The 56,020-nt window shown below is 68.7% G+C and carries 51 protein-coding genes (2 of these 51 only partly in view); 28 read left to right on the top strand and 23 right to left on the bottom strand.

What is annotated here, in order from left to right:
* The 5 genes in view from ACPTTF_RS27175 to ACPTTF_RS27155 are tightly spaced (each overlapping or abutting the next) and all read left to right on the top strand, a layout consistent with a single transcriptional unit that may run on beyond the window.
* Nucleotides 1-935, top strand: the 3' portion of a protein-coding gene (locus ACPTTF_RS27175) for a type II secretion system F family protein (RefSeq protein WP_166953515.1). The gene continues 43 nt to the left of window position 1, outside the view; the window shows 935 of its 978 coding nt (coding positions 44-978); the start codon falls outside the window, past its left edge; the stop codon is at nt 933-935.
* Nucleotides 932-1,876 carry a type II secretion system F family protein gene (locus ACPTTF_RS27170; protein ID WP_423368957.1) on the top strand — a complete coding sequence of 315 codons (945 nt, stop codon included), beginning with the start codon at nt 932-934 and terminating at the stop codon, nt 1,874-1,876. The genes ACPTTF_RS27175 and ACPTTF_RS27170 overlap by 4 nt, the downstream gene beginning before the upstream one ends.
* Nucleotides 1,873-2,730 (top strand): tetratricopeptide repeat protein, encoded by an 858-nt coding sequence (locus ACPTTF_RS27165; RefSeq protein ID WP_423368956.1) that lies wholly within the window; start codon nt 1,873-1,875, stop codon nt 2,728-2,730. The genes ACPTTF_RS27170 and ACPTTF_RS27165 overlap by 4 nt, the downstream gene beginning before the upstream one ends.
* On the top strand, nt 2,727-3,155 hold the full coding sequence (locus ACPTTF_RS27160) for a TadE/TadG family type IV pilus assembly protein (RefSeq protein ID WP_423368955.1): 429 nt from the start codon (nt 2,727-2,729) through the stop codon (nt 3,153-3,155). Before ACPTTF_RS27165 ends, ACPTTF_RS27160 begins: the two co-directional genes overlap by 4 nt.
* Complete coding sequence (locus ACPTTF_RS27155; protein ID WP_423368954.1) at nt 3,148-4,188, top strand: TadG family pilus assembly protein; 1,041 nt, start codon at nt 3,148-3,150, stop codon at nt 4,186-4,188. Before ACPTTF_RS27160 ends, ACPTTF_RS27155 begins: the two co-directional genes overlap by 8 nt.
* Here ACPTTF_RS27155 and ACPTTF_RS27150 read toward each other — a convergent pair.
* Both ACPTTF_RS27150 and ACPTTF_RS27145 read right to left on the bottom strand, forming a co-directional pair.
* Nucleotides 4,161-5,414, bottom strand: a complete 1,254-nt coding sequence (locus tag ACPTTF_RS27150) for a glycosyltransferase family 87 protein (RefSeq protein ID WP_423368953.1) — start codon at nt 5,412-5,414, stop codon at nt 4,161-4,163. The genes ACPTTF_RS27155 and ACPTTF_RS27150 overlap by 28 nt on opposite strands.
* A gap of 15 nt (nt 5,415-5,429) precedes the next feature.
* On the bottom strand, nt 5,430-6,509 hold the full coding sequence (locus ACPTTF_RS27145; protein ID WP_423368952.1) for a glycosyltransferase family 2 protein: 1,080 nt from the start codon (nt 6,507-6,509) through the stop codon (nt 5,430-5,432).
* 387 nt (nt 6,510-6,896) lie between these two features.
* Here ACPTTF_RS27145 and ACPTTF_RS27140 point away from each other — a divergent pair, with 387 nt between their 5' ends.
* Nucleotides 6,897-7,271 (top strand): phage protein NinX family protein, encoded by a 375-nt coding sequence (locus ACPTTF_RS27140; RefSeq protein ID WP_423368951.1) that lies wholly within the window; start codon nt 6,897-6,899, stop codon nt 7,269-7,271.
* Nucleotides 7,272-7,293: 22 nt separating this feature from the next.
* On the opposite strand, the gene ACPTTF_RS27135 is transcribed toward ACPTTF_RS27140, so the two are convergent.
* Together ACPTTF_RS27135 and ACPTTF_RS27130 are read right to left on the bottom strand one after the other, a co-directional pair.
* Nucleotides 7,294-8,280 carry an ABC transporter substrate-binding protein gene (locus ACPTTF_RS27135; protein ID WP_423368950.1) on the bottom strand — a complete coding sequence of 329 codons (987 nt, stop codon included), beginning with the start codon at nt 8,278-8,280 and terminating at the stop codon, nt 7,294-7,296.
* A 162-nt stretch (nt 8,281-8,442) separates the two neighbouring features.
* On the bottom strand, nt 8,443-9,333 hold the full coding sequence (locus ACPTTF_RS27130) for a LysR substrate-binding domain-containing protein (RefSeq protein WP_423368949.1): 891 nt from the start codon (nt 9,331-9,333) through the stop codon (nt 8,443-8,445).
* Nucleotides 9,334-9,433: 100 nt separating this feature from the next.
* On the opposite strand from ACPTTF_RS27130, the gene ACPTTF_RS27125 reads away from it, so the two are divergent.
* Nucleotides 9,434-11,005 (top strand): MFS transporter, encoded by a 1,572-nt coding sequence (locus ACPTTF_RS27125; protein ID WP_423368948.1) that lies wholly within the window; start codon nt 9,434-9,436, stop codon nt 11,003-11,005.
* Nucleotides 11,006-11,066: 61 nt separating this feature from the next.
* Here ACPTTF_RS27125 and ACPTTF_RS27120 read toward each other — a convergent pair whose 3' ends face one another.
* The 3 genes from ACPTTF_RS27120 to ACPTTF_RS27110 all read right to left on the bottom strand — a co-directional run bounded on the left by ACPTTF_RS27120 (nt 11,067) and on the right by ACPTTF_RS27110 (nt 14,677).
* Nucleotides 11,067-12,311: a LysR family transcriptional regulator gene (locus ACPTTF_RS27120; RefSeq protein WP_423368947.1), complete on the bottom strand. Its 1,245-nt coding sequence runs from the start codon at nt 12,309-12,311 to the stop codon at nt 11,067-11,069.
* Between the two features lie 64 nt (nt 12,312-12,375).
* On the bottom strand, nt 12,376-13,104 hold the full coding sequence (locus tag ACPTTF_RS27115) for an aspartate/glutamate racemase family protein (protein ID WP_027791222.1): 729 nt from the start codon (nt 13,102-13,104) through the stop codon (nt 12,376-12,378).
* A 22-nt stretch (nt 13,105-13,126) separates the two neighbouring features.
* Nucleotides 13,127-14,677 carry an NCS1 family nucleobase:cation symporter-1 gene (locus ACPTTF_RS27110; RefSeq protein WP_166953491.1) on the bottom strand — a complete coding sequence of 517 codons (1,551 nt, stop codon included), beginning with the start codon at nt 14,675-14,677 and terminating at the stop codon, nt 13,127-13,129.
* 133 nt (nt 14,678-14,810) lie between these two features.
* Between ACPTTF_RS27110 and ACPTTF_RS27105 the strand changes: the two genes are divergently transcribed.
* Entirely contained in the window at nt 14,811-15,242 is a 432-nt protein-coding gene (locus ACPTTF_RS27105) for a hypothetical protein (RefSeq protein ID WP_423391199.1), read from the top strand.
* Nucleotides 15,203-15,535 (top strand): hypothetical protein, encoded by a 333-nt coding sequence (locus ACPTTF_RS27100; protein ID WP_423368946.1) that lies wholly within the window; start codon nt 15,203-15,205, stop codon nt 15,533-15,535. The genes ACPTTF_RS27105 and ACPTTF_RS27100 overlap by 40 nt, the downstream gene beginning before the upstream one ends.
* 121 nt (nt 15,536-15,656) lie before the next feature.
* On the opposite strand, the gene mmsB is transcribed toward ACPTTF_RS27100, so the two are convergent.
* The 3 genes from mmsB to ACPTTF_RS27085 form a co-directional block, all read right to left on the bottom strand.
* Entirely contained in the window at nt 15,657-16,547 is an 891-nt protein-coding gene (gene mmsB, locus ACPTTF_RS27095) for a 3-hydroxyisobutyrate dehydrogenase (protein WP_423368945.1), read from the bottom strand.
* 14 nt (nt 16,548-16,561) lie between these two features.
* Nucleotides 16,562-18,088, bottom strand: coding sequence for a CoA-acylating methylmalonate-semialdehyde dehydrogenase (locus ACPTTF_RS27090; RefSeq protein WP_423368944.1), 1,527 nt, complete (start codon nt 18,086-18,088; stop codon nt 16,562-16,564).
* 115 nt (nt 18,089-18,203) lie between these two features.
* Nucleotides 18,204-19,523 (bottom strand): MFS transporter, encoded by a 1,320-nt coding sequence (locus tag ACPTTF_RS27085; RefSeq protein ID WP_423368943.1) that lies wholly within the window; start codon nt 19,521-19,523, stop codon nt 18,204-18,206.
* A 157-nt stretch (nt 19,524-19,680) separates the two neighbouring features.
* Here ACPTTF_RS27085 and ACPTTF_RS27080 point away from each other — a divergent pair, with 157 nt between their 5' ends.
* From ACPTTF_RS27080 to ACPTTF_RS27070, 3 genes are all read left to right on the top strand, one after another.
* Nucleotides 19,681-20,640, top strand: coding sequence for a LysR family transcriptional regulator (locus ACPTTF_RS27080; RefSeq protein WP_423368942.1), 960 nt, complete (start codon nt 19,681-19,683; stop codon nt 20,638-20,640).
* 105 nt (nt 20,641-20,745) lie between these two features.
* Nucleotides 20,746-21,537 carry a uracil permease gene (locus ACPTTF_RS27075; protein WP_423368941.1) on the top strand — a complete coding sequence of 264 codons (792 nt, stop codon included), beginning with the start codon at nt 20,746-20,748 and terminating at the stop codon, nt 21,535-21,537.
* A gap of 59 nt (nt 21,538-21,596) precedes the next feature.
* Entirely contained in the window at nt 21,597-22,094 is a 498-nt protein-coding gene (locus ACPTTF_RS27070; RefSeq protein WP_423368940.1) for an SRPBCC family protein, read from the top strand.
* A 25-nt stretch (nt 22,095-22,119) separates the two neighbouring features.
* Here the strand turns inward: ACPTTF_RS27070 and ACPTTF_RS27065 are convergent, their stop codons facing one another.
* The 5 genes from ACPTTF_RS27065 to ACPTTF_RS27045 form a co-directional block, all read right to left on the bottom strand.
* Complete coding sequence (locus ACPTTF_RS27065; protein WP_423368939.1) at nt 22,120-23,982, bottom strand: potassium transporter Kup; 1,863 nt, start codon at nt 23,980-23,982, stop codon at nt 22,120-22,122.
* Nucleotides 23,983-24,446: 464 nt separating this feature from the next.
* Nucleotides 24,447-24,827, bottom strand: coding sequence for a TraR/DksA family transcriptional regulator (locus ACPTTF_RS27060; RefSeq protein ID WP_423368938.1), 381 nt, complete (start codon nt 24,825-24,827; stop codon nt 24,447-24,449).
* A gap of 119 nt (nt 24,828-24,946) precedes the next feature.
* On the bottom strand, nt 24,947-25,855 hold the full coding sequence (locus ACPTTF_RS27055) for a hypothetical protein (protein ID WP_423368937.1): 909 nt from the start codon (nt 25,853-25,855) through the stop codon (nt 24,947-24,949).
* Between the two features lie 98 nt (nt 25,856-25,953).
* The gene (locus ACPTTF_RS27050; RefSeq protein ID WP_423368936.1) at nt 25,954-26,676 is read right to left on the bottom strand and encodes a haloacid dehalogenase type II; all 723 of its coding nucleotides are present in this window, start codon (nt 26,674-26,676) and stop codon (nt 25,954-25,956) included.
* 206 nt (nt 26,677-26,882) lie between these two features.
* Nucleotides 26,883-27,521, bottom strand: a complete 639-nt coding sequence (locus tag ACPTTF_RS27045) for a hydrolase (RefSeq protein ID WP_166953467.1) — start codon at nt 27,519-27,521, stop codon at nt 26,883-26,885.
* A 199-nt stretch (nt 27,522-27,720) separates the two neighbouring features.
* On the opposite strand from ACPTTF_RS27045, the gene ACPTTF_RS27040 reads away from it, so the two are divergent.
* Both ACPTTF_RS27040 and ACPTTF_RS27035 read left to right on the top strand, forming a co-directional pair.
* Nucleotides 27,721-28,614, top strand: a complete 894-nt coding sequence (locus tag ACPTTF_RS27040) for a LysR substrate-binding domain-containing protein (protein WP_423368935.1) — start codon at nt 27,721-27,723, stop codon at nt 28,612-28,614.
* Nucleotides 28,615-29,103: 489 nt separating this feature from the next.
* On the top strand, nt 29,104-31,353 hold the full coding sequence (locus tag ACPTTF_RS27035) for a putative bifunctional diguanylate cyclase/phosphodiesterase (RefSeq protein WP_423368933.1): 2,250 nt from the start codon (nt 29,104-29,106) through the stop codon (nt 31,351-31,353).
* 27 nt (nt 31,354-31,380) lie between these two features.
* Here the strand turns inward: ACPTTF_RS27035 and ACPTTF_RS27030 are convergent, their stop codons facing one another.
* Both ACPTTF_RS27030 and ACPTTF_RS27025 read right to left on the bottom strand, forming a co-directional pair.
* On the bottom strand, nt 31,381-32,448 hold the full coding sequence (locus ACPTTF_RS27030; RefSeq protein WP_423368932.1) for a diguanylate cyclase domain-containing protein: 1,068 nt from the start codon (nt 32,446-32,448) through the stop codon (nt 31,381-31,383).
* Between the two features lie 55 nt (nt 32,449-32,503).
* Nucleotides 32,504-33,508, bottom strand: a complete 1,005-nt coding sequence (locus ACPTTF_RS27025; protein ID WP_423368931.1) for a chemotaxis response regulator protein-glutamate methylesterase — start codon at nt 33,506-33,508, stop codon at nt 32,504-32,506.
* 346 nt (nt 33,509-33,854) lie between these two features.
* Between ACPTTF_RS27025 and ACPTTF_RS27020 the strand changes: the two genes are divergently transcribed.
* Nucleotides 33,855-34,283 carry a hypothetical protein gene (locus ACPTTF_RS27020; RefSeq protein WP_423368930.1) on the top strand — a complete coding sequence of 143 codons (429 nt, stop codon included), beginning with the start codon at nt 33,855-33,857 and terminating at the stop codon, nt 34,281-34,283.
* Between the two features lie 76 nt (nt 34,284-34,359).
* Here the strand turns inward: ACPTTF_RS27020 and ACPTTF_RS27015 are convergent, their stop codons facing one another.
* The gene (locus ACPTTF_RS27015; RefSeq protein ID WP_011355611.1) at nt 34,360-34,584 is read right to left on the bottom strand and encodes a hypothetical protein; all 225 of its coding nucleotides are present in this window, start codon (nt 34,582-34,584) and stop codon (nt 34,360-34,362) included.
* Nucleotides 34,585-34,922: 338 nt separating this feature from the next.
* Between ACPTTF_RS27015 and ACPTTF_RS27010 the strand changes: the two genes are divergently transcribed.
* The 4 genes from ACPTTF_RS27010 (at nt 34,923) to ACPTTF_RS26995 (ending at nt 38,112) form a co-directional block, all read left to right on the top strand.
* Entirely contained in the window at nt 34,923-35,612 is a 690-nt protein-coding gene (locus ACPTTF_RS27010; RefSeq protein ID WP_166953454.1) for a DUF969 domain-containing protein, read from the top strand.
* The gene (locus ACPTTF_RS27005) at nt 35,609-36,559 is read left to right on the top strand and encodes a DUF979 domain-containing protein (RefSeq protein WP_166953452.1); all 951 of its coding nucleotides are present in this window, start codon (nt 35,609-35,611) and stop codon (nt 36,557-36,559) included. Before ACPTTF_RS27010 ends, ACPTTF_RS27005 begins: the two co-directional genes overlap by 4 nt.
* A gap of 10 nt (nt 36,560-36,569) precedes the next feature.
* Nucleotides 36,570-37,592 (top strand): DUF2891 domain-containing protein, encoded by a 1,023-nt coding sequence (locus tag ACPTTF_RS27000; protein WP_423368929.1) that lies wholly within the window; start codon nt 36,570-36,572, stop codon nt 37,590-37,592.
* Nucleotides 37,593-37,704: 112 nt separating this feature from the next.
* The gene (locus ACPTTF_RS26995; RefSeq protein WP_243771540.1) at nt 37,705-38,112 is read left to right on the top strand and encodes a hypothetical protein; all 408 of its coding nucleotides are present in this window, start codon (nt 37,705-37,707) and stop codon (nt 38,110-38,112) included.
* A gap of 57 nt (nt 38,113-38,169) precedes the next feature.
* Here the strand turns inward: ACPTTF_RS26995 and ACPTTF_RS26990 are convergent, their stop codons facing one another.
* Entirely contained in the window at nt 38,170-38,991 is an 822-nt protein-coding gene (locus ACPTTF_RS26990) for an IclR family transcriptional regulator (RefSeq protein WP_423368928.1), read from the bottom strand.
* Nucleotides 38,992-39,177: 186 nt separating this feature from the next.
* On the opposite strand from ACPTTF_RS26990, the gene ACPTTF_RS26985 reads away from it, so the two are divergent.
* On the top strand, nt 39,178-40,833 hold the full coding sequence (locus ACPTTF_RS26985) for a GMC family oxidoreductase (RefSeq protein WP_423368927.1): 1,656 nt from the start codon (nt 39,178-39,180) through the stop codon (nt 40,831-40,833).
* A gap of 128 nt (nt 40,834-40,961) precedes the next feature.
* The gene (locus ACPTTF_RS26980; RefSeq protein WP_423368926.1) at nt 40,962-42,266 is read left to right on the top strand and encodes an MFS transporter; all 1,305 of its coding nucleotides are present in this window, start codon (nt 40,962-40,964) and stop codon (nt 42,264-42,266) included.
* 304 nt (nt 42,267-42,570) lie between these two features.
* On the opposite strand, the gene ACPTTF_RS26975 is transcribed toward ACPTTF_RS26980, so the two are convergent.
* Complete coding sequence (locus ACPTTF_RS26975; RefSeq protein ID WP_423368925.1) at nt 42,571-42,774, bottom strand: hypothetical protein; 204 nt, start codon at nt 42,772-42,774, stop codon at nt 42,571-42,573.
* Between the two features lie 381 nt (nt 42,775-43,155).
* On the opposite strand from ACPTTF_RS26975, the gene ACPTTF_RS26970 reads away from it, so the two are divergent.
* The 5 genes from ACPTTF_RS26970 to ACPTTF_RS26950 all read left to right on the top strand — a co-directional run bounded on the left by ACPTTF_RS26970 (nt 43,156) and on the right by ACPTTF_RS26950 (nt 51,085).
* Nucleotides 43,156-44,571: an NAD(P)/FAD-dependent oxidoreductase gene (locus ACPTTF_RS26970; protein WP_423368924.1), complete on the top strand. Its 1,416-nt coding sequence runs from the start codon at nt 43,156-43,158 to the stop codon at nt 44,569-44,571.
* Nucleotides 44,572-44,750: 179 nt separating this feature from the next.
* Entirely contained in the window at nt 44,751-46,175 is a 1,425-nt protein-coding gene (locus ACPTTF_RS26965; RefSeq protein WP_166953440.1) for an amino acid permease, read from the top strand.
* Nucleotides 46,176-46,400: 225 nt separating this feature from the next.
* A complete protein-coding gene (locus ACPTTF_RS26960) occupies nt 46,401-49,337 on the top strand; it encodes a molybdopterin-dependent oxidoreductase (RefSeq protein ID WP_423368923.1) in 2,937 nt (978 codons plus the stop codon).
* 16 nt (nt 49,338-49,353) lie between these two features.
* The gene (locus ACPTTF_RS26955; protein ID WP_166953436.1) at nt 49,354-50,100 is read left to right on the top strand and encodes a 4Fe-4S dicluster domain-containing protein; all 747 of its coding nucleotides are present in this window, start codon (nt 49,354-49,356) and stop codon (nt 50,098-50,100) included.
* 37 nt (nt 50,101-50,137) lie between these two features.
* Complete coding sequence (locus ACPTTF_RS26950) at nt 50,138-51,085, top strand: dimethyl sulfoxide reductase anchor subunit family protein (RefSeq protein WP_423368922.1); 948 nt, start codon at nt 50,138-50,140, stop codon at nt 51,083-51,085.
* A gap of 26 nt (nt 51,086-51,111) precedes the next feature.
* Here ACPTTF_RS26950 and ACPTTF_RS26945 read toward each other — a convergent pair whose 3' ends face one another.
* A complete protein-coding gene (locus ACPTTF_RS26945) occupies nt 51,112-51,864 on the bottom strand; it encodes an IclR family transcriptional regulator (protein WP_423368921.1) in 753 nt (250 codons plus the stop codon).
* A gap of 204 nt (nt 51,865-52,068) precedes the next feature.
* Between ACPTTF_RS26945 and ACPTTF_RS26940 the strand changes: the two genes are divergently transcribed.
* Complete coding sequence (locus ACPTTF_RS26940) at nt 52,069-53,058, top strand: AAA family ATPase (protein ID WP_423368920.1); 990 nt, start codon at nt 52,069-52,071, stop codon at nt 53,056-53,058.
* A complete protein-coding gene (locus ACPTTF_RS26935; protein WP_423368919.1) occupies nt 53,055-54,776 on the top strand; it encodes a cobaltochelatase CobT-related protein in 1,722 nt (573 codons plus the stop codon). Before ACPTTF_RS26940 ends, ACPTTF_RS26935 begins: the two co-directional genes overlap by 4 nt.
* A 73-nt stretch (nt 54,777-54,849) precedes the next feature.
* Here ACPTTF_RS26935 and ACPTTF_RS26930 read toward each other — a convergent pair whose 3' ends face one another.
* Nucleotides 54,850-55,617, bottom strand: a complete 768-nt coding sequence (locus ACPTTF_RS26930) for a sulfite exporter TauE/SafE family protein (RefSeq protein WP_423368918.1) — start codon at nt 55,615-55,617, stop codon at nt 54,850-54,852.
* Nucleotides 55,614-56,020 carry the end of a phosphate acetyltransferase gene (gene pta / locus ACPTTF_RS26925; RefSeq protein WP_423368917.1) on the bottom strand. It continues 628 nt past the right edge of the window, so 407 of the gene's 1,035 nt are visible here — the last part of the coding sequence; its start codon lies off the right edge, out of view; the stop codon is at nt 55,614-55,616. Before pta ends, ACPTTF_RS26930 begins: the two co-directional genes overlap by 4 nt.

Raw genomic sequence — 56,020 nt, 5'->3', positions numbered from 1 at the left:
TCCTCGCGATCGGGCTCGTGCTGTCGTCGCTGTTCGATCGCGCGAGCCAAACCCCGGCCCAGCGCATCCGCGCACGGATGCGCCGGCTGTCGCCGTCGCTCGCCGGGCGCGACGCTCACGCGTCCGCCACGCCCGGCGTCGCGCTGTTCAACCTCGAACGCCGGCAAGGCCGCGTGCGCGCATGGGTGCAGCGCCGCGTGACGCGGGTGCTCGCGGTAGGCGGCAAGGGCGGGGTGAGGATCGTCGTCGCGAGCACGATCGCCGGCGCGATTGCGGCGATCGTCGCGGTGAAGCTGATCGGGCCGCCGGACTTCCTGCGTCCGTTGATTTACGTCGGGTTGCCGCTGGTCGCGATGCGCGCCAGCTACCGTGCGCTGGTCGACCGTTTCCGGATCCGCTTTCTCGAAGCGTTCCCCGACGCGATCGACGTGATCGTGCGGGCCGTGCGCGCGGGCATTCCGGTCACGCAGGCGATCAGCATGGTCGGCGACAGCGCGGCCGAGCCGGTGCGCGCGACGTTCCGCTCGATGGGCGACAGCCTGCGCGTCGGCGCGGATCTCAAGGACGTGCTGACGCAGTCGGCGGACCGGCTGATGATCGCGGACTTCTCGTTCTTCACCGTCTACCTGCTGCTGCAACGCGAGACCGGTGGCAGCCTCGGCGAAACGCTCGACGAGCTGTCGAGCATCATCCGCACGCGCCGCGACATCCGCCTGAAGACCCGCGCGCTGACCGCCGAAGGGCGCATCACGACCAACATCATTTCGGCGGTGCCGTTCGTGATGATCGGCGCGCTGTTCCTCGTGAACCGCGACTACGTGATGCTGCTGTTCACGACGCACCCGGGGCACACGATGCTGACGCTGGCGGCCGGGTTGCTGACGGTCGGCCTGCTGGTGATCCGCAAGATCTCGAAACTGGATACCGCGCGATGACGATGTCGATACTGGCCGCCCGCGGCCTCGAGTTGCTGTTGTTGCTTGCCTGTGTCGCGATGGCGCTCGCCACGCCCGGCGGCGGCACCCGCCAGCGGATCGCCGCGCGCGTGCGGCAGGCGGCCGGGCAGCACCCGCCGGCACCGGTGGCGGGGTGGCTGCAGCCGGGGGGCGTGCGCCTGGGCCTGACGCGCCGGCTCGCGCAGTTGGGCGAACGGCTGCCGGTGCTCGACCCGATGCAGCGCGTGAAGCTCGGCCTGCAACTGACGCGCGCGGGCTTTCGGGAGCGCCGCGCGGTGTCGTCGATGATCGGGATCAAGCTGAGCTGCGGCGTGCTGTTCGCGTGCGGCGCGATCGCGTTCAGCCCGCTGATTCCGCGCTTCGGCGAATACTTCGTGATCCGGGCGCTGGCGATGGTCGCCGCGTTCGTGGTTGGCGTGATCGTGCCGGAATACGTGCTCGGCGCGATGATCCGGCGGAGGCGGCGCGTCATCGCCGCGTGCTTTCCGGACGCGCTCGACCTGCTGGTGATCTGCACGATGGCCGGCAACAGCCTCGCATCGGGCATCCGGCGCGTCGCGCACGAACTGTCGCGCATCTGCCCGCCGCTCGCCGACGAGCTGACGGTGTGCGCGGACGAGCTCACGCTGAGCGGCGACGTGTCCGCAACGCTCGCGCATTTCGCGATGCGCGTCGATTTCACGTCGGCGCGCTCGCTCGCGACGACGCTCACGCAGTCGCAGCGGTTCGGCACGCCGATCACGCAGGCGCTGCGCACCCTGTCGCGTACCGAGCGCACCGAGCAGATCGTCGCGCTCGAGGAACGGGCCGCGAAGCTGGCGCCGAAGATCACGCTGCCGATGATGCTGTTCATCCTGCCGACGGTGTGCCTGATCGCGGCGGGCCCGGCGGCGATTCGCCTGCTCGAGGTATTCAGATGACACGATCCGTCGTACGTGCGCTCGCGCTCGCGGCCGTGCTGCCGGTGCTGGCCGGCGGCTGCGCGCCGGGCATCCAGACGCGGCCGGCGCTGTCGCACAAGAGTGACGACCCGCAGGCCGAGCTGCGCATCGCGGACAGCGCGCTCGCCGGCGGCAACGTCGATCTCGCGTCGACGCTGTACGAGAAGGTGCTCGCGAAGTATCCCGATTCGCTCGCGGCGCGCCTGGGGCTCGGCGACGTCAACTACCGCGCGGGCGACCTGGAGCGCGCGCGGATCCTCTACGACGAAGCGCATCGGCAGGCGCCCGCGGAACTCGGCCCGCAGCTCGGGCTCGCGCGCGTCGCGTTGCGGCAGCGCCGTCTCGACGAAGCCGCGCAGCGCTATCGCGACCTGCTGGCCGCGCAGCCGAACCATCCGCTCGCGGCGGAAGGGCTCGGCACCGTGCTCGACCTGCAGGGGCGTCATGCCGATGCGCAGGTCGTGTATCGCGAGGCGCTGCGCGTGCACCCGGACGCGCAGGGGCTGCGCGTCGACCTCGGGCTGTCGCTCGTGCTGAGCAACCGGCCGCGCGAGGGCGTGAACGTGCTGCTCGACGTCGCCGGGCTGCCGTCCGCGCCGTGGCAGGCGCGCCAGAACCTCGCGTTCGCGTACGGCGTGCTCGGCAACACCGATTCGGCGAAGAAGCTGCTGTCCGCGGATTTGCCGGCGTCGGCGGTGGCCGACAACCTGCGCTTCTACCAGGCGGTGCGCGCGCGGCTTGCGTCGCGCGGGGGGGCCGGCGGCGCGGCGTCGCTGTCCGGTGCGGCGCTGGAGCCGGGCGTCGCCCCGTCGGGTGCGGGGGCCGCAAAATGACACGCGGGGCGATGGGCGCCCGCCGCACGCGCGGCGTCGTGTCTCTCGAATTCGTGCTGATGCTGCCGTTCCTGCTGATGGTGCTGATCGGCATCATCGACACGAGCCTGATCCTGTGTGACAAGGCCGTCATCACGAACGCGAGCCGCGAGGCGGCGCGGGCCGGCATCGTGCTGCGCGTGCCGATGCTGACCACGACGCAGATCGCCGGCATTGCGCAGACTGCCATGCAGAACAGCCTGATCACCGGCGGCACCGCGACGACACCGGCGGTGACCGTGACGCAGGCGAACGGCACGACGTCGGGTACCGCGCTGACGGTGACCGTGACCTACACGTATACGGGGCTCGTGCTGGGTTCCGCGTTCAGCGCGCTCACCGGCCCGGTGACGGTCTCGGCGACGTCGGTGATGCTCTATGAATGACGTGAGCGCAACCCAACCCGCCGGCCCGGCGCGGCAGCGCGGTTCGGTCGCGCTGTTCTTCCTGCTGTTCCTGATCCCGCTGCTGTCGTTCGGCGCGCTGGCGATCGACATCGCGTGGGTGGTGACGGTGAACAACCAGTTGCAGAACGCGGCCGACGCGGCCGCGATCGCGGGGGCCGATGCGATGATGTCGTCGAGCGGCGGCGCAGTGAACTGGTCGCTGGCCGCGCCTGCGGCGAACGGCGTGATCGCGCAGAACTCCGCGGCCGGTGCGGCGCTGTCGACCGGCACGGTGACCACCGGCTACTGGAACGTCACGCGCAGCCCGGCGACCATGCAGCCGACGACCATCACGCCCGGCACGTACGACGTGCCGGCGGTGCAGGTCACCGTGTCGCGCGCACCCGGCGTGAACGGCGGCTCGATTCCGCTGCTGCTCGGCGGGCTGCTGGGGATTACCGGCGCGTCCGGCAGCGCGACGGCGGTGGCGGTGCTGGCGGCGCCGGGCGGGGTGGCGCCCGGCGGGCTGTTTCCGGTTGCGATCGACCAGTGCATTTACAACCTGTACTGGAACGCGGCGACCAACCAGCCGCTGATCAATCCGCTGACGGGCTCGCCGTACGAATTCACGATCACGAACGGCCTGGCCTATGGCCTGCTGTGCACGGGCGGGCAGTGGACGTCGTTCCAGTCGAGCGCGACCGACACGTCGACGATTTCGGGGCTGATGGCGACCGGCAATCCGACGACGCTCAACATCGGCGACAGCATCAACCTCGCGACCGGCTCGAAGACGGCACTCTACGCGTCGGTGCCGGTCGGCACGACGGTGTTGCTGCCGGTCGTCACGCAGACCGCGACCAGCACCACCGTGCCGATCGTCGCGTTCGCGCCGTTCCATATCGACGTGTCCCTCGGCGGCTCGTACAAGTACATCCAGGGGCACTTCGTCGCCGGCGTGAAGATGACGGGCGTCGGGACCGGCGTCGGGCCGTACTACGGCGTCTACGTGCCGCCGCGGCTGGCGTTGTGAGCGCGCAGGTCGGTGCGCCGCAGCAGCACGAGGAGCGCGAACAGCGTCACGACCGGGCCGATCTGCGGCCATTGCAGCCACGGGTTCAGGTATTCGAGGATCGGCAGCAGCCACATGAGCGCGATTGCCGTCTGTTCGCCGCGCAGCCAGCCGTCCTGCCAGCCGGCTGCCAGCATGCACGCGATCGCGATGCCGAGCCACACGAGCTCGTAGTGCCACACGTACGGGTTTGCCGCGAGCGTCGCGACCGCCAGCACGGCCGCGCGCAGGCGGATGTCGCGCGAACGCGTCCACACGATGCAGGCGGTTGCGATCGCCAGTGCCGCGATGCACGCCTGCGCGGCATACGCGAGCCCGGGCGACAGGCCCGCTAGGCGAAAGGAGGCGAACGGCGCCGGCGACGCGAGCCAGAGCACGACGCCTTGCTCGAGAAGGAGCGACCGCGCGAGCGCTGCACCGGCGACGAACCGGTGCAGCGATTCGACGCCGCAGACCACGACACTCAGCGCGGCGAACGCGGTGGTGGCAAGCGCGGCCCACGCGATCGTGCGCCAGGCGCGCGTGGCGACCAGCACGAACGGGAACACCAGCGCCATCTGCGGCTTGGCCGACAGCAGGCCGATGCAAAGGCCGGCCCACATTGGCCGACGGTCCGCCCAGCAGACGGCCAGCGCCGCGCACGACGCGGTCAGGAATGCGTTCTGCCCGAACATCCCGGTCACGAACACGCACGGGGCGGCGACCAGCGCGAACCCGCCGACGCGCGCTGCGCCGGGAATCGCGCCGAGGCCCGATACGCGCGATGCGGCGAACCCGAACACGACGACACCGAACGCGACGAACAGCGGATAGCCGATCGCAAAGGGCAGCAGCGCCAGCGGCGTCACGAGCAGCAGGTTGGTGGGCGGGTACAGCCACGCGACGAGGTCGTCGCGGCGGAACTGCGGGAACAGCTCGGCTGCCAGCCGCGAGAAGGTCGGCAAGTCGTACGCTTGCCACGGCGAGCCGTGCAGCATCACGTACGACGCCGACCAGAACACCGCGTAGTCGGCGCCCGGGCGCGACAGGGCCGTGGTGGGCGCGTGACGGACGACGGATACCCAGATCGCGACGAACAGCGCGTAGCACGCGAGTGCGACCGCGCTGTACGCAACGACGCGCCGGGGTGTCAGCCATGCGCGGACGGGATGGTCCGCCGAGCGCACCGATTGCCGGAGGAGATCCATGCGTCGTGTGCGCGGTTACTTGACGGAGGCTTTCCGCGCACCGTGGCCGGCGGCGGACGCGGGAAGCGGTGCCCTGCGGCGGGCCGCGTGCGTGCGCTTGAGCGGGAACTGCAGCAGCGTCGACCCCGGATGCGCGGCGGCATCCCGCTGGGCGCGGTAACGGCGCCGCACGAGATAGACGGGCCGCTGCTTCGACTCGTGGTAGATGCGGCCGAGGTATTCGCCGATCACACCGATGCCGATCAGCTGGATGCCACCGACGAACAGCATCACGGAGATGAGGGACGCGTAGCCGTGCACGGGGTTGCCGAACAGCAGCGTGCGCATGACGATGAAGGCGCCGTAGATGAACGAGAGGGCGGCGAATGCGAGGCCGATGTAGGTCCATACGCGCAGCGGCACGGTGCTGAAGCTCGTGATGCCTTCGAGCGCGAAGTTCCAGCGCCGCCATCCGGAGAATTTCGAGCGGCCGCCGCTGCGCGGCGCACGCGTGTATTCGATGATCTCGATGCGATAGCCGACCCACGCGAACAGGCCCTTCATGAAGCGCCGCCGCTCGGGCAGCGCGCGCAGCGCGTCGACGACCTGGCGGTCCATCAGCCGGAAATCGCCGACGTTCTCGGGCATCTCGACTTCGGAGAGGCGGTTGTGCACGCGGTAGTAGAGCGCGGCGGCCACGCGCTGCATCAGCGGATCGCACATGCGGTCGGTGCGCTTCGCGGCGACGACCTCGGCGCCGGCGAGCCAGCGTTCGATCATCGCGGGGATCAGCGCGGGCGGATCCTGCAGGTCGGCGTCGATCAGGATCACGGCGGTGCCGGCGGCTTCGTCGATGCCGGCGGTGAGCGCGGCCTCCTTGCCGAAGCGCCGGGTGAGATCGACGATGCGAACGCGCGAGTCGCCGGCGGCGAAGTCGATCAGCCGGTCCAGCGTGTCGTCGCGGCTGCCGTCGTTGATGCAGACGATCTCGAAGCGCACCGTATCGATCGATTCGAGGATCGGCAGCGTGGCCGCAAAGAATGCGTCGATTGCTTCCGCCTCGTCGTGGAACGGTACGACGAGCGATACCAGCGGCTTTCTGGCGTGCGCGGACATGCGTCCCCCGAGAGATCCGGCCTGCGCTGCGCCGTATGGATCAGGTCGTCGTCCGCTGCAGGCCGGACGACAGGCGTTCTGATCATTGTAGGCAGGAATCGGGGATTCGTAACACGAATTGATGCGGGCGCGGCGGCGGGCGCGAACGATAACGGAGCGTCCCTCGACTGGCGAGCCGTGCGCGCAGCAGCACGAGCAGCGCGATCGACGTCTCGAGCGGCCCGATCTTCGGCAGATGCATGGCGCCGCCGTGACAGCGTGCGCGGGTTGGCGCGGGGGAGGGATTTCAGCGATACGGCAGGCCGTTGCGGCGCCATCGGCAACCGCAACGGCCGCATGCGCAACGGTTAGCATGTCGATTCAACGACGACGATGACGGAGACAGTCATGCAAGTCCGGGAACTGACAGGTGCACCGCTGGATTACTGGGTCGCGGTCGCGGAAGGCCATGACGCCCCGCGCGCCGATATATCCGGATGTACGTCGATTCGCACGGCGGGCGATGCGCCGGTTCCGTTCGCACCGTCGACCGCGTGGACGGACGGCGGCCCGATCGTCGAGCGCTTGCCGTTCGCCGCATTCGAGCGCGACGGCGGGCGCGGCGCGTGGCGGGCCGTGCTGCACCGCGCGGTGCCGGCCGCGGGCGAGCGTTGCACGTTCAACCAGTCGGGGCCAACGCTGCTGGTCGCCGCGATGCGCACGCTCGTCGCCTCGACGTTCGGCGACGACGTGCCGGACCTCGATATGGCGCGACCACGCTGAACGCAGTCGCACACGGCATCGTTCAGGCGGATAGGTTTCGGATCGCGATCGATGCGACATCGACGCGCCGCGGCAGGATCGCGTCGGTTGCCGCGCGATCGGCGACACGCTGCAGCACGTCGATGTCGGCCCCGCTGAGGCTGCGTTGCGCGAGTGCGGCCCGGTGCGCGATGTCGGTGGCCGCGTCGGGCGGCAGGCGCGTGAGCGACGCATAGACGTTCGCATAGTCGGCGGGATGCGCGAGCGCCCATTGGCCCGCGCGGGCGAGCCGCGCCAGCACGTCCGCCAGCGCCGCGCGCTTTGCGCGATCGTCGAGCGTTTCGACCGGCGACGTGAGGAACGCCAGCCCGGAGTTGATGCCGTTGCCGTCGCGGACGATGCGCGCGCCGCGCCGTACCGCATGCCCGTAGTACGGGTCGAACGTCGCCCAGATGCCGATCCGTTTCGCCTCGAACGCGGCGAACGCGTCGACGGGCAGCACGAAGCGCACGTCGACGTCGCGCGGCGCGAGGCCGTGTTCGCGCAGCGCGCCGTACAACTGGTACTGCGAGATGCTGCCGCGCGCGGACGACACGACGACGGTTTGCCCTTTCAGGTCGGCGACGGCGCGGACCGGCGATTCGGGCTGCACGACGATGCCGAGCGACGCCGGCGAGCCGACGCGCGTCGCGACGATCCGCAACGACGGGTCGCCGAGCGCGGCCGTCAGCACGGGCAGGTCGCCGGCCGGCGCGAGATCGATCGCGCCCGCGCGCTGCGCTTCGAACAGCGGCGCGGCACCCTGGAAGTTGGCCCAGCGGAACCGGTAAGGCGTGCCGTCGAGCACACGCGCGGCTTCGGCGAGCGCGCGCAGGCCGCCGGCCTGGTCGCCGAGCACGAGCGTGACGCCCGACAGGTCGGCGCCGGCCGCATGGGCGGGGAGCGCGAGGCCGCCGGCGAGCGGCGCGGCGGCGAGGGCGGCAAGACGCTGCAGCACGCGGCGGCGCGCTGGGGCGGAGGATGGGTTCATCGGCGGTGTGTCCTCGGTCATCCGCGCGCAGGCGGCGCGGCTGCCGGTCAGGTTACGGAATCGGTTTCCGGCCGACAAACATCGAATCGTGCAATGCATATTCGCGCGGCGAAGCGGTGGCCGACATGGCCGCCATCGCCTTCGTTGCCGCACGCGGGCGTTTCATGCGGCGTCCCGAGCGGCCGACGGAACCGTCCGCAGGAACGCGCGCACCGCCGGTGCCTTTTCGAAGCGCCGGTGCGCAAGCGCCAGTTCCGACGTGATCGGCTTGCCGGCGATCGGCCGGTACACGACACCCGGCAGCGATACGCAGCCGGCCAGCGCATCGGGAATCACCGCGACCCAGCCGTTCACGGACACGCATGCGAGCACCGCGAGCAAGCCGCCGGGGCGGGCGGCGATCACGGGCGCGAAGCGGCCGCGGCGCGCGACTTCGAGCGTGCCGCGCTCCTGTTCGGGTACCGCGAAGCGTGCGTCGGCGAGGTCGGCCGCGCGAATGGCGGCCATCGACGCGTAGCGCGAACCGGCCGGCACGGCCGCGACGAACACGTCGCGCTGCAGCGTGACGATCCGTAGGCCGCCGGGCAGCGGCAGCGGCGGGCGGACGTACGCGAGGTCGAGGCGGCCCGTGTCGAGCTGGGTCGCGACGTCGTCCATCGGCACTTCGCGCAGGTTCAGCTCGATGCGCGGGTGTGCGTCACGAAACGCGCCGACCGTGCGCTGCAGCGTGCCGGAATAGACGGCCGACGACACGTAGCCGATCTCGATCCGGCCGAGTTCGCCGCGCTCGGCCAGCGCCGCGAGTTCGCGGCCGCGCTGCAGGTGTTCGACCGCGGCGCTCGCTTCGGCGAGATAGGCCTCGCCGGCCGCGCTCAGCGTGACCGCGCGGCGCGACCGGTGAAAGAGGCGCACGCCGAGCACGCGTTCGGCCTCCTGGATCTGCCGCGTGAGCGCAGGCGGCGCCATGTCGAGCGCTTCGGCCGCGCGGGCGAAGTGCAGGTGTTGCGCGACGCTCAGGAACGCGCGCACGTGACGGAATTCGAGCCGATCCATGATTGCAATTTTCGTTAATAAAACAGCATCGGAGTATCAATGACAGGCAATACCGGGCAAGCCTAGCATACGGCTTGTTCATGTTGCCCCGGAGTTGCCGATGTCCCAGTCCTCACCCGTGTCGCCAGCAGGCGCGGCCGCCACCCCGCACGCGGGCGCCCGCATGCCCGCCGCCGCGACGCTCGCCATCGCGTCCGCAACCTGCTCGCTGATCGTGCTCGACACGAACGTGGTCGCCGTGTCGCTGCCGAGCATTGCGCGCAGTTTCCACGCGAGCTTCGCCGATATCGAATGGGTCGTGAGCGCATACATGACCGCGTTCGCCGCCTGCCTGCTGCCGGCCGGCGGGCTCGCCGACCGCTTCGGGCGCAAGCGGATGCTCGGCGCGGGGCTCGCGCTGTTCTTTCTCGCGTCGCTCGGCTGCGGCGTCGCGCCGTCGGCGGGCTGGCTGATCGCCGCGCGTGCGGTGAAGGGCGGCGGCGCCGCACTGCTGCTGACGGCCGCGCTCGCCGTGATCGCGAACCGTTTTCCGGAGGGGCGCGAACGGGCGCGCGCGTGGGCGATCTGGGGCATGTGCATGGGGATCGCGACGGCCATCGCACCGCTCGTCGGCGGTGCGATCACGCAATGGATCGGGTGGCGCTGGGTGTTCCTGCTGAATCTGCCCGTCTGCCTGCTGCTCGCGGCCGGCGCGCGCGTCGCGATCGACGAGTCGCGCGATCCGCACGCGAAACGCGTGGATGCGGCCGGCAGCCTGCTGTTCGGCGCGGCGCTCGCGTGCGCGATCGCGGCCCTGATCGGCGCACCGTCGCATGGCTGGCTGTCGGCCGCGACGCTCGGCCGGCTCGCGCTCGCCGCCGCGCTGTTCGCGGCGTTCATCGGCGCGGAGCGCTGGCAGGCGCGGCCGATGATCGATCTCGCGCTGTTCCGCCAGCCGCGCTTCGTCGGTGCCGTGCTCGCGATGTTCGGCTATGCGGCGTGCGCGCAGGTGATGATGACGTTCCTGCCGCTGTACCTGCAGAACGCGTTCGGGATGTCGGCGATCGACGCGGGGCTCGGGATGCTGCCGTTCGCGTTCGCGATGATCGCCGGGCCGTCGCTTGGTGCTGCGCTTGCCGCGCGCGTGTCGTCCGGCGGCGTGCTGGCGGGCGGGCTTGCGCTGATCGGCGGGGGCAACCTCGCGACGGCGGCGCTGACGGCCAGCGGCGACTACCGGCTCGTCGCGATCGGCATGTTCGTGACGGGTTGCGGCGCGGGCATCATGAACGGCGACACGCAGAAGGCGATCATGGCGTGCGTGCCGTCGAACCGCACCGGCATGGCGTCGGGCATCAGCACGACGACGCGCTTCTCGGCGATCGTGACGGCCGTCGGCGTGCTCGGCGCGGTGCTGGCGGCGAGCACGCAGGCGCGGCTCGACCGGCTGCTGTCCGCCGCGCCGGGGCTGCGCGCGTTCGCCGATGCGCCGTTCATGTCGAGCCTGCTGGCCGGCGACCTGGCGCGGGCGCTCGAGCGTGTGCCGGCGGCAGCGGCCGGCGTGCTTGCACAGGCGGCGCCCGTCGCGTTCGCGAGCGGGTTCGCCGACGCGCTGATGGTGAGCGGCGCGCTCGCGCTCGTCGCGGCCGTCGTTGCATACAAGTTGCTTGCGCAACCGATGCGCGACGGCGCGTGACGGCACGTGAAGGTGCGTGACCTACGGAGCGGCGCGCTGTTGCGCCTGTCGCACGTGCCGGTCAGTGCGGCTTCGTCGCGTGACGGTGGATGCGCGCCGCATGGGCGACGCGCGGCGGGTGCGACGCGTGGCAATGCGTCGCCTGTCTGCGGCGTGTGCGTCGAGCCGGTTCGGGCGCGTCGGCCGTAGCGGGTGTATCGGCCGCATCGGGTGTATCAACTGCATCAACTGCATTGGCCGCATCGACTGCATCGGCCGCGGCAGGCACGCTGTTCTGTACGTCCGCAATCGCACCCGCCGCAACCGCGGCAACCGCCGGCAGCATCGCCTCGGCGTCGAGCCACGCGCGCGTCGCTTCCGCGATCAACCCGCGCAGCCAGCGCACGCCGTCGACACACGCCCCCGATTCGTTCCACGTCATCCGGTACACGATGTCCGGCGGCTCCGCCGGCAACGCGACGGCGGCGAGCGGCAGCAGCTTCGCATAATGCCGCGCGAGCCGGTACGTGGTGGTCAGGAGCATCTCGGTGCGCACGAGCGCATGTGCGGCGAGTTCGAAGTGCGGCAGCGTGACGACGATCCGCCGCTGCAGGCCCACACGTTCGAGCTGCCGGTCGATCGCGCCGGACGCTTCGAGCCACGACGGAGTCGGGCACAGCTGCGGCGCTTCGGAAAAATCGGCGGCCGTCATCGCACCGCGCCGCGCGAGCGGATGCGTCGCGCGCATCAGGCATACGACGCGATCGTCGAACAGGTCGTCCTGCCGGAACCGCGACGAGCGCGCCGGGCGATTGTCGATCACGACGTCGAGCTCGCCGTCGGCCAGCGCGCGCTCGTCGTCGAAGCCGTCGCCAAGTGGATGGAACACGAGCTGCGCGTTCGGCGCGCGTTCGCGGAACAGCGCGACGAGCTTCGGCACGAACAGCACGTTCAGGTAGTCGGGGCAGCCGATCCGGTAGGTGCGCACCGACGTGCGCGCGTCGAACGTCGGCTGCTGGATGCGGATGAAGTCGATCACGCGCAGCGCGTTGCGCAGCGGTTCGATCAGCCGCGCGCCGAACTCGGTCGGCACCATCCCGTAGCGGCTGCGCACCAGCAGCGGATCGCCGAGCAGCGTGCGCAGGCGCTTGAGCGCGGCGCTCGTCGCCGGCTGCGACATGTTCAGGCGCACGGCCGCACGCGACACGGTGCGCTCGGTCAACAGCACGAGCAGGATGCGCATCAGCCGCGCATCGAGCACGTCGAGCACGCCCGCGGTGTCGGCCGCGTCGCGCGGCAGGGTGGTCGGTTCTAGCGGGTCCCGCATGCCGATATGCCTCCCGGCGACACCGTGGCCATGCGCAACGCGATTGCCGGCCGGCGGACCGTCGTCATTTTGCGAAGGTGCCCGGCCAGCCGACGATCCGCTTCGGGCGCGGCGGCGCGTACGTGCGGACCTTCGACGTCTTCAGCTTCAGGCGCACCAGCGACTCGGCGAGCGCGACCGCGGCCGATACGCCATCGACGACCGGCACACCCGTGCATTCCTCGATCTGCCGGTCGAGGCCGGCCATCCCGCCGCAGCCGAGGCAGATCACCTCCGCGTGATCGTCCTTCACCGCGCGTTGCGCCTGGCCGACGATCGACTCGATCGCGCGGGCCGGATTCTCCTCGAGCTCGAGCACCGCGAGGCCGCTGGCGCGCACCGACGCGCAGCGCGCGTCGAGCCCGGCGAGTTTCAGGCGATCCTCGATCAGCGGCACCGTGCGGTCGAGCGTCGTGACGACCGAGTAGCGATGGCCGAGCAGCATCGCGACGCTCGCGGCGGCTTCGGTGATGTCGACGACGGGCACCGTCAGCAGTTCCTGCAGGCCTTCGCGGCCGTGTTCGCCGTAGCCGGCCTGGATCACCGCGTCGTACGGCTCGTCGTAGCTCAGCACGCGATCCATCACGGCGATCGCCGCGAGGTAGCTTTCGAAGTTGCCTTCGATCGACTCCGCGCCGAAGCGCGGCGTCAGCCCGACGATCTCCGTGCCCGGCGACGCGGCGGCCTGCGCCTGCGCGGCGATCGCGTCGGTGATCGACTCGGTCGTGTTGACGTTGACTACCAGGATCCTCATTGCTGACTCCGTATGCGTGTGTTCAGTGTTGCGCGCAGGCGACCGCGATGGGTTCGCCCGAGCGCTCTTCGTATTGCCGTTTGCGATCGGCCAGCAGCCAGTACACGCTGCCCGCGATGGCTGCGCCGAGCAGCCACGAGAACGGCGTCATCGCGCTGAAGGCCGGCACGACGGCGAGCGTGATCGAGATCAGCGCGGACGGCACGAGCGCCGCGAGCGCCTTGCGGTTCACGCCGCGCGTGTAGAAGTAGGCGCCGGTCGGCGCTTCGGTATAGAGATCGGGCACGTTCACGCGCTGCTTGCGCACGAGCCAGTAGTCGACCGTGATGATCCCGTACAGCGGGCCGAGCAGCGCGCCGAGGCCGGACAGGAAGTAGACGATCACGATCGGGCTGTTGTACAGGTTCCACGGCAGGATCAGCACGGCAATCGTCGCGCTGATCAGGCCCGCGCGGCGAAACGACAGGCGGTGCGGCGCGAGGCTCGTCAGCACGAAGGCCGGTGCGACGAAGTTCGCCATGATGTTCACGGCGACCGTCACGATCAGGAAGGCGAGGCAGCCGAGCACGAGGAACAGCTTGTTCGGCACCGTCGCGATGATTTCCGTCGGGCTGTGGATGATGTGGCCGTTCAGCTTGAACTGCGCGCCGGCGAGCACGAAGCTGATCGTCGCGAACACGAGGATGTTGACCGGCAGGCCCCAGAAGTTGCCGACCCGCACCGTCTTCGCGCTCGGCGACGAGCGTGCGAAATCGCAGAAGTTGAGCACCAGCGTGCCGTAGATCGCGAGCCACAGCGAGCCGCCCGCGAAGATCTCCGTCCACATCTTCAGGCCCGTCATCGGCTTGCCGATCGACATCGCGAGATGGCCGCCCGTGCGGCTGAACATCCACGCGGCGAGCGACAGCGTCGTGACGAGGATCACCGGGCCGGCCAGCCCCTCGTACTTGCGGACCATTTCCATCCCGTACGTGAGGATGCCGATCTGCACGAGCCAGATCGCGACGAACGTGATCCAGCCGAGCGTCGACAGCCCGAAGATCGCATTCTGGTCGAACGCGGCGAGGCCCGGCCAGATCGCGGTGAGCAGCACGCGCAGCACGACGGACGCGAGATAGGTCTGGATACCGAACCATGCGATCGCGATCACCGCGCGGATCAGCGCGGGCAGCATCGCGCCGTAGATGCCGAAGCTCATCCGGCTGATCACCGGGAACGGCACGCCGGTCTTCTGGCCCATGTAGCCGGTGAGGTTCATGAAGCAGTACACGAGCACCGCGCCGATCGCGAGCGAGGCGAGCATCTGCCAGCCCGACAGGCCGAGCGCGAACAGCCCGATTGCGAACGAATAGTTCGCGATGTTGTGCACGTCGTTGGTCCACAGCGCAAAGATGCTGTAGCGGCCCCACGTCCGACCTTCGGCCTTGGTGGGCGCGAGGTCGGGGTTGTGCAGCCGCGGGCTCAGCGCGGGGTCGCGCGCGGCCGAATCGGTTCGATGCGATGCGTCGTCCGCGCCGAGCGCGATGCCCGGGCGGTGGGTGGCTTCCAGTTGCACGCCGTTGTCTCCTTCCATGTGCGGGGCGCGAAACCGGCAGCGTGGACACGCTGCGACGGCCCGGCCGCCGTGGACGTTATGTCTCGGATTTGTTCGCGAGTATGGGTGGCGGTCGCGGCGATGGGAAATTAAATATTCGGCTGGGCGGTATTTGAAAAATGAATGGAATCCGGACGGATGCAGCGACGCATTCGACGACCGGCAGATGGCCGAGCTAGCCGCGTATATCCGCGCGGGCTACGCGCCGGGGCAGCCGGCGTGGCGGAACCTGGCGGAAGCATTGGCAAGGAGCAGGCAGGAAGCCGCGCACGGATCGGCGGTCGCAAAACGCGCTGCGGCCGGACCGATCGGGCAAAACGACCTGCTGGCGACAGACGGCCCGGAAATGGGGCACGAATCGGTGGAAATATTGCCCCATTTTCATCATCGTTTAACCATTCGAAACAATGTGTTCACTGAAAGGGGCATGATCTCCGGCGATCGAGCAGGCATACTGTCGCCTATGTTGCTCAATGCACGTCGATACGCGTGCGCATTCCCCCCATGTCCACTCCAGTTTCCTTTCGAACCTTGCGATGGTTGACCGTCGCGGCTGCTGCATGCTTGCTCGCCGCGTGTTCGACCGCTTCCGACGTGACCGCGACGTCGAACCCGAACGTATTTACCGTGACGACGCGCACGGTCGGCGTGTCGACGACGTGGGCCGATGCCCATACGAAGGCCATCGACGAAGCCAGCAACTACTGCACGCAGCGCGGCATGCGCGCGAGCATGAAGCAGGAATCGCTGACCGGCGGCAGCCGTGTCGGCGCGCGCGCCGAACTCGCGTTCGAGTGCCATCCGACCTTCGAGACGGCGTCGAACCCGCGCAGTTGAACGACCGGTGGCGTCGGCGTGCCGTCGCCGTCCGCGTTTTCCTTCTCCCCGATGCAAACCGACCCGCGAGGCCGTTCAGGCACATCGCGGGTCGGCGCACGTCCGGCGTCGGCTGCGGCGGTTACGCCGGCTGCGCCTCGTACAGCTTCACGCACGCGGAGAAGTCGAGCGCGCCGAGCCCTTGCTGGCTCATCGACTGATAGAGCTGCTGCGCGAGTGCGCCCATCCACACCGGCTGGTGCGCGCTGCGTGCCGCTTCGGTCGCGAGCCCGAGATCCTTCAGCATCAGGTTCGCCGCGAACCCGCCCGCGTAGCCGCGCGCGGCCGGCGCGGTGTCGCTCACGCCCGGATACGGGTTGTACGTGTCCGAGCTCCAGCAGCGGCCGGTCGACGTATTGATGATGCCGGCCAGCACCGAAGGGTCGATCCCGAGTGCGGCGCCGAGCGCCATCGCTTCCGAGACGCCCATCATCGAGATCCCGAGCAGCAGGTTGTTGCAGATCTTCGCGATCTGCCCGGTGCCGGTGCCGCCGCAATGCACGACGTTTTTGCCCATGTCGAGCAGCACGGGGCGGATGCGCTCGAACAGCGCGGCGTCCGCGCCGACCATGAAGGTCAGCGTGCCGGCCTGCGCGCCGCCGGTGCCGCCCGACACGGGTGCGTCGGCGAGCGGGAAGCCGCGTTGCGCGGCGGCGTCGGCCACCGCGCGCACGGTGCCGGGATCGATCGTGCTGCAGTCGATCAGCGTCGCGCCGGCACGTGCGCCGGCCAGTACGCCGTCGTCGCCGAGGTAGACCGCGCGCACGTGTTGCGCGGCCGGCAGCATCGTGATCACGACCGCGCCGCGCGCGGCCGCGTCGCGCGGTGAGCCGGCGGCTGTCGCGCCGGCGCGCACCGCGACTTCGACCGCGTGCGCGTCGAGGTCGAACACCGTCAGCGCGTGGCCGGCTTTCAGCAGGTTGGCGGCCATGGGGCCGCCCATGTTGCCGAGTCCGATGAATGCAATTTCCATGATTAGGCTCCCACTCAACGCAGCGCGATCGTCGTGTTCACGCCGCCGGCCGTCGTGTCGTCGTCGAACCAGCGCGCGGTGACCGTCTTCGTCTGCGTGTAGAACTGCACGACCTGCTTGCCGTACGGGCCGAGATCGCCGAGCTTCGAGCCGCGCGAGCCCGTGAAGCTGAAGTAGGGCACCGGCACCGGAATCGGGATGTTGATGCCGACCTGGCCGATGTCGATCTCGCTCTGGAACTTGCGTGCCGCCGCGCCGCTCTGCGTGAACAGCCCGACGCCGTTGCCCATCGGGTTGCGGTTGACGAGCGCGATCGCTTCATCGAGCGTGTCGGCTTCGAGCACGACCACCACCGGCCCGAAGATTTCTTCCGTATAGATCGACATGTCGGTCGTCACACCCGAGAAGATCGTCGGGCCGACGAAGTTGCCCTGCTCGTAGCCGGGCACCGTCACGTTGCGGCCGTCGAGTTCGAGTTTCGCGCCGGCCTTCACGCCTTCGTCGATCAGCGCAGTGATGCGCGCGTGCGCGGCCTTCGACACGACCGGGCCGACATCGGTACCCGGTTCGTGCCCCGCGTTGACCTTCAGCGCCTTCGCCTTCTCGACGAGCTCGGGCAGCCAGTCGCGCGCCTTGCCGACCAGCACGACGACCGACGTCGCCATGCAGCGCTGGCCGGCCGCGCCGAAGCCCGCGCCGACCAGCGCGTTGATCGATTGCTCGCGGTGCGCATCGGGCAGCACGACCGCGTGGTTCTTCGCGCCCATCATCGACTGCACGCGCTTGCCGTGCTGGCTGCCGAGGTTGTACACGTGCGTGCCGACGCGCGTCGAGCCGACGAACGAGATCGCCTTGATGTCCGGGTGCGTGCAGAGACGGTCGACCACCGTCTTGCCGCCGTGCACGACGTTCAGCACGCCCTGCGGCACGCCGGCCTCGATCGCGAGTTCGACGAGCTGCATCGTCGACAGCGGATCCTGCTCCGACGGCTTCAGCACGAACGTGTTGCCGCAGACGATCGCCATCGGGAACATCCACAGCGGAATCATGCCGGGGAAGTTGAACGGCGTGATGCCCGCGCACACGCCGATCGGCTGGCGCAGCGTGTAGGTGTCGACGCCGCCCGCGACGTTCTCCGCGAATTCGCCTTGCTGCAGCGTGCCGATCGAGCATGCATGCTCGACCACTTCGAGGCCGCGGAAGATGTCGCCCTGCGCGTCGGGCAGTGTCTTGCCTTGCTCGGCCGTCAGCGTTTTCGCGATCCGTTCGAGATTGCGGCGCACGAGATCCTGGAACTTCAGCATGATGCGCAAGCGCGCGCCGATCGGCGTCGTCTTCCACGTCTGGAACGCGCGCTGCGCGGACGCGATCGCGGCGTCGACTTCGTCGAGCGTCGCATACGGCACGCGGCCGATCGTTTCCTGCGTCGCGGGGTTGACGATGTCGCCCCATTCGGCGCTTTGCGATTCGACGAACGCGCCGTCGATCAGCAGCTTGGCGGTGGGCAGGGCGAGGGTGGTCTGGGGAACTGCGGCGTTCATGGAACTCTCCGGGAAATGAGGTGATGACAAAAAAGGAGGCCCGTATCCGCCGCCGCGCATGCGCGCACGGCGGACGGCAGGACGAACTGAAATCGATCGGATGCCGGCGGCGTGCTCACGCGCGCGCCGGACGCATCAAGGCGGTACACACGAGCGCGAACACGCCGAAGCCGACGAGGTACGCGATCACGTAGTGCGGCTGGCCGCCGCCGACCTTGAGCAGCGACGTCGCGATCATCGGCGCGAAGCCGCCGCCGATTACGCCGGCCAGCTGCACCGACAGCGAGATGCCGCTGTAGCGGATTTCCGCCGGGAACTGCTGCGCGAACAGCAGCGACTCCGGCGCATAGAGGATCGGGAACACGACGCCGAGGCCGAGCACGATCGCCCACCACGCGGTCGACGTCTGCTGCGTGCCGAGCATCATGAAGAACGGCGCGGCGAACGCGCACATCAGCACGAGGCCGATCGCGAACATCCGGCGCTGGCCGATCTTGTCGCTCAGGTGGCCGCACAGCGGCATCGTGACGAGCGACAGCGCGGCGCCGGCCGTGATCGCGTGCAGCATCTCGGCCTTCGGCAGATGCAGCTGCTGCGTCGCATAAGCGAGCGCGAACGTGACGACCATGTAGAACCACGTGTTCTCGGCGGCGCGTGCGCCGACGATCGTCAGCACTTCGCGCGGATGGCGGCGCAGCGCGGCCGTCACCGGCGACTTCTCGGCCTTGCCCTGGCGCTGCATCTTCTCGAAGTCGGGCGATTCGGGCACCTTCGCGCGGATGAACCAGCCAAGGCCGACCAGCGCGATGCTCGCGAGGAACGGCACGCGCCAGCCCCACGACAGCATGTCGGCTTCCGGCAGCGCGGCCACCGCGGCCATCGCGACCGACGACAGGATCAGGCCGAGCCCGACGCCCGTCTGCGGCAGGCTGCCGAACAGCCCCTTGCGGCCCTTCGGCGCGTGTTCGACGGCCATCAGCACCGCGCCGCCCCATTCGCCGCCGACGGCCATCCCCTGCAGGAAGCGCATCGCGATCAGGAGCGCCGCGGCCCAGTAGCCGATGCGGTCGTACGACGGGATCAGCCCGATGATCATGCTCGGCACGCCCATCAGCAGCAGCGTGATCATCAGCATCGACTTGCGGCCGATGCGGTCGCCGAAGTGGCCGAACACGATGCCGCCCATCGGCCGCCCGATGAAACCAACCGCGAACGTGCCGAACGCGGCGAGCGTGCCGACGACGGGATCCAGCGACGGGAAGAAGATGCGGTTGAACACGAGCGCGGCGGCCGTGCCGTAGAGGAAGAAGTCGTACCACTCGATCGTGGTGCCGGCCATGCTGGCCCAGCCGGCCAGCAGGTAGTGCTTCGCGGTGCGCTCGGGTGCCGGCGCCGCGACTGTCGCATGCTCATCGAGGGTGGATCGCGTCTGCATGGTGTCTCCGTGGTGGTGCCGCGGCTCGTGGTCCGCAGGTCACGGTCGAGTATAGTTATGCGCGGATTCATCATGTACCGATAAAGAAACCGGTTCGATGTGCATTTATGCATATCGACGTCCGGCCCGGAGACGCCAGCCCCTTTTTCCCTCGCCGATGCGACATGCCACCGAGCCGGTTTCCGGCAACCTGAACTGGGACGACCTGCGGTTTTTCCTCGAAGTCGCGCGCACGCAGCGTGCGAGCGGCGCCGCGAAGCGGCTGGGCGTCGACTACACGACCGTCGCGCGGCGCATCCGTGCGCTCGAGGCCGCGATGGGCACGCTGCTGTTCGACAAGTCGCGCTCCGGCGGCTTCACGCTGACGGCCGAAGGCCAGCGGCTCGTCGCGTATGCGGACGCGATGGAGACGACCGTGCAGTCCGCGTGCGACCAGGTCGCGAACACGGGCGAGGCGCTGTCGGGCCACGTGCGGATCGGGTCGACGGAAGGGTTCGGCTGCTTTTTCCTCGCGCCGCAGCTCGCGCAGTTTCGCGCCGAGCATCCGCACGTGACGGTCGACCTGCTGCCGGTGCCGCATTTCGTCAACCTGCCCAAGCGCGAGGCGGACCTCGCGATCACGCTCGAGCGGCCCGAGCGCGGGCCTTACGTGGTCACGAAGCTGTGCGATTACCAGTTGCGGCTCTACGCGACGCACGACTATCTCGCGAACCACGCACCGATCACGTGCACCGACGATCTCGCGGAGCACGCGTTCATCAGCTACGTCGAGGATCTCGCGTTCAGCAACGAGCTGCTGTACCTGGACCGGGCGGTGCCGGGTGCGACGGCCGGGCTGCGCACGACGAGCGTGATCGCGCAGTATTTCGCGGCGCTGCAGGGCGGCGGGCTCGCGATCCTGCCGTGTTTCATGGCGGCCACGCAGCCGGCGCTGGTGCCCGTGCTGCCGAGCGACGTGGTCGTCACGCGGTGTTTCTGGCTGACGTGCCGCGAGGATCTGCGCAAGCTGCGGCGCGTGACCGCGCTGTGGGATTACCTGCGGGCGGCGGCGGATGCGAATCGCGCGCTGCTGTCGGGCGAATCGGGGCAGATGAGATTCGTCGGCGAGCCGGAATAGCGGAGCGGGCGAGCCTGGCGCTCACAGTGGCAACCGCGACGATGCAATCGAACGGTATTGAAAAACGGCCGACGAAGATCCGGCCGGTTATCGGGGGAAACACAGATGGCTTTGACGCATGCGGGCAAGGTGTTCGTGGTCTGTGTGGCCGTATTCGCCGTAGCCGCGTACTGGCTCGCGTCGCGCATGGTGCGCCGCCAGACCGGCGGCAAGCGTGGGGCAGGCGGCGCGGTCGCATTCTGGTGGCTCGTGTGCTTTTGCCTCGTATCGCTGTTTTTCCCGTTCGCGTACTGGATCGGCGACGAACTCTACGAACTGGCGGTGTCGCCGAAATACGAGGCGACCGTCGTGTCCTACCAGTCCGAGTGGGATACCTGCGAGCGCCGCGACAGCAGCGGGCGCACCGAAAAATATCGGTGCATCAAGTACACGTCGATACTGGAAGCCGTGATGCCGGATGGCGAGCGGGTCGTGCTGCCCGGCAACATTCGCTCGGGCAGCGTGCCGGAGATCGGCGAGCGCGTCGACGTCGTGCTGCCGCAGGGCGCGAATCAGCTGCACGAGCGCAGTGTGCGCAGTGTCGGCCTGCTGGCCGGCGGCGCGCTGATGGTCGCGATGATCGGGTACTTCCTCTACCTGATCGCGGCGTACGGCGCCGGCCGGAACCTCGACGGCGCGGCCCGTTTCGGCGTGGCGGTGGTCATGAACGCGCTCGTGCCGCTCGGTGCGCTGCTGATGGAAATCGGGTTCCTGAGCGTGCCTTATCGCTACTGGGCGCGGGGGAATCCGGAACAGTGGCCGGTGTGGGTGCTGGCGCTCAGCCTGCTGTTCGCGCTGGCGCTGCTGCCGTTGCTGCTCGTCTACGCGCGAACCGCGTGGCGTGCGGTCGTGAAGTGACGGATGCGGCGGGGCGGTTGTGCCATCATGTCCGCACCGACAACCGCCAGGAGACGGTCGTGGAAATTCATTCGCAGTGGACCTTCGATTGCCGGCCCGAGCATGTGTGGCCGCATTTCCTCCGGGCCCGGATGGACGACACGCGGCCGCTGCTGTTCCGCCTCGGCGTGCCGAAGCCGGTCAGTTGCCGCGTGCTCGAGGGCGTGCCGGCCGTCGGCAACACGCGGCAGTGCACGACCGATCGCGGCACCATCGACCAGCGGATCCTGGTGCTCGACGAAAATCGCCGGCTGCGTTACCGGATGGTGTCGTCGACGGTCTGGTGCCGCAACTGGGTCGGCCTGCTCGAGGACGAATTCACGCTGACGCCGCTCGAAGGCGGCAGGACACGCGTCGAACGGCGCACCGTGTTCAGCGCGCGCGGCTTCCTGAAACCGGTTCGTCAGATCGGCCTGTGGCTGGCGCTGCAGCAGGCTCACCGATATGCGGCGCGCAACTGGCGGCGTCTCGCGAGCGCGGCGAAGGGGCGTGCCGTCGCGCTGGAACCGGCGGCCTGACCGGGGGCGCGACCCTCTCCGCGCGCTAGATCGAGACCTGCCGGCCCAGATCGACGACCTGATCGGCCGGCACGCGCAGATAATCCGTGACCCGCGTGCAGTTGCGCAGCATCAGCGCGAACGCCCGCGCGATCCAGCGCGGAATGCCTTGCCCGTCGTCCCTGCTGGTCACGCGCTCCATGCCGATGAAATAGGTCAGCGCGGCCGGGTCGAGCGGGCAGCCGTGCCGGCTTGCGATCTGCGTCATCAGCGCCGGCAGATCGGCGCGTTCCATGAACCCGTAGGTCGCGGTCACCGTCCAGTAGCCCGGCACGGGCTCCGCGATCGCGATCCGGTTGGCGGCATCGACCCAGGGTGTCGACGCGATATCGAGCGTCACGGCGAGCACGTTGCGTTGCAGCGCCAGGCTGTGCCTGACGTACCAGAGCAGCACCGGCGGCACGCCGTCCTTCGCGCGGGTCAGGAAAACCGCGGTGCCGGGCACGCGTGCGAGGGTGTCGCCGGTCGAGCGCATGAATGCATCGACAGAAACCGGGTTCTCGGCAAGCCGGCCGGCGACCGCCGTCACGCCGCGATGCCAGACGTACATGACGAGATACACGAGCGCGGCGAGGAGCAGCGGCACATAACCGCCGTCGAAGAGTTTCAGCACATTCGACGTGAAGAACGCGGTGTCGAACGTGAAGAACAGCGCGGCCACCGCGCCGCTGGCGGCAAGGTTCCAGCCCCAGATCTCGCGCATCGCGATGAACAGCAGCACGGTGGTCATCAGCATCGTGGCCGATACCGCGATGCCGTAGGCAGCGGCCAGGTTGTCCGACTTGCGGAACAGGAGCGCGAGGCCGATCGTGACGATCATCAGCGTCCAGTTGACCGCGCCGATGTAGATCTGCCCGTAACCCTCCTGCGACGTCTGCACGATCTTCATGCGCGGCATCCATTCGAGCTGGATCGCCTGGCGCGTCATTGAAAACGCGCCGGTGATGATCGATTGGCTGGCGATCACGGTCGCGACCGTCGACAGGATCACGAGCGGCAGCGTGAGCGACCCGGGGCAGAGGCGATAGAAGATGTTGCCGCTGGTGGGCGCGCCGGACAGGACGAGCGCGCCCTGGCCCGCGTAGTTGAGCACCAGGCTCGGAAACACGAGCGCGCCCCACGCGAACTTGATCGGCTTCGGGCCGAAATGCCCCATGTCCGCGTACAGCGCCTCGGCGCCGGTGACGCAGAGGAACACGCCGCCGAGCACGAGAAAGCCGGTGCCGCCGCTATGCAACAGGTAGTGGATGCCGTGTACCGGATTGAGCGCCCACAGGATCGCCGGATGGCGCACGATGCCGGAGAGGCCGAGCACGGCCATCACGACGAACCACAGGGCCATGATCGGGCCGAACGCGCGGCCGATCTTCGCGGTCCCGAGCGGTTGCACCGCGAACAGCGCAAGCAGGATCACGACGGCCAGCGGCAGTACGTACGGCTCCAGCGTCGGCTCGACGAGCGTCAGCCCCTCGAGCGCGGACAGCACGGAAATCGCCGGCGTGATCGCGCCGTCGCCGTAGATCAGCGCCGCGCCGAACAGGCCGGCCGCGACGATCAGCGGACGCTTGTGCCGCTTCACGCCAAGCAGGGCCATCAGCGCGAGGATGCCGCCTTCGCCGTCGTTGTCGATCCGCATCGCGAACCCCGCGTACTTGACGGTCGTGACGACGATCAGGGTCCAGACCAGCAGCGACACGACGCCGAAGATGGTTTCCGGGTTCGTGCCGCCCGTCAGGTCGAGCACCGTCTTGAAGGTGTAGAGCGGGCTCGTGCCGATGTCGCCGAACACGACACCCAGCGCACCGATTCCGCTGGCGAGCAGCCATGGCGATTTGTGTTGATTCGACATGCGGGTCCTTGGTTTCTTTCGAGAGGGGAGCGCCGGATCACCGGTCGTTGCGGCCCGTGCGATGCGCACCATGATCGGTGCATCGCGCGTCGGCGATGTGACCGCGTGCCCCGCGAGACGGCGAAGTATCCCGCATGACTCGCCCTTCGCGGACACTGTGCGAGCCGTACGTCGGCCGCGTGCGGCATTCTGTGCCTTTGCAACGGCCAGGCAAGCGGGGCGGGAGCGCACTGTATTCTGCAATCCTTTGCATCCGTATGGCGACGTGCAAAGGATTTGTCAGGTGCATGAAGGCAACGCGAGCGCGCCGCTCGACTTCAACGGAAGGTTTTCCCGAGGGCGGGGGCGAGCGGACGACCCGATGTCGTCCGCCGTATCAGGGATGCGCGCGGCGCCGGGCCAGCCTGTCGGGTTCGAGCCGGGGTGGCCCGTTCAAGGTTGCCGTGGTGACGGCCGAGGCCCGGTCATTGTCCCGATTCGCGCCGGCTTTCTTCATCGACGGTGTAGATGGCCTCGGGAACGGCTTCGAGCCGCCCGATCGGAATCGGATCGCCGCTTTCGTCGGAGTATCCGTAGGTGCCGTCCGCGATCTTTTCCAGCGCGCGCTGGATGTCGGCGATCCGGTGGACGTTGACGTTTCGCAGCGCCTGGTTCGCGACGTCCTGTTCGAGCGTCTGCGCGTCGTCCTCGCGTTCCTCGGCCTCTGCACCGGTCGTTTCCTGTTGTTGGCGTTCCTGCGCGATGGTGTTTTCCTCGCCACCGAGTACTTGCCGCTGCAAAGCCTCGAGCCGCTGACGCTGCCTGTCGATAAACGCTTCGTTCAGGCCATTGGGTTGTTCGTCCATGTTCGTTCTCCGGTGGGGGCTGCCAGAAATCGATGCCAACCGTCGGAACACGATCGGCGACGATGCATTCTCGATCATGTCGCGGCCGCGGACAAGCCGCAGCGCGGGAGGGCCGGACGCTATGCGTAATAGATTTGACCGATATCGGTGTCGCGCGCCTGGCCCTTGCGTTCGGCCTCGATGCGGGCGTCGGCGAAATCGCGCGTGCACAGATCCGGGCGGCCCAGCGCATTCAGGATGCCCGACGTGCGCCACGCCGGCAGCCAGTCGGACCATGAAAGCCGCACGCCGATGACCAGGGCCAGCAGGACACCCATCATCAGCGGCCCGCCCAGCAGCATGAGCAGGTCGAGCTCGAGGTCGGAAAACCCGCCGTCGCCGGTCCAGAGCACCAGGATCATCATCGGGACGACCAGGCAGTTCACGCCGATGAACGACCATTTCCAGGCCAGCCACAGCGTGTGGGTCAGGCCGGCCAGCCCCGTATCGCCGCAGGCGTAATCCATCGCCAGATAGCGCCGGTCGGGAGACGCCAGGGCAAACAGGCGGCCTTGCCGGTTGATGACGGCCACGACCTCGTCGCCGACGTCGAAGCATTGCCCGCCCAGGAAGCCGCGATACGTTTGCCCGCCGATTTCGATTTCCACAGGAAGTTTGGCCAGGATGATCCTGCCGTTCTTGCCGACGGTCACGGACGCGTTCTGCGACACGTAGGTCTTGCTGTCGCGGATGTTCGCGTACGACCATGTGGCCGGGTGCGCAACCTTGTCGGCCTCGGCATCCAGCTTGGCGAGGATGCTGTCTTCGCTGGTTTGCTGAAACACCAGCGCATTGGCGGCGGCGCCGTTGCCGGTCAGGGCCGCCATGATCGGCACCACGTTGTGCGTGAACCAGTAGCCGAGCGAGCGCTTCCTGGCTTCCGGGTCCACCGGCCGTATCGGATGGCCTTCGGAGCTGTCCTGATCGGGGCGCTCCAGGAAGCGCAGCGCGGTCAGTTTGCCTTCTACCAGATGCAGCGGAGATGACATGCGGGCAGGCGAATCGGAAAGGGCGATGGTTGCGGAGTCTACCAGTCGCCGGGGCCGCCGTGCCATCCGTGGTGCGGCGTGCCCGGCGCATGCGCCGCTCAACCCGGGCAGCCCAGCCGGTCCGCGAGTTCGTTCAGGTCCTTGACGTCGAAGTCCCACTTGTCGTCGGCTTGCAGGTCGGTCGTCTGGCCGGGCCCGTGTTCGGTCGGCCGCAGCACGAACGCGGTCGACAGCCCCTGCCGGCGCGCGGCCGCGAGATCGCCGTTGTGTGCGGCGACGAGGCACAGCTCGGCCGGTTCGATGCCGAGAATCTCGACGGTATCGCTGTACACCTGCGGCGACGGCTTGTACGCGCGGACGACTTCCGCGCCGAGAATCGCATCCCACGGCAGCCCCGCACGTTTCGCGACGTCGACCATCAGCCGGATGTTGCCGTTCGACAGCGGCGCGATGATGAAGCGTCGCTTCAGCCGCTGCAGCGCCGCGACGGCGTCGGGCCACGGGTCGAGGCTGTGCCACGCGAGGTTGAGCGCGTCGATGGCGGCGTCGGGCACGTCGACGATCCCGTAGCGGTCGAGTGTGCGCACGAGGTTCTCGCGGTGCAGGACGTCGAGCCGCACGTAGCGGCGCCGCCCGCTGCGGATTTCTTCCATCGACGGCGAATATTCGGCCCGCCATGCATCGGCGAATTCGAGCGGGTCGAGCGCGGGTGCGTGGCGATCGAGGAACGCGGCGGCGCCGCGTGCGACACCGCTTCTCCAGTCGACGATCGTTCCGAAGACATCGAAAACGAGCGCCTTGATTTCGGCAGGGTTCGTCATGGTGATCCTGTGAAGGTCAATCGATGAGGGCACACAGCGCCGTGCCGCGCGCGATGCGCGACGCCGGTTCGATCGACATTGAATCACGGATACGAAAACGCGGCCCGGCCGGCCGCGATGTCGTCCCGGTCGCGCCGGAACGGAGGAGCAGGGCATGGGCGCGCGCAGCGGCCGGACACGACCGGACACCGCGCGCGCCGCGCCGGTCAGCTCTTGTCGTACGAGAACTGGATGCCGGCCGTGCCGCCGGTTTCGATGAACAGGTCGATGAACGCAGGCACGGTGGCGCTGCGCGCCCAGTCGCGCTGCAATTCGCAGAACAGCTGCGCGACGCTGATCATCTGGCCGCCCGCTTGTTCGATGCGGCGCAGTGCGGCTTCGTGAGCGGCGACCGACGTGCCGCCGACCGCATCGACGACGACATAGACCTCATAGCCGGCCTTCAGCGCGTCGAGCGCCGGGAACGTCAGGCACGCTTCGGTCCACAGCGCGGTCATGATCAGTTTCTTGCGGCCGGTCGCTTCGACGGCCTTGCGGAATTCGACGTCCTCCCACGAGTTGATGCTCGTGCGATCGTAAGTCGGATAGCCTTCGAGCGCCTTGCGCAGTTGCGGGATCGGCGGCTTGTTCAGGCCCGTCTTCACGTTCACGGTCGAGTGGACGATCGGCAGGTCGTACGCGACGGCCGCCTTCGACGCGCCGACGATGTTGTTGATCAGCAGCTGGCGATCCATCGACGCGATGGAGTTCACCTGGACCGGCTGGTAATCGATGACGATGAACGCCGCGTTCTGCGGGGTGAGCAGGTGGTCATTCGCGGGGTCGCGAATCGGTTCGCTTGCCATGGTTGCCTCCAGTGACGGTGCGGGAAGTGAGGGGGGAACTCCAAGCTTAGTGAATCGTCCGGTCAGGCGATGGAGCCGACTGAGAAAATTCCCCGCCGCCGCGACCCGCTCGATCCACGTTGAAACAGGATGCTATGCGTGCAACAACCGGCGTTCCAGTCCCTTAAAATGCCGTCAGTGTTCTATGGATGGAACAATCATGGATGACCTGAACGACCTCTACTATTTCGTGAAGGTGGTCGAACACGGCGGGTTCACGCAGGCAGGGCGTGCGCTGGATGTGCCGAAATCGACGCTGAGCCGGCGCATCGCCGCGCTGGAAGCGAAGTACGACGTGCGGCTGCTGCAGCGTACGACGCGTCATTTCACCGTCACGGAAACCGGGCGCGAATTCCACGAGCGCTGCCTCGCGGTGCTGGTCGAAGCCGATGCCGCGCGCGAGGTGATCGAGCGTCGGCACGCGGAGCCGCGCGGCATCGTTCGTGTCAGTTGCCCGACCGCACTGCTCGAATATCGCGTGAGCGAACTGGTCGCGCGCTTCATGGCGATTCATCCGCAGGTGCAGGTGCATCTCGAGGCGACGAACCGCCGCGTCGACCTGCTGAGCGAAGGGTTCGACCTCGCGCTGCGGGTGCGCTTCCCGCCGCTGGAGGACAGCGATCTCGTGATGCGCGTGCTCGCCGACAGCCCGCAGCGGCTGGTGGCCGCGCCGCATTGGCTGGACGGGCGCGCGGCGCCGTCGGATCCGGCCGAACTGGCCGGCGTGCCGAGTCTCGACTGGGGGCCGCCGCGGCATCACGTGTGGCAGCTGGTCGGGCCGAACGGCGAGCTCGCGCAGTTGCGCCATCATCCGCGCTTCGTCACCGACGACATGCACGCGCTGCGCGACGCGGCGATCCACGGCGTCGGCATCGTGCAGTTGCCGTGCATGGTCGTCGAGGACGACCTGCGCGACGGCACGCTGGTCGACGTGCTGCCCGGCTGGGCGCCGAAGGGCGGCGTGGTGCATGCGGTGTTTCCGTCGCGGCGCGGGTTGCTGCCGCGCGTGCGGCTGCTGATCGACTTCCTGGCCGAACACATCCGGAAGGATTGACGCTCGACCGGATGCTCGCGCAAGCGCCGCGCCGCGAGTTCGCCCCGCTTGTGTACCGGCTCGATGCATCGGCGCCGCGAGCGTGTCGGTCACGGCCGCGCCTAACGCATTGAAGGCCATGACGCGCACGGATCCCGGCGCCGGCGATTGAACGCGCACGGAAGCGGGGCACCGCCACAATCTGACGAACGGCTTGCGAATGCGTCGCGCGCGAGGCGCGACCTTGCGCGGGGCGGTCGCGCCGCGTGCCAGTCTTTCGGCAAGCTGACTGTCGGCATGCAAATGCCGCACCGACCGCGCGTAAGCCCTGATGCGCGTGGACGCGCGGGTGGTCACGGATTGGTGTTAAATGTATTTCGGCGCGCGTTGGCACCGCGTGCAATACGGGGCGCACCGGGCATCGGCGTATACCCGGAGCGAAAAACGGCACGAAGGATCGAAAACGAATCGGGCGCATCAGACCCGATCGGACAGACGGCAGGATTCATCTTGAATACCGAACCGCAAAGTTCTCGTTACAGTCTCGGGCTCGCGGCGGAAGTGCTCGCGTCCGAGCAAAGCGTGCTGAGGCTGATCACGCGTAACACACCGCTGCCGGAGCTGCTCGTCGAAGTCTGTCGGCGCGCCGAGGCTTTGCTCGGCGAAGGCGCGTCGTGCACGATCCTGCTGCTCGATACCGACGGTGTGCACGTGCACGTCGGCGCCGCGCCGTCGCTGCCCGCACAGTACAGCGCGGCGATCGAAGGCGCGTCGATCGGGCCGGTGGCCGGCTCCTGCGGCACGGCGATGTACCTGCGCCGGATGGTCGCCGTCGAAGATATCGAAACCGATCCCCTGTGGGCCGACTACCGTTCCATTGCATTGCCGCTGGGCTTGCGCGCGTGCTGGTCGGTGCCGTTCCTCGACGACGCAGGCGTCGTGCTCGGCGCGTTCGCCGTCTATCACCGCACGCCGCGCCGGCCGAGCGACGAGGAAACCGAACTGTTGCGCGACATCGGCAACAGCGTCGGCCTTGCGGTGCACCAGGACCGGATCGCGCGACAGCTCGCGCGCAGCGAGGAACATCACCGGCTCGTGGTCAACAGCCTGAACGAAGGGATCCTCGTTGTGTCGCGCGATGGCGTCGTGGTCGCGAGCAACCCGAGTGCGAACCGGATGATGCGCGTGAAGGGCGACCTCGTCGGCCGCCGGCTGTCGACGGTGATCCTGCACAAGCTGCATGAGGACGGCACGCCGATCGCGCCCGACGACTGGCCGAGCCGGCGCGCGCTCGAAACGGCCACGCCGATGCTCGACTACACGGTCGGATTCGGCCTGGCGGACGGCGACATCATCTGGGTGCGCGGCAACGCGGTGCCGATCGTGAAGCCGGGCGAGAAGCAGGCCGACTCGGTGCTCGTGTCGTTCAACGACATCGGCCCCGTGCGCGAAGCGCAGCAGCAGTTGCGCTACCTGGCGACGCGCGATGCGCTGACGGGCCTTTACAACCGCCGCTGGCTCGGCGACCGCATGCGCGAGCTGTTCGGCGGGCACGATGCGGCGGGCGGGCCGGCGCGCGTCGCGATCCTGTTCATCGATCTCGTCGGTTTCAAGAAGGTCAACGACACGGCCGGCCATGACGCGGGCGACGCGCTGCTGCGCAGCGTCGCGGCGCGACTCGCGGCCTGCGGGGGCGGCCAGCATGCGCTTACGCGCGTCGGCGGCGACGAGTTCGTGATCCTCGTCGACGACTGCGACGATCCCGACCGGCTCGCGGTGCTCGCGCGCGAGGTGATCGACGCGATCGCGAAGCCGTTCGCGATCGCGAACAACGAATACTGGCTTGGCGTGTCGATCGGGATCAGCGTCGCGCCGCGCGACGGCGACGATGCCGTCACGCTGATGCGCAACGCGGATTCGGCGATGTACGACGCGAAGCAGCGCGGCCGCAACCACTTCACGTTCTTCACCGCGCAGCTCAACCTGCGGCTGCAGCGCCGCTTCGCGATCGAGCAGTCGCTGCGGCGCGCGCTCTCGTCGGACATGCTGCGGCTCGCGTATCAGCCCGTCGTCGACGCGCGCAGCGGCCGCACCGTCGGCGCCGAGGCGCTGCTGCGCTGGACGAGCCCCGAGCTCGGGCCGATGTCGCCGGCGGAGTTCATTCCGGTCGCGGAAGACACGGGGCTGATCGTCGCGATCGGCCAGTGGGTGCTCGAAACCGCGTGCCGGCAGGCGGCCGAATGGCGCCGCACGATCGCGCCCGACCTGATGCTGGCCGTCAACCTGTCGCCGCGGCAGTTTCACGAAGGCCTCGTCGAGTCGGTCGACCGCTGCCTTGCGCAGACGCGGCTCGATCCGTCTGCGCTCGAACTCGAGATTACAGAAGGACTACTGATGAACGACACGGACACCGTGCTGCCGATGCTCGAGGCGCTCACGGACATGAACGTGCGGATCTCGGTCGACGATTTCGGCACCGGTTATTCGTCGCTCGCCTACCTGAAGCGCTTTCCGCTGCACAACCTGAAGGTCGACCGCTCGTTCGTGTCGGGTGTGCCCGATCATCACGATTCGGTGGCGATCACGCAGGCCGTCGTCGCGATGGCGCATTCGCTCGGGATGAAGGTCACGGCCGAAGGGGTCGAGACGCAGGCGCAGTCGTGGTTCCTGCAGCAAATCGGCTGCGACATGCAGCAGGGCTACCTGTTCAGCCGCCCGCTGGACCCGAACGACTACGCGCGCCGGCTCGGCGCCGTGTGAGCGCGGCGCCGAGCCGGCGTTCGGCGTTCAGTCGACGCGCGGCGCGCCGAAGCCGCCGGGGACGGGCGGTGTCGGCGTCACATCGATCTCGACGCGGTTCTTGCCCTCGTGCTTCGCGCGATAGAGCGCGCGGTCGGCCGCTTCGATCAGCACGGTCGTCGGCAGGCCGGGCATCGGCACGAGGGTCGCGCCGCCGATGCTGATCGTCACGGTGTTGCCCGTCGACGAATGCGCGTGCCGCAGCCGCAGCGCCTCGACCGCGAGCCGGATCTTCTCGCCGAGCAGCCGCGCGGCGCCCGGCGACGTGGCCGGCATCACGACCGCGAATTCCTCGCCGCCGAAACGCGCGGCGAGATCCCCCGACTGGCCGAGACAGCGCTCGATGGTCGACGCGATCTGCTTGAGCACGCTATCGCCCGACACGTGGCCGTAGGTGTCGTTGTACAGCTTGAAATTGTCGACATCGATCATCAGCAGCGACAGCTCGCTGCGCTCGCGCGTGCCGCGCCGCCATTCGGCGGCGAGGTATTCGTCGAGATAGCGGCGGTTCGACAGCCCGGTGAGGCCGTCCGAATGCGTGAGGCGCCGCAGCTCGAGATTGGCTTCGAGCAACTGCTGCTGCGATTGCCGCAGCGCGCGATAGGCCTCGTCGCGCTGCAGCAGGTTCATGTACGAGCGCGAGTGGTAGCGCACGCGCGCGACGAGCTCGATGCGGTCGGGGAGCTTCACGAGGTAGTCGTTCGCGCCGGCCGCGAAGGCGGCGCTCTTGATCACGGGCTCTTCCTGCGTCGACAGCACGATGATCGGCACGTCGCGCGTCGCCGGATTCGTCCGGTACGTTTTCACGAGGCTCAGCCCGTCGGTGCCGGGCATGACGAGGTCCTGCAGGATCACCGTCGGCCGCGTCTCGATCGCGGTGGCCATCGCGTCGTCCGAACGCGGGCAGTAGTGGAAATCGATGCCTTCCTCGTCGACGAGCGCGCGCCGCACGGCTTCCGCGACGATCGTCTGGTCGTCGACCAGCAGCACCATCGCCGGCACGTCGGCGGGCGGCGTGTAGGGGCCGCCTGGCGGGCGAGTCAGGTCAAAGCTCATGGTCGATGCGGGTTGTTGCGAGGGCAGGCATGGGTGTTGCGCGTGTTCATCGGGCTCAGATCCGCGCGAGCGCCGCCAGCTCGCCCGCGATGCGCCCGAGCGGCAGGATCGCGCGCGCCGCGCCGAGCGTCGCGGCTGCCTTCGGCATGCCGTATACGGCGCTCGTCGCCTCGTCCTGCGCGATCGTATGGTAGCCCTTCATCCGCAGTGCCTTCAGGCCGATTGCGCCGTCGCGGCCCATCCCCGTGAGCAGCACGCCGATCACGCGGCCGGGCCAGTGCTCGGTCAGGCTGTTGAAGAACACGTCGACCGACGGGCGATACGGCGTGGCGGCCGGTTCGCGCGTGTATTCGAGCGTGCCGGCGCGCGTGATGCGCAGGTGGTCGTCGGTCGCGGCGAGCAGCGCAACGCCCGGCTGCGGGCGGTCGCCTTCGCACGCGACGCGCACGGTGATTCGCGTCTGGCCGTCGAGCCATTGCGCCATGCCTTCGGCGAACGCGCGGTCGACGTGCTGCACGATCACGATCGGCGCATTGAAATCGGCCGGCAGGCCGCCGAGGATCGACGCGAGCGCGCCGGGGCCGCCGGCCGATGCGCCGATCGCGATCAGCGGGCCGCCGCCGGTGCGCGGGGGCGTGCCGGCGAGGCGCGCGCCACCGGGTGCGTCGAGCAGGCGGCCGATCTGGTCGATCTTCGCGAGCAGCAGCCGGGTCGTGTCGCCGGCCGAGCCGTCGCCGAGCCGCGGCGTATCGACCGCATCGAGCGCGCCGGCGCCCATCGCCTCGAACACGCGCCACGCATTCGCGCCGATGCAGCTCGTCACGATCAGGATCGCGCACGGTCGTTCGGATCGCATGATCCGCCGCGTCGCTTCGATCCCGTCGAATTTCGGCATGACCAGGTCCATGAGCACGACATCGGGCGGCTGCGACGCGCAGAGTTCGACGGCCTGCGCGCCGTCGGTCGCGACCCACAGCACGCGGTGCTCGGGCCGTCGCGCAATCGCGCGGCGCATCGCCTCGACGGCAAGCGGGAGGTCGTTGACGATGCCGATGTTCACAAGCGGAATTCTCCGGTCGGTTCGTAATGTTGGAGGTGGGCCGGGTTCATGGAAGGGGCTGCCTGTTCGGCGCCGTCGGGCTGCATCGGCGGCCGGACGGCACGGCATTCTTTTCGGTTGGCGACGCCCCGAATGCTGTCATGCGGCGCGGGCGGCGGCAATCGAAAAATGAGCGCATTGCGCCGTTTCAGTGCGTTTCCTCTATGACGATGCGGTGTGTCGGGACAGGAGCGGAGCCGGGCCCGCTCGCGCGTGCGTGCCCGGCCACGCGATTTCGGCACGGCAGGCCGCGCAAGCACGCATGTTACCGTGGCGGTTTCGCTGAATAAGACGGGGAGAATGCTGGATGACCGTGCCCGACACCGTACTCGTCAGCCGCGACCCGTATGCGCCGATCGTGATCGAGCGCGACGGCCGGCTGCTGTACCGGATCTACATCGAGAGCGGCCACGCGTCGTTCCATCGCGATTTCCCGGTCGAACCCGACGCGGTGCGCGTGCTGCGTGACGACGCCGAGCGCTATTACTTCCTGTTCGCGGCGCTTCACCATCCGTACCAGCTGAGCGCGACGAACCTGTCCGACGCGGAACGCGAACGCACCTTCAGCACGATCCTGTTTGCCGGCCGCGACGAAGTCGAAGCCTTCATGACGGAACTCGACCGCGCCAGCAACGGCGCGGTCGCGAACCTGCTGAGGATCTTCACGCAGGCCGACTACCGGCAACTGCGTGCGGGCCGGTGGTTCGACATGGGCGCCGCTACGCCGGCCGCGTAGCGCCCGCGCAAGCCCGTCATCCGCTTCAACGGGAGCGGGCGGAAACCGGCCGCGCACCGGTTGCGCGGCCGCAGCGTCAATGGCTGCGCGCGTACCCCTGGATCAGCGCGCGCATCATGCCTTCGACCGTCGCGTCGAGCAGGTCGGTTTCCTGCTCGGACTCCTCGACGAGCGCGGCGTACGCGGTCGCGAGCGTCACGCGATCGACCTCATGGCGTTGCTCCATCAGCGTCACCATCCCGTCCTTCGCCAGATGAGCGGAGAACGCGCGGCTGCCGATGGTCTGGAATACGTCAATCATGGCGGCTCTCCCGTCCGTTGCCGATGCTTTCCAGTTTAGTCGGCGCACCGGGGCTCCGCCACGCGCGCCGGCCCGTCACACGCCGCTCTCCGGGGCGGGAACGCGCGTGCCGCGACCGGCGCGCCCGCACCGGCCGGCCGACCGCCGATTCCTCGGATGAGACACCGCCGGCCCATGGCCCGGGCGCGGTGCCCGCACGCTTCAACGTTTACCCGAGGCAGCAAATTGTCGACTTTTTATCGATAAAGTCTCGTGTTAGATTTCGCCGTCAGAGCCCGGTCCAAACCGGGCAGGCGGCGCGTTGCCAAGGCGCCGCGCGTCCGATACAAGGAGGAGCAATGCTGGTGCTGATTGGGGTGCCGATCGTCGTGATCGGTTTTGCGCTGCGCTTCAATGCGCTGCTGGTGGTCACGATCGCGGGGCTCGCGACGGGGCTCGCGGGCGGGCTGAATCTCGTCGACATCGTCAGCGCGTTCGGCAAGGCATTCACCGAAAACCGCTACATGGGGCTCATCTGGCTGACGCTGCCGGTAATCGCGCTGCTCGAGCGCAACGGGCTCAAGGAGCAGGCGAAGCGGATGATCTCGCGCGTGCAGGCGGCCACCACCGGCCGCGTGCTGATGCTGTACTTCGTGCTGCGCCAGGCGACGGCTGCGCTCGGCCTCACGTCGCTCGGCGGCCATGCGCAGATGGTGCGGCCGCTGATCGCGCCGATGGCCGAGGCCGCCGCGGTGAACCGGCACGGCGCGCTGCCCGAGGCGGTGCGCCAGCAGATCCGCGCGCATGCGTCGGGCGTCGACAACATCGCCGTGTTCTTCGGCGAGGACATTTTCATCGCGATCCAGTCGATCCTGCTGATCAAGGGCTTTCTCGAACAGAACGGGATCGTCGTCGAGCCGTTGCACGTGTCGGTGTGGGCGATCCCGAGCGCGATCGCCGCGCTGCTGATCCACTGCACGCGCCTCGCGCTGCTCGACCGGCGCCTGACGCGCGGTTTCGGCCTGCTGAAGCAGGAGGGCGCGCGATGATCGGCCTCGAATCGCTGTACACGCTCGCGGGGCTGATGTTCGCCGCGTTCGCGTGTTTCAACCTGACCGACCGCACGAACCCGCGCCGCATCGTCAATTTCGCGTTCTGGGCGATCTACGCGGTCACGTTCCTGTTCGGCGGGTTGCTGCCGCATTTCGTGACGGGCTGCCTCGCGATCGGGCTCGCGCTGATCGCCGGTTCGGGCAAGCTCGGGCGCGGCAAATCCGATGAAGCCGGCGAAGCCGCGGCCGTGCGCCGCGAGACGCTCGCACAGCGTTTCGGCAACCGGCTGTTCCTGCCCGCGCTGCTGATTCCGGTCGTCACGCTGATCGGCACGTTCGCGCTGAAGGGCGTGCCGTTCGTCGACCAGAAGAGCGTGACGCTGATCTCGCTCGTGCTCGGCACGCTCGTCGCGTTCGCCGTCGCGCTCGCGATGCTGCGCGACTCGCCCGTGCATGCGGTGAAGGAGGCACGCCACACGATGGACGCGGTCGGCTGGGCCGCGATCCTGCCGCAGATGCTCGCGGCGCTCGGCGCGCTGTTCGCGGTCGCGGGCGTCGGCGGCGTGGTGTCGGGGCTCGTGAAGGAGTGGGTGCCGATCGATTCGCCGTTCGCGGTGGTCGCGGCCTACACGGTCGGCATGGCGCTGTTCACGATGATCATGGGCAACGGCTTCGCCGCGTTCCCCGTGATGACGGCCGGCATCGGCCTGCCGCTGATCGTCCACCAGTTCCACGGCAACCCGGCGATCGTCGGCGCGATCGGGATGCTGAGCGGCTTCTGCGGTACGCTGATGACGCCGATGGCCGCGAACTTCAACATCGTGCCGGCGGCGCTGCTCGAACTGAAGGACAAGAACGGCGTGATCAAGGCGCAGTGGCCGACAGCCGTGCTGCTGCTCGCCGTGAACACGCTCCTGATGTATGCGTTCGTATTCCGCTTCTGACGAGACCCTCATGACCGACCGACTCACCCCCGAACTCGCGTCGAAATTCGCATCGCTCGCGCTCGCGCACCTGGCCCGCGAATATCCGAACAAGCTCACGCATTCGCTCGCCGGCCCGCAGGACGTGCAGGGGCCGCGCGCGCTGCACCCGATCTTCTACGGCAGCTACGACTGGCACTCGTGCGTGCACGGCTACTGGCTCGTGCTGCGCGTGCTCGAACGCTACCCGGCATTGCCGGAGGCCGAACGCATCGTCGCGATCGTCGATGCGCACTTCACCGATGCGAACGTCGCGGGCGAGCGCGCATACCTCGCGCTGCCGCACAACAGCGGCTTCGAGCGGCCGTACGGCTGGGCGTGGCTGCTCGCGCTTGCCGCGCAACTCGAGCGGCTGGCGCTGAGGGGCATGCTGCCGCAGGCCGCGCGCTGGGCGAAGACGATGGCACCGCTCACCGACCTGTTCGTGTCGCGCTTCGAGACGTTCCTGCCGAAAGCGACCTATCCGCTGCGTGTCGGCACGCACTTCAACACCGCGTTCGCACTGGCGCTCACGCTCGACTTCGCACGCGACACGCAGCGCGACGGGCTCGCGGCGCTGATCGTCGATACCGCGAAGCGCTGGCACCTGGACGATGTCGCGTGCCAGGCGTGGGAGCCGTCGGGCGACGAATTCCTGTCGCCCGCGCTGATGGAAGCCGAGCTGATGCGGCGCGTGCTGCCGGCCGCCGAATTCGACGGCTGGTTCGCGCGCTTCCTGCCCGATCTCGCGCGCGGCGAGCCGGCGACGCTGTTCGAGCCGGCGACGGTCAGCGATCGCAGCGACGGCAAGATCGCGCATCTCGACGGGCTGAACCTGAGCCGTGCGTGGTGCCAGCGTGCGCTCGCCGGTGCGCTGCCGGAAGGCGATGCGCGGCGCGCGAAGCTGCTCGATGCGGCCGACCGGCATCTCGCGAGCGCGTTGGCGCACGTGGCCGGCGACTACATGGGCGAGCACTGGCTCGCGACGTTCGCGTTGCTGGCGCTGGAGGCTTAGAAACGCGGCACGCAGCATGCAGCACGCGCGGCACGCAGCACGCAGCACGCAGCACGCAGTACGCAGCATGCCGCGCACGGCGCACGAAACCCCGTCGGCGACAGGGGTTTCGATGCACGGCTATACTCGCCGCTCGGGCCGCTTCGCGCAGCATGCATCGCGCGAAGCGGCCATCCGCCAGTTCGCCGCTTTTCCAATGAACAAGCTCATTTCCTATGTCGCGGCGATTCACGGGCTCGCCGGCCCGGTGTCGATCGTGTCGCACGCGACGTCGCATGACCGCTGGACCGACGACGACGTCGAAGTCACGCGCGACGAAACCGAATACCGCTTCGACAACGGCGCGATCGTGCGCCGCTCGGTCGAGCAGGACCGCGCGCCGTCCGACCTGCTGTGCGCCGAATGCTGGATCGATTACGACGTGCTGCGTCATCCCGATGCGCAGCCGATTACCCCGTCGCGGCTGACGTTCGACAACGCGTGCCGCGAGACTTTCTGGCTGCGTTATCACCTCGCGTGATTGCGTGACTGCCTGCCTGCCTGACTGACCGCATGAGCACTTGAGCACGCAGCCGCTTCACCCCGGCAGCACGCCATCGGCCCCATGGAGCAGCGGCGCCAGTCGCGTCGCCGCCTCCCGCATCTTCTGCACGTTCTCCAGCAAATCGTTGAGCGTCGCGCGCGCGGTCGGCGCATGCACGGCGAGCGCCGCGAGCACCCGACCGCTCGCGGCATCCTTCACCGGCACCGCGACGGCCACCATCCCGCGTACGAATTCCTCGTTGTCGATCCCGACGCCGCGCGCGGCGAGCCGGTCGAGTTCAGCCGCGAGCAGTTGCGCATCGGTCAGCGTCCGGTAGGTCATCTTCTTCAGCGTGAGCCGCGCGAGCATCGCGTTGCGCTCCAGCGCATTCATCTGCGACAGGAACAGCTTGCCGCTCGCCGTGCAATGCAGCGGCACGCGCATGCCGGGCCGCATCTCGAGCCGCAGCGGCTCGGTCGTCTCGACGCGTTCGATGTACAGCACCGTGTCGCCGTCGAGCGCGGTGAGGTTACAGGTCTCGCCGAGCACGTCGACAAGCGCGCGCAGCACCGAACGGCAGCCGCGCGTGAAAGTGTTGTTCGACAGTGCCGCGAGCGCAAATTGTGCGGCGCGCGGGCCGAGTGCGATGCCGCGATCGTGGCCGCGCGAGTCGGGCATGTGGATCACGTAGCCGCGCGCCTCCAGCGATTCGATCAGCCGTAGCAGCGTTGCCTTCGGGATATGCAGCCGCGCGGCGAGCTGCGACAGCGTGTACGGCTGGCCGGCCGACGCGAGTGCTTCGAGCACGGCGAGCGCGCGCAGGACGCGCGCGTCGTCGGGTGCGCCATCGGCCGGCGCGGGGGCAGGTTCGCGCATGTGTCTCCTCCGTCGGGATCGGTGTGCGTCCCGGGATGGTGTGTGCGATGGAAATGAAACGAATTGACTGGTTTTTGTACCACATTCGCCGTGTGGACAATAAATCGGCTTGTATGCGTTCCGTGTGCTCAATAAATTTGGACGAAACATACCGGATTTTTCCAATACCCCGGAACGGAGACACGAATGACACGCAGCTTCGACTATGTCGTGGTCGGCGCGGGATCGGCCGGTTGCGTCCTCGCCAACCGGCTGTCCGACGGCGGACGCCATACGGTGTGCCTGCTGGAAGCGGGCCCCGCCGACAACTCCATGTGGATTCACGTGCCGATCGGTTATGGCAAGACGATGTTCCACCCCGTGTACAACTGGGGCTTCCACACCGATCCCGATCCGAACATGCACAACCGCCGGCTGTACTGGCCGCGCGGCCGTACGCTCGGCGGCTGCAGCTCGATCAACGGGCTGATCTACGTGCGCGGGCAGCAGCAGGACTACGACCACTGGGCCGCGCTCGGCAATCGCGGCTGGAGCTGGCGCGAGTGTTTGCCGTATTTCCGCAAGCTCGAACACAACACGCTCGGCGAAGGGCCGACGCGTGGCACCGGCGGCCCGCTGTGGGCTTCCGCGATCCGGCAGCGGCACGAACTCGTCGATGCGTTCGTCGCCGCGTCGAACCGGCTCGGCGTGCGCACGGTCGACGATTTCAACACGGGTGACCAGGAAGGCGTCGGGTACTACCAGCTCACGACGCGCAACGGGTTGCGCTGCTCGACGGCGGTGGCCTACCTGAAACCCGCGCGCGGGCGGCCGAACCTGCATGTGGAAACCGATGCGCAGGCGCTGAAGGTGCTGTTCGATGGCACGCAGGCGTCGGGCGTGCGTTACGTCCAGCACGGCAAGGTTCGCGAGGTGCGTGCGTTGCGCGAGGTGATCCTCGCGGCCGGCGCGCTGCAATCGCCGCAACTGCTGCAGGTGTCGGGCGTCGGGCCGGCCGCGCTGCTGGGCCGGCACGGGATTCCGGTCGTCGCCGATCGCAAGGGTGTCGGCGAGAACCTGCAGGATCATCTGCAGGTTCGCCTGATCTACGAGGTGACGAAGCCGATCACCACCAACGACGAACTGCATTCGTGGGTCGGCCGCGCGAAGATGGGGCTGCAATGGGCGCTGTTCCGCGGCGGCCCGCTCGCGATCGGCATCAACCAGGGCGGGATGTTCTGCCGTGCGCTGCCGGACGAATCGGCGACGCCCGACATCCAGTTCCATTTCTCGACGCTGTCGGCCGATTCGGCGGGCGGCAGCGTGCATCCGTTTCCCGGCTGCACGTATTCGATCTGCCAGCTGCGGCCCGAATCGCGCGGTACCGTGCGCATCCGTACCGACGATGCGCGCGATGCGCCATCGATCCAGCCGAACTATCTCGACACCGAGCGCGACCGCCGCACGACGGTGGCCGGCGTGCGCTTCGCGCGACGCGTCGCGGCCGCCGAGCCGATGGCGCCGCTGATGAAGCGCGAGGTGCGGCCGGGCGCGGACGCGCAGACGGACGACGAGCTGCTCGAGTTCTGCCGGGAATACGGGCAGACGATCTTTCATCCGTCCGGCACCGCGAAAATGGGCGTCGCGAGCGATCCGCTCGCGGTCGTCGACGAGCGGCTGCGTGTATACGGCACGCGCGGGTTGCGCGTGGTCGACTGCTCGATCATGCCGACCCTCGTATCGGGCAATACCAACGTGCCGATCGTGATGGTCGCCGAGAAGGCGTCCGACATGATCCTCGAGGACGCGCGCGCGACCGATCGCGGCCGCAGCGTCGCGCCGGCCGCCGAGGCGCTCGCGTAGGGCATCGCCACGCATCCACCCGCGTGGCCCGTGCTCCTGCGCCCGGACGGCCGCCGCGCGTTCATCGATGCCCCCGCCGGTACGGCGCCGGGGCAGGTTGCGGCGCATCCTTACCTGGAGAAGCTCGCATGGCAATCGATTCCCGGGTCGTCCGACGCGTGGCCGCGGCCAGCGTGATCGGCGCGACCGTCGAGTGGTACGACTTTTTCCTGTACGGCGTGGTCGCCGGCATCGTCTTCGACAAGCAGTACTTTCCGGCCGGCGACGCGTTCGTGTCGACGATGCTCGCGTATGCGACGTTCGCGGTCGGCTTCGTTACGAGGCCGCTCGGCGGCTTGCTGTTCGGCCATCTCGGCGACCGCGTCGGGCGCAAGTCCGCGCTGATCCTGACGATGCTGATCATGGGCGTGTCGACGGCCGGCGTTGCGTTTCTTCCGACCTATGCGCAGATCGGCATGTGGGCGCCCGTGCTGCTGCTGACGCTGCGCGTGCTGCAGGGCATCGGTCTCGGCGGCGAGTGGGGCGGCGCGGTGCTGATGGCGTACGAATACGCGCCGCCGCACCGGCGCGGGCTGTACGCGAGCCTGCCGCAGATCGGGCTCGCGATCGGGCTGTGCCTCGCGGCCGGCGTGGTCGCGGCGCTGTCGCGCGCGTTGCCGGACGCCGCGTTCCTCGCATGGGGCTGGCGCGTCGCGTTCGCGGCGTCGCTGCTGCTCGTCGCGGTCGGCTTCTATATCCGCACGCGCGTGGCCGATACGCCCGAATTCGTCGCGCTCAAGCGCCAGCGGCGCGATACGAAGCTGCCGGTCGTCGAGCTGCTTGGAAATTATCGGCAGGCGATCCTGCTCGGGATGGGCGCGCGCTATATCGACGGCGTGTTCTTCAACGTGTTCGCGGTGTTCTCGATCGGCTACATGACGCGCAACCTGTCGATCTCGCGCGGCGATGCGTTGCTCGGCGTGATGAGCGCGGCGGTCGTGATGTGCGTGTTCATTCCCGTGTTCGGCAGCCTGTCGGACCGGCTCGGCCGTGCCCGCGTGTACCGGTGGGGTGCGACGCTGTGCGGGCTGTCGGTGCTGCCCGCGTTCTGGCTGCTGCAGACGCAATCGTCGAACCTGCTCGCCGTGTGGCTCGCGCTGGTGATCCCGTTCGGCGTCTTCTACGCGATGGCGTACGGGCCGGAGGCCGCGCTGTTCGCGGAGCTGTTCGATGCGAATGTGCGGTACACGGGCATTTCGTTCGTCTACCAGGTGTCGGGCATCTTCGCGAGCGGCCTGACGCCGATCGTCGCGACCGCATTGCTGCGCGTGAACGGCGGTGCGCCGTGGCTCGTCGGGGTTTACGTGATGTTGTCTGCACTCCTGTCGATCGTGTCCGCGCGGGCGATCGAGAAGCGCGGCGGCGTGGCCGAGGTCGCGGTGGGCGCGACGTGACGGCGGGCGGGGCGGGTGTGCTGGTGTGCGGATGTGGCAGAGAGGGGCCGCATCGGCGCGGCGGTCGTCGGTCGGAGCCGCGCCCGCGCCGCTGATCGTTGCTGTCAGCCGGGCGTTCGATGCTGCACGCCGTGCGGCGTCCCGGTTGTCCGGTGGTGCCACGCCGGCTGCTGATCGTCGCCCACCGGCTGCGGATCGTTGCAGTCAACTGGTCGTCCGATGCTGCGCGCCGTGCGGCATCCCGGTTATCCGGTGGTGCCACGCCGGCTGCTGATCGTCGCCCACCGGCTGCGGATCGGTGCAGTCAACTGGTCGTCCGATGCTGCGCGCCGTGCGGCATCCCGGTTATCCGGTGGTGCCACGCCGGCTGCTGATCGTCGCCCACCGGCTGCGGATCGTTGCAGTCATCCGGTCGTCCGATGCTGCGCGCCGTGCGGCGTCCCGATTGTCCGGTGGTGTCACGCCCGCTGCTGATCGTCGCCCACCGGCCGCTGATCGTTGCAGTCATCCGGTCGTCCGATGCTGCGCGCCGTGCGGCATCCCGGTTGTCCGATGGTGTCGCACCCGCGCTGCGACGCCTCTGATCGTCGCCCACCGGCGCTCGCCTGCCATTACCCGCCGTTCGTCGCCCTCACGCGCTGGTCCAAGCGAATCCGGCCCACTGGCCCTACCTGCGAAAAAACGGCCTGCCTACACTTTCCTCGACAGATCGCCGCATGGAAGCATCTGCACACGATCGACCCGAAGAGAACGATCAGGAGACAGGCATGACCAACAGGCAGTCGGCAGCATTCGTCCGCGCGGCGAGCGCGCGCCCCGCATCAGTCAGTCGAATCGCCTCGTGCGCCCGTTGCGGCGCGGCAGGCCAGCCCGCGTCGGAGGTCTGACCATGTCGACCCCTTCCATCGAACGCACCGCGAGCGGCTTCGCCGGCGGCCGGCCGAACGATACGCGTTACGACCCGACCTACGATCCGCTCGTGTCGCCGGGGCCCGGGTGCGGCAAGCAGTACGCGCCGACCTACTGGGTCGCGACGGCCGGCACCCCGCCGCCCGACGACGGCCCCGTCACGCGCGACCTCGATGTCGACGTCGCGATCATCGGCGCCGGCTACACGGGCCTCGCGACCGCACTGTGCCTCGCGCGTGACCACGGCATCAAGGCCGTCGTGCTCGAAGCCAACCGCACGAGCTGGGGTTGCAGCAGCCGCAACGGCGGGCAGGGGCAGAACGCGTCGGGCCGGCTGTCGCGCTCGCAGTGGATCGAGCGCTGGGGCAAGGACGTCGCGCTGAAGATGCACGACGAGATCCTCGAAGGCTTCGAACACTTCAAGTCGCTCGTGTCGGAAATCGACTGCGATCCGCAGCCGGGCGGCCATTTCCTGATCGCGCATCGCCCGCGCATCATGGCGAAGCTCGCGGCCGAGGCGAAGGTGTGGAAGGACGTGTTCGGCTACCCGTCCGAACTGCTGAGCGCGGACACCTTCCGCCGCGAATTCATCAACGACCACGAGGCGGCCGGCGCGCTGCACGAGCCGGAAGGCATCGGCATCCATGCGCTGAAGCTCGCGTTCGGCTACCTGCGCCTCGCGCGCGAAGCCGGCGCGAAGGTGCATACGAGCAGCCCCGTGCTCGGCTTCGAGACGATCGACGGCGTGCACCACCTGCGCACGCCCGGCGGCGTCGTGCGGGCCCGCGCGGTCGGCATCGCGACCGGTGCGTACACGGCGCAGACGCTGCATCCGTCGCTGCGCAGCAAGGTGATGCCGATCCTGTCGAACTCGATGGTCACGCGCCCGCTCACCGACGCGGAGATCGACGCGTGCAACTTCCACACGACGCAGGTGCTCACCGATACGCGTACGCTGCGCTTCTACTACCGTTTCCTGCCCGATCGCCGCCTGCAGATCGGCAGCCGCAGCGCGATCACCGGCGACGATGCGCCGAACCCGCGCCACTTCGAATTGCTGAAGGAAGGGATGGCGCGCAAGTTTCCCGCACTGCGCGGCGTGCAGATCGATTATTCGTGGTGGGGCTGGGTCGACGTGAGCCACGACATGATGCCGCGCGTGTGCCAGCCCGACCCGCGGCAGTCGGTGTACTACGCGCTCGGCTACGGCGGCAACGGCGTGTCGTACTCGCAGCAGGCAGGCCGCCGGCTCGCCGAGCAGATCGCGGGGAAGGGCGCACGCCAGACGCTGCCGATCTTCACGTCGCCGCTGCCCGGCCACCCGTTCGCGCCGTTCCGGCGGCTCGGGCAGCGGATGCTTTACGTGTCGTACTTCAGGAACGACGAAAAGCCCTGAACGCAGTGCATATCGCCCGGCGTGACGCAACGCGCGCCGGGCCGTCCAACACAAGAAAAGCAACAGAAATCCGTGCGGCCGGGGCTGCAGGCGCCCCTGCACGCGCCGTCGCCGGCGGCGCCCGCATTCACCCGACGGTGATGCGCGGGCGGCGCCGGACAACTGGATATGGAGAAGACATGCAACCCTCGAAGAACCAGAGTGACCTGAAGTGTGGGCTCAAGCAGCGCCACATGACGATGATCGCGCTTGGCGGCGTGATCGGTGCCGGGCTGTTCGTCGGCAGCGGCGTGGTGATTCAGCAGACCGGGCCGGCCGCGATCCTGTCATTCCTGATCACGGGCGGGCTCGTCGTGCTCGTGATGCGGATGCTCGGCGAGATGGCCTGCGCGATGCCGGCCGTCGGTTCGTTCTACGAATACGCGCGGCTCGCATTCGGCAACTGGCGCGGGCCCGGCAAGATGGCAGGCTTCCTGACCGGCTGGATGTACTGGTATTTCTGGGTGATCGTCGTCGCGCTCGAAGCGGTCGCCGGCGCGAAGCTGATCCAGTTCTGGCTGCCGGATACCCCGGCGTGGATCATCAGCCTTGCGCTGCTGGTCGTGCTGACGCTCACGAACCTGATCTCGGTCGGCAGCTACGGCGAGTTCGAATTCTGGTTCTCGTCGATCAAGGTCGGCGCGATCATCGTGTTCCTGTTCCTCGGCGGCCTCTACGTGCTCGGCCTGTGGCCCGCGTCGATGCACACGACTTCCGTGCTGCCGACGCTGCTCGGCCACGGCGGCTTCATGCCGCTCGGCATCGGGCCGGTGATGAGCGGGGCGGTCGCGGCGACCGGCTTCTACTTCGGCGCCGAGATCGTCACGATCGCGGCGGCCGAGGCCAAGGAGCCTGCGAAAGCCGTCGCCAAGGCCACCAATTCGGTGATCACCCGCGTGCTGGTGTTCTACGTCGGCTCGGTCGCGCTCGTCGTCGCGCTGGTACCGTGGAATTCGCAACAGATGGCCACGCCGTACGTGAGCGCGCTCGAAGTGATGGGCCTGCCGGCCGCCGCCAACGTGATGAATGCGATCGTGCTGACGGCCGTGCTGTCCGCGCTCAACTCGGGCCTCTACGCGGCGTCGCGGATGCTGTTCGCGCTGACCCGCCACGGCGACGCGCCGGCTGCGCTCGCGAAGGTCAACAAGCGCGGCGTGCCGGTGCGCGCGATCCTGCTCGGCACGGTGTTCGGCTACGTGTCGGTCGTGATGTCGTACGTGTCGCCCGATACCGTGTTCGCGTTCCTCGTCAATTCGTACGGCACCGTCGCGCTGTTCGTGTACGTGCTGATCGCGTTCTCGCAACTGCGCCTGCGCAAGCGTCTCGACCCGGTGGCCGCCGGCCAGCTGCGCGTCAGGATGTGGGCGTATCCGTACCTCACCTGGGTCGCGATCGTCGGCATGGTCGGCATCCTCGTCGCGATGGCGTTCATCCCGGACCAGCGCAAGCCGCTGTGGCTCGGCGTCGCAAGCCTCGGCGTGCTGGTCGTCGCATACGGGCTGACGCGCCGCAGCCGCCGCGAGCCTCTCGACGACAGCGAACTGCTCGCCTATCCGCCGCGGTAATGCCCGGTAACGCATGACGCCGAAGGCCCGGCACGCAAGCCGGGCCTTTGCGCATGCGGCTTGCGGCGGCGACCCGATGGATCCCGGGGTCAACTATCGGGCCGCACGATAGAACCGATCGGCGGATGCGACTTTATGTCGGCGGCCGGCGCGACTAGCATGGATGAACCGATTCACGGGTGCGCCCCGGCGGGGTGCGCCTTCATCCGCGAACGAGGACAGACGATGGAACATCGGGCACGCGAGCGCGACGAGCAGGCCGAGATCAAGACGACGACGTGTTACATGTGCGCGTGCCGCTGCGGCATCCGCGTGCACCTGCGCGACGGCGAGGTGCGCTACATCGACGGCAATCCGGAGCATCCGCTGAACCAGGGCGTCATCTGCGCGAAAGGTTCGTCGGGGATCATGAAGCAGTATTCTCCCGCGCGGCTCACGCAGCCGCTGATGCGCAAGCCGGGCGCCGAGCGCGGCGATGCGCAGTTCGAGCCGGTGTCGTGGGACGTCGCGTTCGACGTGCTCGAAAAGCGCCTCGCGCACCTGCGCGCGACCGACCCGAAACGTTTCGCGCTGTTCACGGGCCGCGACCAGATGCAGGCACTCACCGGCCTGTTCGCGAAACAGTTCGGTACGCCGAACTATGCGGCGCATGGCGGGTTCTGCTCGGCGAACATGGCGGCCGGGATGATCTACACGATCGGCGGCTCGTTCTGGGAATTCGGCGGGCCCGATCTCGACCACGCGAAGCTGTTTTTCATGATCGGCACCGCGGAGGATCACCATTCGAATCCGCTGAAGATCGCGCTCGGGAAGTTCAAGCGCGCGGGCGGCCGCTTCATCGCGATCAATCCGGTGCGTACCGGCTACGCGGCAATTGCCGACGAATGGATTCCGATCCGCCCCGGCACCGACGGTGCGCTGTTCATGGCGCTGATGCACGAGCTGATCGCGCGCGACGCGTTCGACATGGAATTCGTGTCGCGCTTTACGAACGCCGGCGAGCTGATCGACCTGCGCGCCGATGCCGACACGTCCGGGCTGTTCGTGCGCGATGCCGGCGCCCCGGAGGTCAACGCGCTGTATCCGCAGAACCGGATGTGGTGGGACACGAAGACGAACCGCGCGGTGCTGCATCATACGGAAGGCGCCGAGCCGGCGCTCGACGGCCGCTATACGCTCGACGACGGCACGCCCGTCGCGCCGTCGTTCACGCTGCTGCGCGAACAGGTGGCCGATTGCACGCCCGAATGGGCGGCCGACATTACCGGCATCGCGGCGGACACGATCCGCCGCCTGGCGCGCGAGATGGAGACGGTTGCACGCGACCACGCGATCGAGCTGCCGGTGCGCTGGACCGATTCGTGGGGCAAGGAACACGAATCGGTGAAGGGCGTGCCGATCGCGTTCCATGCAATGCGCGGGCTCGCCGCACACTCGAACGGTTTCCAGACGATCCGCGCGCTGGCCGTGCTGATGTCGCTGCTCGGCACGATCGACCGGCCGGGCGGCTTCCGGCACAAGGCGCCGTATCCGCGCGCGGTGCCGCCTTCGGCGAAACCGCCGAACGACCCGGCGCAGATCAGGCCGAACACGCCGCTCGCCACCGGCCCGCTCGGCTGGCCAGCCGGCCCCGAGGACCTGTTCGTCCATCCGGACGGCACGCCCGCGCGGCTCGACAAGGCGTTTTCGTGGGAATACCCGCTCGCGGTGCACGGGCTCATGCATTCGGTGATCACCAATGCGTGGCGCGGCGATCCCTATCCGATCGATACGCTGTTGATCTTCATGGCCAACATGGCGTGGAATTCGTCGATGAACACGACGGAAGTGCGCAAGATGCTGGTCGACAAGCGCGACGACGGCGAATACCGGATCCCGTTCCTGGTCGTGTGCGATGCGTTCGCGTCGGAGATGACGGCGTTCGCCGACCTGATCCTGCCCGACACGACCTACCTCGAACGCCATGACGTGATGTCGGTGCTCGACCGGCCGATCTCCGAATTCGACGGGCCGGTCGACTCGGTGCGCGTGCCGGTCGTGCCGCCGACGGGCGAATGCAAGCCGTTCCAGGAAGTGCTGATCGAGCTCGCGAGCCGGCTGAAGTTTCCGGCTTTCACGACGGCGGACGGGCAGCGCAAGTACCGCGACTATCCGGATTTCGTCATCAACTTCCAGACCGCGCCGAATTCGGGCGCCGGTTTCCTGATCGGCTGGCGCGGCAAGGACGGCGACAAGGCCGTCGTCGGCGAGCCGAACCCCGACCAGTGGAAGCGCTATGCCGAGAACAACTGCGTGTACCACCACCGGTTGCCGGAACCGTTGCAGTACATGCGCAACTGCAACGGGCCGTACATGCAGTGGGCGGTCGACAACGGGATGCGCAAGTTCGGCGTGCCGATCGTGATCCAGCTCTATTCGGACGTGATGCAGAAATTCCGGCTCGCCGCACAGGGGCGCACGTCGGGCCGGCAGCCGCCGGACCATCTGCGCGAACGCATCGCGCGCTATTTCGATCCGCTGCCGTTCTGGCATCGCTCGCTCGAAAGCGGGCTGACCGATGCGAGCCGCTATCCGCTCGCGGCGATCACGCAGCGGCCGATGGCGATGTACCACTCGTGGGATTCGCAGAACGCCTGGCTGCGGCAGATCCACGGAGAGAACCACCTGTTCGTGAACCCGGTGACGGCCGCCGCGCAGCAGATCGACGACGGCGCGTGGATCTACGTCGAATCGCCATGGGGCAAGGTGCGGTGCCGCGCGCGCTACAGCGAGGCGGTCGAGCCCGGCACCGTATGGACGTGGAACGCAATCGGCAAGGCGGCCGGCGCGTGGAACCTCGGGCCGCAGGCGGGAGAGTCGCAGCGGGGCTTCCTGTTGAACCACGTGATTACCGACGAGCTGCCGGATGCGGCGCGTGACGGCGCACGGATGTCGAACTCCGATCCGGTCACGGGGCAGGCCGGCTGGTACGACGTGCAGGTGCGGATCTATCCGGCCGAGGCCGATGCGGCGACCACGCTGCCGCAGTTCGCGCCGATGCCGCCGCTGCCCGGCACGCCGCGCGTGCTGCAGCGCGTGCAGGCGTATTTCGCGGGAACCGGCGCATTCGCCGCGCGGCTGCGGCGCGCGACGTCCGCCGGCCCGAAACCTGACGACCGTTGATCGAAGGAGCACGACCATGACCCAGATGGCCCTCGTCATCGACCTGAACGTGTGCGTCGGCTGCCATGCCTGCGTGACGAGCTGCAAGGAATGGAACACGTCGGGCGAAGCCGGCAGTCTCGCCGATCTGCGCCCGTACGACGACGATCCGTCCGGCACGTTCTTCAACCGCGTGCAGACCTACGAAGCGGGCGTGTTCCCGATGACCGACACGATCCACTTCCCGAAGTCGTGCCTGCACTGCGAGGATCCGCCGTGCGTGCCCGTGTGTCCCACCGGCGCGAGCTACAAGCGCAAGTCGGACGGGATCGTGCTGGTCGACTACGACAAGTGCATCGGCTGCAAGTACTGCGCATGGGCGTGCCCGTACGGCGCACGCGAGCTAGACGAAGGCCGCAAGGAGATGACGAAGTGCACGCTGTGCGCGGACCGCATCGACAACGAAGCGCTGCCTGAACGCGACCGGAAACCGGCGTGCGTGCTCGCGTGCCCGACGTCGGCGCGGCTGTTCGGCGACGTGCACGATCCCGAATCGGAGGTGTCGCGCGCGATCCGCGAACGCGGCGGCTATGCGTTGATGCCCGAATGGGACACGCGACCGTCGAACCATTACCTGCCGCGCGTGAAGACCGAAGCGTCGTGCGCGTGCGGCAGCAGCGGCGGATGCGGCAGCGGGTCGGGCGGCCGCGACGAGAGCGAGTCGTTCGAAGCCCGCGCGGCGCGTGGCGACGTCGATCTCGTGTCGCTCGCGACGCAGCGCTGAGCACCGCGCCTTTCATCCAGAACCAGACGGAGTTCCCATGCGCCCAGCCTTTTCGGTCGTTTTCCTCACCACGCTGTGCGGCGCCGCACAGGGCCTGCTGCTGACGCTCGTGATCGTCGAGGCGCTCGCGCACGTGGCCGGCGTCGACGTGGCCGCGTCGTTCTACGTGACGGGCGCCGCGCTGTCGGTCGCGCTCGGCGTGCTCGGCCTGCTCGCGTCGTTCTTCCATCTCGGTCACCCCGAACGCGCATGGCGCGCGATCGCGATGTGGCGCACGTCGTGGCTGTCGCGCGAATGCATCGCGCTGCCGGTGTTTCTCGCGTGCGCGTTCGCGTATGGCGCGGCACACCTGTTCGGCTGGCCCGGCACGTTGCTGATCGGCGCGGCCGGCGCGCTTGCGAGCGTCGCGCTGTTCGTGTGTACCGCGATGATCTACGCATGCCTGCGCTTCCTGCAGGAATGGGCGAGCCCGCTGACGCTCGTGAACTTCGTGCTGCTCGGCTGCGCGTCGGGCTGCACGCTGGCGACGGCGTGCGCCGCGTGGCTCGCACCGGCACTGGTGGGCCGGCTCGCGGTGGCCGCGTGCGTGCTGACGCTCGCGGGCGGCGTGGCACGGGTCGCGTCGCTCGCGCGCAATGCGCGGCTGCGGCCGAAGTCGACCGTGCAGAGCGCGACCGGGATCCGCAACGCGAAGGTCGAACAGAAGTCGCGCGGTTTCACGGCCAGCGCGTTCAATACGCGGGAGTTCTTTCACGGGCAGGGCAACGGCACGCTGCGTGCGGTGAAGGCCGGCTTCCTGATCGGCGCATTCGCGGTGCCGTTCGTGCTGACCGGTGCGGGTGCGCTCGCGCCGACGTCGGTCGCGGCGGCCGTCGCGCTCGGCGCGGCATTCGTGATCCAGTATGCGGGGTTGGTCGCGGAACGCTGGTTCTTCTTCGCGGATGCGCGGCATCCGCAGAACATCTACTACCAGCGCGCGTCATGACGTTGCGCGTCTGCCGTCGTGCGGCGCTAGAAAGTCGCCGCGAGCGCGCCGGCCGCTTCCTGCAGGCGCGGCACGCAGTCGAGCAGCCGCGACAGCGGTGCGCGCGACACGGGCGCATGTACGGCGACCGCGGCGATGCACGCGCCGTCGTCGCCGACGATCGGGGCCGCGATGCAGGCGATGCCCGCGACGAATTCCTCGTTGTCGATCGCGACACCCTTGTGCGCGGTGCGATCGAGTTCGGCTTCGAGCAGTTCGGGATCCGAGATCGTATTCGGGGTGTAGCGCGGCAGCGCCAGCGCGCGCACCAGCGCGGCGCGTTCGTCGCGCGGCAGCAGCGCGAGCAGCAGCTTGCCGCTGGCGCTGCAATGCGCGGGCACACGCGAGCCGGGCTTCAGGTCGAGCCGCAGCGGCCAGTCGGCTTCGACGCGGTCGAGATAGACGACTTCCGTGTCGTGCAGTGCGGTGAGGTTGCAGGTTTCGCCGAGATCGGCGACGAGCCGTTCGAGGATCGCATGGCGTAGCCGGCGCGCACCCGCATGCAGCATCACGCCGGTGCCGAGCCGTGCGAGGCGCGGGCCGATCGCGTATGCGTTCTTGCGGCCCGGCTCGCGGATCACGAGGCCGCCGGCTTCGAGCGACGCGAGCATCCGGTGCAGTGACGCCTTCGGAATGTCGACCTCGCGCGCGAGATCCGCGAGCGATACGGCATCACCGGCCTGGACGAGATGTTCGAGCAGCGCGAAGGCGCGCAGCGTGGGCGTATCCGCGGGCAGCATGGCAGGCGTTCCGGAAACTGGACTGCGGGCATTGTACCGAACGGCCCGGCGGGCCGGCTGCGCGGGGCGGCGGGCGCGGCAAGCCGGCATGGATTTTCAGCGATGGAACGAATCGTTCCGTAAACGGGAGCGATGCAGGCCCGATCGACGCCTGCTCATCGGGCAAAGACAAGCAAAGACAAGCAACGACAGGAGCGCAACGCAATGGATGGGGTGACGAACAAGCCGGACTGCATGGTGTCGGTCCGCGAACGGTTCGGGTTCGATTCGGACCTGATGGTGCCCGCGTTCAGCGCGCGCGACGACCACGTGCCCGATATCGACGACGCATACCGTTTCAACCCTGACGTCACGCTCGCGATCCTCGCCGGCTTCGCGCGCAACCGCCGCGTGCTCGTGCAGGGGATGCACGGCACCGGCAAGTCGACGCATATCGAACAGGTCGCGGCACGGCTGAACTGGCCGTGCGTGCGGGTGAACCTCGACGGCCACATCAGCCGGCTCGATCTCGTCGGCAAGGACGCGATCGTCGTGCGCGACGACCTGCAGGTGACCGAGTTCCAGGAAGGGATCGTGCCGTGGGCGCTGCAGCGGCCCGTCGCGCTGATCTTCGACGAATACGATGCGGGGCGGCCCGACGTGATGTTCGTGATCCAGCGGATTCTCGAACGCGACGGCAAGTTCACGCTGCTCGACCAGAACCGCGTGATCCATCCGCATCCGTCGTTCCGGCTGTTCGCGACCGCGAACACGGTCGGGCTCGGCAACCTGAACGGGCTTTATCACGGCACGCAGATGCTCAACCACGCGCAGATGGACCGCTGGAACGTGGTCGCGACGCTCGACTATTTGCCGCGCGACGAGGAGATCGGCATCGTGCGCGCGCGCGTGCCGGAACTCGCGGATGAAGCCGGCCGCCCGCTGCTCGAATCGATGGTGAGCCTGGCCGAGCTGACGCGCAACGGCTTCGCGACCGGCGACCTGTCGACGCTGATGTCGCCGCGCACGGTGATCAACTGGGCCGAGAACTGCCAGATTTTCCGCGATCCGGCGCTCGCGTTCCGGCTCACGTTCCTGAACAAGTGCGACGACGCCGAGCGGCCGGTCGTCGCCGAGTATTACCAGCGCTGTTTCGGCGAGGAACTGGCGGTGGCGTCGCGTGCCGGCGCGGGCGAGCCGGGAGCAGGGCGGTGAGCGCCGATCGCGACGCCGCGCGCCGCGCGTCGGCGCGCGAAGCGCTGGGCGCGTCGACCGTGCGCGCGCTGACCCGCGATGCGGCGCTGCATTACCGTGCGGGCCGCGTGTGCCGCGACCTGCGGCCGCTGCCGATCCATGCGCCACACCTGCGCGCGCAGGCCGCCGACGACGATCTCGCGTCGTGGCGCGGTGCGGCCGACGGCGCCGCGCTGCGCATCCTGCATTCGGATGCCGAACTGCATCGCGCGTTGTGCGGCAACGATCCCGTGGAACGCGTGCTGTTCGAAATGCTCGAGCAACTGCGCTGCGAGTCGCTCGCGCCACCCGCGATGCGCGGCGTCGTGCAGAACCTGCGTCATCGTTTCGAAACCTGGTCGCGTGCGTTTCACCGGTCGGGGCAGGCCGATACGCATGTCGGGATCCTCGTGTACACGGTGGCGCAGATCGCCTGGTCGCGGCTGACGGGCTGGCCGGTGCTCGAAGAAACGGAAGACCTGATCGAAGCGTCGCGCGCGGCGATCGTGCCCGAGATCGGCGTGCCGCTCGCGGGGATCAAGCGGTGCCGGCCCGATCAGCGCGCATTCGCGGAACACGCGCTGGCGCTCGCGCGCCGCATTGCGGCCATGATCCGCGACGCGCGCGCGGCCGTCGTCGAAACGGCGACGGACGATGCACGCGAGCAGGACGAGGCACTGACGAATTTCTCGCTCTGGGTCGATTTCGACGATACCGGCATCGACCTGCCGGCACTCGTGGAGACGGGCGACAGCGTCGTGCTGCATGGCGGCGACGCGGTCTACCGCGCGTACACGACGCGTTACGACCGCGAACTCCGGCCGGCCGCACAGATCCGCGCGACACTGCTGCGCGAGTATCGCGACCGGCTCGACGGCCAGGTCGCCGCGCAGCGGATCAACGTCACGCGGCTTGCACGCGTGCTGCGCGCGGCGCTCGTCGTGCCGCAGGCCGACGGCTGGTCGTTCGGCGAGGAGCACGGCCGCCTCGACGGCCGCCGGCTCGCACAGCTCGTCAGCTCGCCGGCCGAACGGCGGTTGTTCCGGCTCGAACGCGTGCGGCCGCACGCCGACTGCGCGCTCGCGTTCCTGATCGACTGCTCGGGATCGATGAAGACGTGGATCGACGGCGTCGCGCTGATGGTCGACACGCTGGCCCGCGCGGGCGACGCCGCCGGTCTCGCCACCGAAGTGCTCGGCTTCACGACGCTCGCCTGGAACGGCGGCCGCGCGCGGCAGGACTGGCTCGCGCGCGGCAAGCCGCGCCATCCTGGCAGGCTCAACGAAACCGGCCACCTGGTGTTCAAGGACGCGGACACGCGCTGGCGGCATGCGCGCACGGGCATTGCCGCGCTGTTCAAGGCAGACCTGTTCCGTGAGGGCGTCGACGGCGAGGCGGTCGAATGGGCGTGTGCGCGGCTCGCGGCGCGGCCGGAGGCGCGCAAGATCCTCGTCGTGATCTCGGATGGCAGCCCGATGGACGGCGCGACGGCGCTTGCGAACGATCCGTTCTACCTCGACAACCACCTGAAGCAGGTGGTCGCGCGCCAGGAGGCGGCGGGCCGCGTCGAAGTCCTCGGGCTCGGCGTCGGGCTCGATCTCGGCCCGTACTATCGGCGCCGGCTCGCGATCGACCTAGCGTCGGCGCCGGACATGAAGCGGCTCGTCGAAATCGCGAGCTGGATCGGCGCACGGCGGTGAAGCGGGCACCGTATGCGCGTCGCGGCCGAATGCCGCGCGCAGTGCGGCTCGATGCGGTGCGCGTGGCGCGGCACTACACGCCGCGTAGCAGCGTCGGCAGCGACGTCGCGATCAGCCCGATGCCGATCGCCATCAGCACGCCGAACGCGAGCCGGCGCAACGCGACCGGCGACAGCGGCGGCGGGTAGTGGCGCGCGGCGACCGTCGTCAGCATCACGACCGGCGTCGCGATCGCGGCCAGCAGCCAGATGTCGCGATCGAGCTGGCCTTCGCATGCGCTGTACAGCACACGCGTGGCCGAAGTCGTCGTGAACAGCACGATCAGCGCGCAGCGGATCTGCACGAGCGTCAACGGTTGCCGGTAGAACTGGAAGATCAGCGGCGGCCCCGACACGCCGAACATGCCGCTCAGCAGTCCGCCGAACAGGCCGCTGACGAAGAAGCTGCGGTTGTCCGAGCGCGCCGTGAGCGGCGTCGGGCGCAGCGCCGCGCTCAGGCCGCCGTACAGCACGACCGCGCCGAGGATCAGTTGCAGCAGGTCGGCCGCCGAGCGGCTCAGGCATTCGAGCAGCAGCACGCCGGCGACGACCGACGGCAGGATGCCGAGCGTCGCCGCGCCGACCGCGCGCCAGTCGATGTGATGCAGCCGGCCGGGCAGCGCGGCCGCGCCGTTCGCGAGCGACACGATGCTCATCAGCGTGGCGACGGTGGCGAGCGGCGCAAGCCCGAAGCCGCTCGTCGCGCCCATCACGATCATCCCGAGCCCGAAGCCGGTGACGGTCTGGAAATAGCTGCCGGCGCCGATCACCGCGATCAGGATCGCCAGTTTGTCGGCCGTCATGCGTGCGCGGCCTCGCCGGTCGCGGCGCGCTGCGCGGCCGCCTGCGCCTGCACGGTGGTCGCCGCGATCACGTGATACACGTCGTCGGCGCTGCAGCCGCGCGACAGGTCGTTGGCGGGCCGGCGCAGCCCCTGCAACAGTGGGCCGACGGCCTTCGCACGGCCGATCCGCTCGGCGAGCTTGTAGCCGATGTTGCCGGCTTCGAGGCTCGGGAACACGAGTACGTTGGCATGGCCGCCCACCTGCGAATGCGTGATCTTGCGCTCGGCGATCTCCGCGACGATCGCCGCATCGAGCTGCACGTCGCCGTCGATCGCGAGGGTGGGGCGCCGTTCGCGCACGCGCGCCGTCGCGGCCGTCACCTTGTCGACGGCCGCATGATGCGCGCTGCCGCTGGTCGAGA

This window comes from Burkholderia crassaminum, from assembly GCF_964265005.1.
GTDB lineage: Bacteria > Pseudomonadota > Gammaproteobacteria > Burkholderiales > Burkholderiaceae > Burkholderia.
This window is presented reverse-complemented; position numbering and strand designations above follow the sequence as displayed.

Coding starts and splice junctions, on each gene's coding strand:
- ACPTTF_RS27170 (WP_423368957.1), top strand. CDS start 932: ATGACGATGTCGATACTGGCCGCCCGCGGCCTCGAGTTGCTGTTGTTG.
- ACPTTF_RS27165 (WP_423368956.1), top strand. CDS start 1,873: ATGACACGATCCGTCGTACGTGCGCTCGCGCTCGCGGCCGTGCTGCCG.
- ACPTTF_RS27160 (WP_423368955.1), top strand. CDS start 2,727: ATGACACGCGGGGCGATGGGCGCCCGCCGCACGCGCGGCGTCGTGTCT.
- ACPTTF_RS27155 (WP_423368954.1), top strand. CDS start 3,148: ATGAATGACGTGAGCGCAACCCAACCCGCCGGCCCGGCGCGGCAGCGC.
- ACPTTF_RS27150 (WP_423368953.1), bottom strand. CDS start 5,414: ATGGATCTCCTCCGGCAATCGGTGCGCTCGGCGGACCATCCCGTCCGC.
- ACPTTF_RS27145 (WP_423368952.1), bottom strand. CDS start 6,509: ATGTCCGCGCACGCCAGAAAGCCGCTGGTATCGCTCGTCGTACCGTTC.
- ACPTTF_RS27140 (WP_423368951.1), top strand. CDS start 6,897: ATGCAAGTCCGGGAACTGACAGGTGCACCGCTGGATTACTGGGTCGCG.
- ACPTTF_RS27135 (WP_423368950.1), bottom strand. CDS start 8,280: ATGAACCCATCCTCCGCCCCAGCGCGCCGCCGCGTGCTGCAGCGTCTT.
- ACPTTF_RS27130 (WP_423368949.1), bottom strand. CDS start 9,333: ATGGATCGGCTCGAATTCCGTCACGTGCGCGCGTTCCTGAGCGTCGCG.
- ACPTTF_RS27125 (WP_423368948.1), top strand. CDS start 9,434: ATGTCCCAGTCCTCACCCGTGTCGCCAGCAGGCGCGGCCGCCACCCCG.
- ACPTTF_RS27120 (WP_423368947.1), bottom strand. CDS start 12,311: ATGCGGGACCCGCTAGAACCGACCACCCTGCCGCGCGACGCGGCCGAC.
- ACPTTF_RS27115 (WP_027791222.1), bottom strand. CDS start 13,104: ATGAGGATCCTGGTAGTCAACGTCAACACGACCGAGTCGATCACCGAC.
- ACPTTF_RS27110 (WP_166953491.1), bottom strand. CDS start 14,677: ATGGAAGGAGACAACGGCGTGCAACTGGAAGCCACCCACCGCCCGGGC.
- ACPTTF_RS27100 (WP_423368946.1), top strand. CDS start 15,203: ATGTCCACTCCAGTTTCCTTTCGAACCTTGCGATGGTTGACCGTCGCG.
- mmsB (WP_423368945.1), bottom strand. CDS start 16,547: ATGGAAATTGCATTCATCGGACTCGGCAACATGGGCGGCCCCATGGCC.
- ACPTTF_RS27090 (WP_423368944.1), bottom strand. CDS start 18,088: ATGAACGCCGCAGTTCCCCAGACCACCCTCGCCCTGCCCACCGCCAAG.
- ACPTTF_RS27085 (WP_423368943.1), bottom strand. CDS start 19,523: ATGCAGACGCGATCCACCCTCGATGAGCATGCGACAGTCGCGGCGCCG.
- ACPTTF_RS27080 (WP_423368942.1), top strand. CDS start 19,681: ATGCGACATGCCACCGAGCCGGTTTCCGGCAACCTGAACTGGGACGAC.
- ACPTTF_RS27075 (WP_423368941.1), top strand. CDS start 20,746: ATGGCTTTGACGCATGCGGGCAAGGTGTTCGTGGTCTGTGTGGCCGTA.
- ACPTTF_RS27065 (WP_423368939.1), bottom strand. CDS start 23,982: ATGTCGAATCAACACAAATCGCCATGGCTGCTCGCCAGCGGAATCGGT.
- ACPTTF_RS27060 (WP_423368938.1), bottom strand. CDS start 24,827: ATGGACGAACAACCCAATGGCCTGAACGAAGCGTTTATCGACAGGCAG.
- ACPTTF_RS27055 (WP_423368937.1), bottom strand. CDS start 25,855: ATGTCATCTCCGCTGCATCTGGTAGAAGGCAAACTGACCGCGCTGCGC.
- ACPTTF_RS27050 (WP_423368936.1), bottom strand. CDS start 26,676: ATGACGAACCCTGCCGAAATCAAGGCGCTCGTTTTCGATGTCTTCGGA.
- ACPTTF_RS27045 (WP_166953467.1), bottom strand. CDS start 27,521: ATGGCAAGCGAACCGATTCGCGACCCCGCGAATGACCACCTGCTCACC.
- ACPTTF_RS27040 (WP_423368935.1), top strand. CDS start 27,721: ATGGATGACCTGAACGACCTCTACTATTTCGTGAAGGTGGTCGAACAC.
- ACPTTF_RS27030 (WP_423368932.1), bottom strand. CDS start 32,448: ATGAGCTTTGACCTGACTCGCCCGCCAGGCGGCCCCTACACGCCGCCC.
- ACPTTF_RS27020 (WP_423368930.1), top strand. CDS start 33,855: ATGACCGTGCCCGACACCGTACTCGTCAGCCGCGACCCGTATGCGCCG.
- ACPTTF_RS27015 (WP_011355611.1), bottom strand. CDS start 34,584: ATGATTGACGTATTCCAGACCATCGGCAGCCGCGCGTTCTCCGCTCAT.
- ACPTTF_RS27010 (WP_166953454.1), top strand. CDS start 34,923: ATGCTGGTGCTGATTGGGGTGCCGATCGTCGTGATCGGTTTTGCGCTG.
- ACPTTF_RS27005 (WP_166953452.1), top strand. CDS start 35,609: ATGATCGGCCTCGAATCGCTGTACACGCTCGCGGGGCTGATGTTCGCC.
- ACPTTF_RS27000 (WP_423368929.1), top strand. CDS start 36,570: ATGACCGACCGACTCACCCCCGAACTCGCGTCGAAATTCGCATCGCTC.
- ACPTTF_RS26995 (WP_243771540.1), top strand. CDS start 37,705: ATGCACGGCTATACTCGCCGCTCGGGCCGCTTCGCGCAGCATGCATCG.
- ACPTTF_RS26990 (WP_423368928.1), bottom strand. CDS start 38,991: ATGCGCGAACCTGCCCCCGCGCCGGCCGATGGCGCACCCGACGACGCG.
- ACPTTF_RS26985 (WP_423368927.1), top strand. CDS start 39,178: ATGACACGCAGCTTCGACTATGTCGTGGTCGGCGCGGGATCGGCCGGT.
- ACPTTF_RS26980 (WP_423368926.1), top strand. CDS start 40,962: ATGGCAATCGATTCCCGGGTCGTCCGACGCGTGGCCGCGGCCAGCGTG.
- ACPTTF_RS26975 (WP_423368925.1), bottom strand. CDS start 42,774: ATGACTGCAACGATCAGCGGCCGGTGGGCGACGATCAGCAGCGGGCGT.
- ACPTTF_RS26970 (WP_423368924.1), top strand. CDS start 43,156: ATGTCGACCCCTTCCATCGAACGCACCGCGAGCGGCTTCGCCGGCGGC.
- ACPTTF_RS26965 (WP_166953440.1), top strand. CDS start 44,751: ATGCAACCCTCGAAGAACCAGAGTGACCTGAAGTGTGGGCTCAAGCAG.
- ACPTTF_RS26960 (WP_423368923.1), top strand. CDS start 46,401: ATGGAACATCGGGCACGCGAGCGCGACGAGCAGGCCGAGATCAAGACG.
- ACPTTF_RS26955 (WP_166953436.1), top strand. CDS start 49,354: ATGACCCAGATGGCCCTCGTCATCGACCTGAACGTGTGCGTCGGCTGC.
- ACPTTF_RS26950 (WP_423368922.1), top strand. CDS start 50,138: ATGCGCCCAGCCTTTTCGGTCGTTTTCCTCACCACGCTGTGCGGCGCC.
- ACPTTF_RS26945 (WP_423368921.1), bottom strand. CDS start 51,864: ATGCTGCCCGCGGATACGCCCACGCTGCGCGCCTTCGCGCTGCTCGAA.
- ACPTTF_RS26940 (WP_423368920.1), top strand. CDS start 52,069: ATGGATGGGGTGACGAACAAGCCGGACTGCATGGTGTCGGTCCGCGAA.
- ACPTTF_RS26930 (WP_423368918.1), bottom strand. CDS start 55,617: ATGACGGCCGACAAACTGGCGATCCTGATCGCGGTGATCGGCGCCGGC.